Origin of the sequence: Arthrobacter sp. EpRS71, from assembly GCF_001512285.1 — a bacterium.
Lineage (GTDB): Bacteria > Actinomycetota > Actinomycetes > Actinomycetales > Micrococcaceae > Arthrobacter.
Window position 1 is genome coordinate 1 of the sequence record NZ_LNUV01000004.1, and the last position, 56,944, is coordinate 56,944.

53 protein-coding genes and 1 tRNA gene (1 of these 54 cut by a window edge) are annotated in these 56,944 nt (G+C 61.8%); 33 read left to right on the forward strand and 21 right to left on the reverse strand.

Going from position 1 to position 56,944, the window contains the following annotated elements:
• Positions 1–860: 860 nt before the first annotated feature.
• From AR689_RS07390 to AR689_RS07400, 3 genes are read right to left on the reverse strand one after another with little or no spacing between them, the layout of a single operon-like run.
• The gene (locus tag AR689_RS07390; protein ID WP_062068684.1) at positions 861–1,805 is read right to left on the reverse strand and encodes a COX15/CtaA family protein; all 945 of its coding nucleotides are present in this window, start codon (positions 1,803–1,805) and stop codon (positions 861–863) included.
• A 48-nt stretch (positions 1,806–1,853) separates the two neighbouring features.
• Positions 1,854–2,618 carry an ABC transporter permease gene (locus tag AR689_RS07395; protein WP_062068686.1) on the reverse strand — a complete coding sequence of 255 codons (765 nt, stop codon included), beginning with the start codon at positions 2,616–2,618 and terminating at the stop codon, positions 1,854–1,856.
• The gene (locus tag AR689_RS07400) at positions 2,615–3,580 is read right to left on the reverse strand and encodes an ABC transporter ATP-binding protein (protein ID WP_062068688.1); all 966 of its coding nucleotides are present in this window, start codon (positions 3,578–3,580) and stop codon (positions 2,615–2,617) included. The genes AR689_RS07395 and AR689_RS07400 overlap by 4 nt, the downstream gene beginning before the upstream one ends.
• A gap of 109 nt (positions 3,581–3,689) precedes the next feature.
• Here AR689_RS07400 and AR689_RS07405 point away from each other — a divergent pair, with 109 nt between their 5' ends.
• From AR689_RS07405 to AR689_RS07430, 6 genes are read left to right on the forward strand one after another with little or no spacing between them, the layout of a single operon-like run.
• A complete protein-coding gene (locus AR689_RS07405; protein ID WP_062068690.1) occupies positions 3,690–4,508 on the forward strand; it encodes a helix-turn-helix transcriptional regulator in 819 nt (272 codons plus the stop codon).
• Positions 4,508–5,971, forward strand: a complete 1,464-nt coding sequence (gene sufB / locus AR689_RS07410) for a Fe-S cluster assembly protein SufB (protein ID WP_062068692.1) — start codon at positions 4,508–4,510, stop codon at positions 5,969–5,971. Before AR689_RS07405 ends, sufB begins: the two co-directional genes overlap by 1 nt.
• 2 nt (positions 5,972–5,973) lie before the next feature.
• Positions 5,974–7,287: a Fe-S cluster assembly protein SufD gene (sufD, locus tag AR689_RS07415; protein WP_062068694.1), complete on the forward strand. Its 1,314-nt coding sequence runs from the start codon at positions 5,974–5,976 to the stop codon at positions 7,285–7,287.
• Between the two features lie 21 nt (positions 7,288–7,308).
• The gene (locus AR689_RS07420) at positions 7,309–7,665 is read left to right on the forward strand and encodes a non-heme iron oxygenase ferredoxin subunit (RefSeq protein WP_062068696.1); all 357 of its coding nucleotides are present in this window, start codon (positions 7,309–7,311) and stop codon (positions 7,663–7,665) included.
• 43 nt (positions 7,666–7,708) lie between these two features.
• Positions 7,709–8,494 carry a Fe-S cluster assembly ATPase SufC gene (gene sufC, locus AR689_RS07425; protein WP_062068698.1) on the forward strand — a complete coding sequence of 262 codons (786 nt, stop codon included), beginning with the start codon at positions 7,709–7,711 and terminating at the stop codon, positions 8,492–8,494.
• A 13-nt stretch (positions 8,495–8,507) separates the two neighbouring features.
• Entirely contained in the window at positions 8,508–8,840 is a 333-nt protein-coding gene (locus AR689_RS07430; RefSeq protein ID WP_024816678.1) for a metal-sulfur cluster assembly factor, read from the forward strand.
• 109 nt (positions 8,841–8,949) lie between these two features.
• Here AR689_RS07430 and ypfJ read toward each other — a convergent pair whose 3' ends face one another.
• Positions 8,950–9,855, reverse strand: coding sequence for a KPN_02809 family neutral zinc metallopeptidase (gene ypfJ, locus AR689_RS07435; protein ID WP_062068700.1), 906 nt, complete (start codon positions 9,853–9,855; stop codon positions 8,950–8,952).
• A 61-nt stretch (positions 9,856–9,916) separates the two neighbouring features.
• On the opposite strand from ypfJ, the gene AR689_RS07440 reads away from it, so the two are divergent.
• Both AR689_RS07440 and AR689_RS07445 read left to right on the forward strand, forming a co-directional pair.
• Complete coding sequence (locus AR689_RS07440; protein WP_062068702.1) at positions 9,917–11,308, forward strand: class I adenylate-forming enzyme family protein; 1,392 nt, start codon at positions 9,917–9,919, stop codon at positions 11,306–11,308.
• Positions 11,280–12,521, forward strand: coding sequence for a thiolase family protein (locus tag AR689_RS07445; protein ID WP_082697839.1), 1,242 nt, complete (start codon positions 11,280–11,282; stop codon positions 12,519–12,521). The genes AR689_RS07440 and AR689_RS07445 overlap by 29 nt, the downstream gene beginning before the upstream one ends.
• Before the next feature lie 13 nt (positions 12,522–12,534).
• On the opposite strand, the gene AR689_RS07450 is transcribed toward AR689_RS07445, so the two are convergent.
• From AR689_RS07450 to AR689_RS07460, 3 genes are read right to left on the reverse strand one after another with little or no spacing between them, the layout of a single operon-like run.
• A complete protein-coding gene (locus tag AR689_RS07450) occupies positions 12,535–13,161 on the reverse strand; it encodes an energy-coupling factor transporter transmembrane component T family protein (protein ID WP_062068704.1) in 627 nt (208 codons plus the stop codon).
• A complete protein-coding gene (locus tag AR689_RS07455) occupies positions 13,158–13,895 on the reverse strand; it encodes an energy-coupling factor ABC transporter ATP-binding protein (RefSeq protein ID WP_062068706.1) in 738 nt (245 codons plus the stop codon). Before AR689_RS07455 ends, AR689_RS07450 begins: the two co-directional genes overlap by 4 nt.
• A 17-nt stretch (positions 13,896–13,912) precedes the next feature.
• Complete coding sequence (locus AR689_RS07460) at positions 13,913–14,542, reverse strand: biotin transporter BioY (protein WP_062068713.1); 630 nt, start codon at positions 14,540–14,542, stop codon at positions 13,913–13,915.
• A 275-nt stretch (positions 14,543–14,817) separates the two neighbouring features.
• On the opposite strand from AR689_RS07460, the gene AR689_RS07465 reads away from it, so the two are divergent.
• Positions 14,818–16,416, forward strand: a complete 1,599-nt coding sequence (locus AR689_RS07465; RefSeq protein WP_062068715.1) for an ABC-F family ATP-binding cassette domain-containing protein — start codon at positions 14,818–14,820, stop codon at positions 16,414–16,416.
• 174 nt (positions 16,417–16,590) lie between these two features.
• On the opposite strand, the gene AR689_RS07470 is transcribed toward AR689_RS07465, so the two are convergent.
• Genes AR689_RS07470 through AR689_RS07485 form a run of 4 tightly spaced genes read right to left on the reverse strand, consistent with a single transcriptional unit; the run spans position 16,591 to position 18,696 of the window.
• Positions 16,591–17,076, reverse strand: a complete 486-nt coding sequence (locus AR689_RS07470; RefSeq protein WP_062068718.1) for a YbaK/EbsC family protein — start codon at positions 17,074–17,076, stop codon at positions 16,591–16,593.
• Positions 17,060–17,926: an SURF1 family cytochrome oxidase biogenesis protein gene (locus tag AR689_RS07475; protein ID WP_062068720.1), complete on the reverse strand. Its 867-nt coding sequence runs from the start codon at positions 17,924–17,926 to the stop codon at positions 17,060–17,062. Before AR689_RS07475 ends, AR689_RS07470 begins: the two co-directional genes overlap by 17 nt.
• Positions 17,927–18,202 carry a hypothetical protein gene (locus tag AR689_RS07480; protein ID WP_062068722.1) on the reverse strand — a complete coding sequence of 92 codons (276 nt, stop codon included), beginning with the start codon at positions 18,200–18,202 and terminating at the stop codon, positions 17,927–17,929.
• Positions 18,199–18,696: a DUF3099 domain-containing protein gene (locus tag AR689_RS07485; RefSeq protein WP_062068724.1), complete on the reverse strand. Its 498-nt coding sequence runs from the start codon at positions 18,694–18,696 to the stop codon at positions 18,199–18,201. The genes AR689_RS07480 and AR689_RS07485 overlap by 4 nt, the downstream gene beginning before the upstream one ends.
• 154 nt (positions 18,697–18,850) lie before the next feature.
• Here AR689_RS07485 and AR689_RS07490 point away from each other — a divergent pair, with 154 nt between their 5' ends.
• The 3 genes from AR689_RS07490 to AR689_RS07500 all read left to right on the forward strand — a co-directional run bounded on the left by AR689_RS07490 (position 18,851) and on the right by AR689_RS07500 (position 22,268).
• Entirely contained in the window at positions 18,851–19,576 is a 726-nt protein-coding gene (locus AR689_RS07490; protein ID WP_062068726.1) for a beta-ketoacyl-ACP reductase, read from the forward strand.
• Positions 19,577–19,692: 116 nt separating this feature from the next.
• Entirely contained in the window at positions 19,693–20,445 is a 753-nt protein-coding gene (locus AR689_RS07495) for an SDR family oxidoreductase (RefSeq protein ID WP_062068728.1), read from the forward strand.
• 332 nt (positions 20,446–20,777) lie between these two features.
• Complete coding sequence (locus AR689_RS07500) at positions 20,778–22,268, forward strand: sugar ABC transporter ATP-binding protein (protein WP_231745479.1); 1,491 nt, start codon at positions 20,778–20,780, stop codon at positions 22,266–22,268.
• Positions 22,269–22,342: 74 nt separating this feature from the next.
• Here the strand turns inward: AR689_RS07500 and AR689_RS23515 are convergent, their stop codons facing one another.
• Both AR689_RS23515 and serB read right to left on the reverse strand, forming a co-directional pair.
• Entirely contained in the window at positions 22,343–22,927 is a 585-nt protein-coding gene (locus tag AR689_RS23515; protein WP_231745465.1) for a roadblock/LC7 domain-containing protein, read from the reverse strand.
• Between the two features lie 307 nt (positions 22,928–23,234).
• Positions 23,235–24,128, reverse strand: coding sequence for a phosphoserine phosphatase SerB (gene serB, locus AR689_RS07510; RefSeq protein ID WP_062068732.1), 894 nt, complete (start codon positions 24,126–24,128; stop codon positions 23,235–23,237).
• A 111-nt stretch (positions 24,129–24,239) separates the two neighbouring features.
• Between serB and AR689_RS07515 the strand changes: the two genes are divergently transcribed.
• The 5 genes from AR689_RS07515 (at position 24,240) to lplAB (ending at position 28,233) form a co-directional block, all read left to right on the forward strand.
• A complete protein-coding gene (locus AR689_RS07515) occupies positions 24,240–25,025 on the forward strand; it encodes an ABC transporter ATP-binding protein (protein ID WP_062068735.1) in 786 nt (261 codons plus the stop codon).
• Between the two features lie 20 nt (positions 25,026–25,045).
• Entirely contained in the window at positions 25,046–25,831 is a 786-nt protein-coding gene (locus AR689_RS07520) for a sulfite exporter TauE/SafE family protein (protein WP_062068737.1), read from the forward strand.
• Positions 25,832–25,837: 6 nt separating this feature from the next.
• On the forward strand, positions 25,838–26,647 hold the full coding sequence (locus AR689_RS07525; protein WP_062068739.1) for a TrmH family RNA methyltransferase: 810 nt from the start codon (positions 25,838–25,840) through the stop codon (positions 26,645–26,647).
• A 141-nt stretch (positions 26,648–26,788) separates the two neighbouring features.
• Complete coding sequence (locus tag AR689_RS07530) at positions 26,789–27,046, forward strand: type B 50S ribosomal protein L31 (RefSeq protein WP_017200906.1); 258 nt, start codon at positions 26,789–26,791, stop codon at positions 27,044–27,046.
• A gap of 86 nt (positions 27,047–27,132) precedes the next feature.
• Positions 27,133–28,233, forward strand: coding sequence for a lipoate-protein ligase LplAB (gene lplAB / locus AR689_RS07535; protein ID WP_197412833.1), 1,101 nt, complete (start codon positions 27,133–27,135; stop codon positions 28,231–28,233).
• A 27-nt stretch (positions 28,234–28,260) separates the two neighbouring features.
• Here the strand turns inward: lplAB and pepN are convergent, their stop codons facing one another.
• Complete coding sequence (gene pepN / locus AR689_RS07540) at positions 28,261–30,864, reverse strand: aminopeptidase N (protein WP_062068743.1); 2,604 nt, start codon at positions 30,862–30,864, stop codon at positions 28,261–28,263.
• A 4-nt stretch (positions 30,865–30,868) separates the two neighbouring features.
• Positions 30,869–31,918: a YeiH family protein gene (locus AR689_RS07545; protein ID WP_062068745.1), complete on the reverse strand. Its 1,050-nt coding sequence runs from the start codon at positions 31,916–31,918 to the stop codon at positions 30,869–30,871.
• Between the two features lie 110 nt (positions 31,919–32,028).
• On the opposite strand from AR689_RS07545, the gene AR689_RS07550 reads away from it, so the two are divergent.
• Genes AR689_RS07550 through AR689_RS07560 form a run of 3 tightly spaced genes read left to right on the forward strand, consistent with a single transcriptional unit; the run spans position 32,029 to position 35,415 of the window.
• Positions 32,029–33,585, forward strand: a complete 1,557-nt coding sequence (locus AR689_RS07550) for a circularly permuted type 2 ATP-grasp protein (protein ID WP_062068747.1) — start codon at positions 32,029–32,031, stop codon at positions 33,583–33,585.
• Between the two features lie 55 nt (positions 33,586–33,640).
• Positions 33,641–34,567, forward strand: a complete 927-nt coding sequence (locus AR689_RS07555) for an alpha-E domain-containing protein (RefSeq protein ID WP_062068749.1) — start codon at positions 33,641–33,643, stop codon at positions 34,565–34,567.
• On the forward strand, positions 34,564–35,415 hold the full coding sequence (locus AR689_RS07560) for a transglutaminase family protein (protein ID WP_062068751.1): 852 nt from the start codon (positions 34,564–34,566) through the stop codon (positions 35,413–35,415). The genes AR689_RS07555 and AR689_RS07560 overlap by 4 nt, the downstream gene beginning before the upstream one ends.
• 83 nt (positions 35,416–35,498) lie before the next feature.
• On the opposite strand, the gene AR689_RS07565 is transcribed toward AR689_RS07560, so the two are convergent.
• Together AR689_RS07565 and glgC are read right to left on the reverse strand one after the other, a co-directional pair.
• Positions 35,499–36,950 (reverse strand): SDR family NAD(P)-dependent oxidoreductase, encoded by a 1,452-nt coding sequence (locus AR689_RS07565; RefSeq protein ID WP_024816701.1) that lies wholly within the window; start codon positions 36,948–36,950, stop codon positions 35,499–35,501.
• A gap of 73 nt (positions 36,951–37,023) precedes the next feature.
• Entirely contained in the window at positions 37,024–38,436 is a 1,413-nt protein-coding gene (gene glgC, locus AR689_RS07570; RefSeq protein WP_197412834.1) for a glucose-1-phosphate adenylyltransferase, read from the reverse strand.
• A gap of 93 nt (positions 38,437–38,529) precedes the next feature.
• Here glgC and glgA point away from each other — a divergent pair, with 93 nt between their 5' ends.
• The gene (glgA, locus tag AR689_RS07575; protein ID WP_062068755.1) at positions 38,530–39,726 is read left to right on the forward strand and encodes a glycogen synthase; all 1,197 of its coding nucleotides are present in this window, start codon (positions 38,530–38,532) and stop codon (positions 39,724–39,726) included.
• 122 nt (positions 39,727–39,848) lie between these two features.
• Here the strand turns inward: glgA and AR689_RS07580 are convergent, their stop codons facing one another.
• Both AR689_RS07580 and AR689_RS07585 read right to left on the reverse strand, forming a co-directional pair.
• Positions 39,849–41,948: an acyl-CoA dehydrogenase family protein gene (locus AR689_RS07580; protein WP_062068757.1), complete on the reverse strand. Its 2,100-nt coding sequence runs from the start codon at positions 41,946–41,948 to the stop codon at positions 39,849–39,851.
• A 46-nt stretch (positions 41,949–41,994) separates the two neighbouring features.
• On the reverse strand, positions 41,995–42,759 hold the full coding sequence (locus tag AR689_RS07585; protein WP_156424564.1) for a TetR/AcrR family transcriptional regulator: 765 nt from the start codon (positions 42,757–42,759) through the stop codon (positions 41,995–41,997).
• Here AR689_RS07585 and AR689_RS07590 point away from each other — a divergent pair.
• From AR689_RS07590 to AR689_RS07600, 3 genes are read left to right on the forward strand one after another with little or no spacing between them, the layout of a single operon-like run.
• Positions 42,758–44,110 (forward strand): acetyl-CoA C-acetyltransferase, encoded by a 1,353-nt coding sequence (locus AR689_RS07590; RefSeq protein ID WP_062068759.1) that lies wholly within the window; start codon positions 42,758–42,760, stop codon positions 44,108–44,110. The genes AR689_RS07585 and AR689_RS07590 overlap by 2 nt on opposite strands.
• Before the next feature lie 10 nt (positions 44,111–44,120).
• Entirely contained in the window at positions 44,121–45,473 is a 1,353-nt protein-coding gene (locus AR689_RS07595) for a 3-oxoacyl-ACP reductase (protein ID WP_062068761.1), read from the forward strand.
• The gene (locus AR689_RS07600) at positions 45,470–46,396 is read left to right on the forward strand and encodes a MaoC/PaaZ C-terminal domain-containing protein (protein ID WP_062068763.1); all 927 of its coding nucleotides are present in this window, start codon (positions 45,470–45,472) and stop codon (positions 46,394–46,396) included. The genes AR689_RS07595 and AR689_RS07600 overlap by 4 nt, the downstream gene beginning before the upstream one ends.
• 185 nt (positions 46,397–46,581) lie before the next feature.
• Here the strand turns inward: AR689_RS07600 and AR689_RS07605 are convergent.
• Positions 46,582–46,667, reverse strand: a tRNA-Leu gene (locus AR689_RS07605).
• 270 nt (positions 46,668–46,937) lie between these two features.
• On the opposite strand from AR689_RS07605, the gene AR689_RS07610 reads away from it, so the two are divergent.
• Positions 46,938–48,242: a M20/M25/M40 family metallo-hydrolase gene (locus tag AR689_RS07610; RefSeq protein WP_062068765.1), complete on the forward strand. Its 1,305-nt coding sequence runs from the start codon at positions 46,938–46,940 to the stop codon at positions 48,240–48,242.
• Positions 48,243–48,279: 37 nt separating this feature from the next.
• On the forward strand, positions 48,280–49,440 hold the full coding sequence (locus AR689_RS07615) for an acyl-CoA dehydrogenase family protein (RefSeq protein ID WP_062068767.1): 1,161 nt from the start codon (positions 48,280–48,282) through the stop codon (positions 49,438–49,440).
• A gap of 33 nt (positions 49,441–49,473) precedes the next feature.
• Here the strand turns inward: AR689_RS07615 and AR689_RS07620 are convergent, their stop codons facing one another.
• A complete protein-coding gene (locus AR689_RS07620; protein ID WP_062068769.1) occupies positions 49,474–49,707 on the reverse strand; it encodes a DUF5703 family protein in 234 nt (77 codons plus the stop codon).
• A 39-nt stretch (positions 49,708–49,746) separates the two neighbouring features.
• On the opposite strand from AR689_RS07620, the gene AR689_RS07625 reads away from it, so the two are divergent.
• The 7 genes from AR689_RS07625 to AR689_RS07655 form a co-directional block, all read left to right on the forward strand.
• Positions 49,747–50,001 (forward strand): hypothetical protein, encoded by a 255-nt coding sequence (locus tag AR689_RS07625; RefSeq protein ID WP_062068771.1) that lies wholly within the window; start codon positions 49,747–49,749, stop codon positions 49,999–50,001.
• A 268-nt stretch (positions 50,002–50,269) separates the two neighbouring features.
• The gene (locus AR689_RS07630) at positions 50,270–51,949 is read left to right on the forward strand and encodes a sugar transferase (protein ID WP_062068773.1); all 1,680 of its coding nucleotides are present in this window, start codon (positions 50,270–50,272) and stop codon (positions 51,947–51,949) included.
• 57 nt (positions 51,950–52,006) lie between these two features.
• The gene (locus AR689_RS07635) at positions 52,007–53,116 is read left to right on the forward strand and encodes a Gfo/Idh/MocA family protein (protein WP_062068775.1); all 1,110 of its coding nucleotides are present in this window, start codon (positions 52,007–52,009) and stop codon (positions 53,114–53,116) included.
• On the forward strand, positions 53,113–54,120 hold the full coding sequence (locus AR689_RS07640; protein ID WP_062068777.1) for an NAD-dependent epimerase/dehydratase family protein: 1,008 nt from the start codon (positions 53,113–53,115) through the stop codon (positions 54,118–54,120). The genes AR689_RS07635 and AR689_RS07640 overlap by 4 nt, the downstream gene beginning before the upstream one ends.
• Positions 54,117–55,280: a DegT/DnrJ/EryC1/StrS family aminotransferase gene (locus AR689_RS07645; protein ID WP_062068779.1), complete on the forward strand. Its 1,164-nt coding sequence runs from the start codon at positions 54,117–54,119 to the stop codon at positions 55,278–55,280. Before AR689_RS07640 ends, AR689_RS07645 begins: the two co-directional genes overlap by 4 nt.
• Positions 55,277–55,939, forward strand: coding sequence for an acetyltransferase (locus AR689_RS07650; protein WP_062068781.1), 663 nt, complete (start codon positions 55,277–55,279; stop codon positions 55,937–55,939). The genes AR689_RS07645 and AR689_RS07650 overlap by 4 nt, the downstream gene beginning before the upstream one ends.
• A 23-nt stretch (positions 55,940–55,962) precedes the next feature.
• On the forward strand, positions 55,963–56,944 hold the 5' portion of the coding sequence (locus AR689_RS07655) for a glycosyltransferase family 2 protein (protein ID WP_197412835.1). It continues 65 nt past the right edge of the window; the window shows 982 of its 1,047 coding nt (coding positions 1–982); it begins with the start codon at positions 55,963–55,965; its stop codon lies off the right edge, out of view.

A 56,944-nucleotide genomic window follows, 5' to 3' on the forward strand; every position in this document is an offset into this window, starting at 1 on the left:
GCTGCACGTAATACTCATGCACCAAATCCCTGATCTCATCGCGGCTAATACCACGCGGCCCAACAGTCATGGCAGCTCCTGCTCTCTTCAATCACCGACTGACTCACAACCAGCCTGACTTAGAGGGGCTTGAATCAAACGCTCGCTCACATCCCTCGGGCTTGAACCCAACGCTCGCTCACATCCCTCGGGCTTGAACCCAACGCTCGCTCACATCCCAAGAGATGCAAGCCTTCGGACCAGCGGGGGGAGGAGCCGCTCCGGCAGGTAGTGCAGAGACCATCGGGGGCGCTTCCACCTTGTCCGGCACAGCCACCACGAAGCTGCAAATGTGATTGCGGACGCACTGTCTGGGTTGACGGTCCGCCCGGCCAAGCTTTCTGCTGCTGATGGCTTTCCTGCTGGGGAGCGGAGGACTCGTAGCGGCCATGGGGCTACACAAGAGTTTCCCGAACAGCCTGTCTTCACCGGAATAGTCCGGGTGGCTGATTCCGCCGATCTACGACTTCACGGGGCCACCATTATCCACGGCGATGCCAGCTGGCTTGATCAGTCTGTCGGCGGCCCGGTCGCGGTCCCTGGCCAAGGCGCTGCCAGCCAGTTCGGAATCACACGCCCGGGTCCCGGCGTCGTCATGCGGCTGTATGGTCAGCCGGTACCGGTGGTGGGCAGCAGCGGGACTGGACTTGGTCCTGCTTTACGCCTCCGCTAAGGGCTGGGCAGCCGTCATGATCCCCTGGTACGCCTCGTTGTGGGAACAGGAGCCGGTGTGGCCAGCGAGCGGAACGCTGTCAGCTCCGCGCCCGGCTCTCGCGGCGTCGCGATCCAAACCAGACCAACACATCCAGGCCTGGAGAGAGCTAGTTGGCCGGGCTGTACTTCGCCACGTCAGCGGCGTTGGTGGCCGCGCTCATCAGCACCGCAGCGCCAAGCATGTGCGCGCCTACCAAGAGAGCCGGAATTCCGTTGTAGTACTGCGTGAATCCGATGACAGCCTGCAGCAGTGTCACGCCGAGCAGAAGGTATGCGGCCGTTCGGAACGGTCCCACGAGCTTGTGCCGGATCACCAGGAACACCGCGAACAGAGTGCCAGCCGTGATCAGATATGCGGGAACAGCGTGGATGTGTGAAAAGAGATCCCAGTCGAGATCGTTGCGGGGCGCATCTGCATCTCCGGCATGCGGCCCGGCCCCCGTTACTACGACGCCCAGCATCACCGAAAGCGCGGAGAAAACAGCAACGGCCGTCATCAACGGACGGGTTACAGCGGGCAGGACAGGCAGCGTGCGGTTCATGAAGCGGCCGGTCCGCCCGTAAGCCCTGTTAACAAGGAGTGTTGCAAAGACCACCAGGGCCATGGAGACGAGGAAGTGCAGGCCGACAACCCAGGGGTTGAGCCCGGACAGAACGGTGATTCCGCCGATCACGGCCTGCGCCGGGATGCTGGCGAGCAGTCCCAAGGCGAGAATGAAGAGGTCTCGGCGTTCCTTGCGAAGGTTCCACAAGTACACCAACATCATGGCGGCGACAGCGGCGAGGGCAAAGGTCAGAAGACGGTTGCCGAATTCTATGAACCCGTGAATGCCCATTTCCGGTGTGTTGACCAACGAGTCGCTGGTGCAGCGCGGCCATGTGGGGCAACCCAGGCCGGAAGCGGTGAGTCGCACGGCACCACCTGTTACCACCAGGACTGTCTGCCCAATGAGTGAGAACAATGCCAGGCGGCGCACGGTCTTGTTGACCTCGGTGGGCAGCTTGGACGTCAATCGCTGGACGGTTTTCGGTAGGCGCGATGCCGTGCTCACAGTTTTCTCACTTCTCAGTTCTGCGTTGGTGATTAGTGCCTGGATTGGTTAGTTCCACTTGAACCATCGGATGGCCGCGGCTCCGGCCAGCACGGTCCACAGCAGGAGGACTAGAACGGCAGGGACAGGAACGCTACCCCAGAGGAATGCGTCCCTGAGTGCTTGGCCCAAGGCCCCGGAAGGAAGGAAATGGACCAGGCCCTGAAGCAAGGTGGGCAATCGATCGGCCGGAACCACAATGCCGCCCAAGGCCCCGAGGAGGATCCATAGAAGGTTGGTGATCGCCAACGTAGCTTCCGGGCGCACAGTACCGGCCACCAGCAAGCCCAATGCAGTAAAGGCGGCGGCGCCGAGAACCAACAGCCCAAGCCCCGGAAGCCAGGCCTCCAACCGTGGTTGCCACCCCAGGAGACCGGCGACTGCACCCACTACCAGTACTTGAAGAAGCAGGACTACCAGCACGGCGAGGATCTTGCCCGCGATGAGTCCGCCACGGCCCAGCGGCGTAGTGGAAAGGAATCGCAGGACTCCGTAGCGCCGGTCAAAACCGGTAGCGATTCCCTGGCCGGTAAAGGCTGTGGACATGGCGCACAGCGCCAGAATCCCGGGCGTGGCGACGTCTACGCGGGATCCGCCGAGACCGTCAAGCAGCGGAGTCACGGCTAAGCCCACGAGTGCCATCAACGGCAGGACGACAGCGAGGATGAGTTGCTCACCATTGCGCAGCATGGTGATGGTCTCGTAGCGCCCTTGCTGCATGATCCGGCGCGGCAGCGAAGCTGGTCCGGCATTGGGGGAGAGAAGCTTGCTCATCGGAGGTCCCTTCCGGAAATGTCCAGGAACACATCTTCCAAGCTCCGGGCTTCCAACCGGAGCGAGGCAGGCATGATGTTCCGTTCAGCCCACCACGCCGTCAGTGATGCAAGGTCTTTTGGTGTGATCGCGCCTGTGATGGAGTAGCTTCCGGAGCGAGTCTCGGTCAGCTGGAGGCCTGCTCCCAGGACGCCGGCGAAGTTGAGTCCGCCCGGCGCGTCGAAGTAGAGAGTCCTGTCCGTGATGGTACAGTCCTCGGCGTGATCGTGCCGGAGCAACTCGGCGACCGTCCCCTCCACCACGTTGTGGCCGCCGTCGATGATGTAGACGTAGTCCGCCAGACGCTCAGCATCGTCCATCAGGTGGGTTGTTAGGACGATGCCCATCCCGGCGTCCCTGAGCTCGGCAATGAGGTCGAACACCATCTGCCGGGACTGTGGGTCCAAGCCGGCGCTGGGCTCGTCGAGGAACAGGATTTCAGGATTGCCCACCAGTGCTGCAGCCAGTGCCAGCCGCTGCTTTTGGCCACCGGAGAGACGGCGCACGCTGGTCCGGCTGAACTGGTTGATTCCCAACCGTTCCACCAGGGCGTCAACGTTCATGGGCTTCCGGTACATGCCGGCGACGTGCCTCAGCAAGGGAAGGGGACGGGCCGACGGCGGGAGGCCGCCGTCCTGAAGCATCACACCTACGCGGGATCTCAGGTCGGCGCCGGCGGTATCCGGGTCCGCGCCAAGCAGGGAGATGTTGCCGCCGGTTCGCTTCTGGAGGCCTTGGGCGCACTCCAGGGTGGTTGTCTTTCCTGCACCGTTTGCCCCGAGCAGGGCAGTTACCTGCCCGCGTTCGGCCACGAGGGACAGTCCGCTGACCACCCTGAGCATTTTGCCGTCAAGGGAGGCCAAGGGGCCTACATCCTTCGTGAGTCCATCTATGGTGAGGACAGGGGAATCGGGGGATCGCACCAGAGTATTCTACGGGAAGTAGTACGGTCACAGTTGGCGGCTTGCGCAGGTCAGTCTTGCCTTACTGGATGCATGAAACAAATTACGACATGATTGTGTTGTGTATTCCATGAGCAGTCCACCATCCATGCCCTCACGGCATGCTGCAGCGGCAGAGGCATTCGTTGCCTCGCCTGCGCTGCCGGACGCGGATGACCGCACAAGGGACCGGGTCCTAAGCGCCGTCCTTGAGAACGGCCCGGTGAGTGCCGCCGAGCTCGGCGATCTCCTCGGCTTCACCCCTGCTGCAGTCCGCCGCCACCTTGACCATTTGGAGCGCCACGGCGTGATCGAAGTCAAGCGCGTGGCCAAGGCCGGCTCCGGTGCGGGACGTCCCGCACGACGCTACGTACTGAGTTCCCAAGGGCAGTCCACTCTTGGCGATGACTACCTGAATATTGCCAGCTCCGCGCTCCGCAGGCTCCAGGAACTCGCTGGCCAGGACGCAGTCCGTGAGTATGCGGAGGAACGCTTCTCCGACATGGAAAGGCGGTACGCGCCAGAGGTCGAGGCCGCCGGAGATGACATCACTGCCCGGGCCATGGCACTTTCCAAGGCGCTCAGCCGCGATCGTTTCGTAGCGTCAGCCCATTCCATTGAGGCCAAGTCTCCGTTGCCCGCCGCATTGTCCAGCGTCCAGCTGTGCCAGGGGCACTGCCCGATTCAGCGGCTCGCCGCGGAGTTCCCGGTGTTTTGCGATACCGAGACCAAGGTTTTCTCCCGCCTGGTAGGCGTCGATGTCCGGCGACTTTCCACGCTCGCGCAGGGCGGCCACGTTTGCACCACCCACATACCTACCGGGCGCCCGGCTGCCACGGCATCTCCGGATGCCGCAGAGCAGTCCGGGAGTCCGTACCAGGAATCAAACAACCAGCAAGAAAGGCCGTGATGACGGACCAAATAGCAGAGAAAGCGGTAGCCGAAGGCACTGTGATCTCGGAGATTCTGGAAAAGAATCCCGAACTGCACGGTATCGGAAACTACGAGTACGGCTGGGCCGACAAGAACGACGTAGGCGCAAATGCCCGTCGTGGCCTCAACGAGGAGGTTGTCCGCGACATCTCCTCGAAGAAGAACGAGCCCGAATGGATGCTCGATCTGCGGCTTAAGGGCCTGAAGTACTTCGACCGCAAGCCCATGCCCACCTGGGGTGCAGACCTCTCAGGCATCGACTTCGACAACATCAAATACTTCGTGCGTTCCACCGAGAAGCAGGCGGCAACGTGGGAAGACCTTCCGGAAGACATCCGGAACACCTACGAAAAGCTCGGCATCCCCGAAGCTGAGCGCAGCCGCTTGGTTTCCGGTGTTGCAGCCCAGTACGAGTCCGAGGTTGTCTACCACCAGATCCGTGAGGACTTGGAAGCCCAGGGCGTCATCTTCCTGGACACTGACACTGCACTGCGCGAGCACCCGGAGATCTTCCAGGAATACTTCGGCACCATCATCCCGGTGGGCGACAACAAGTTCGCCTCATTGAACACGGCTGTATGGTCCGGCGGTTCGTTCGTGTATGTGCCCAAGGGCGTCCACGTGGACATCCCGCTGCAGGCATACTTCCGTATCAACACGGAGAACATGGGCCAGTTCGAGCGCACGCTGATCATTGCCGATGAGGACTCTTACGTTCACTACATCGAAGGCTGCACGGCTCCGATCTACACCTCGGATTCCCTGCACTCGGCTGTTGTTGAGATCATCGTGAAGAAGGGCGCCCGCGTCCGCTACACCACCATCCAGAACTGGTCCACCAACGTGTACAACCTGGTGACCAAGCGCGCTATCTGCGAAGAGGGCGCCACCATGGAGTGGATCGATGGCAACATCGGCTCCAAGGTCACCATGAAGTACCCTGCCGTCTACCTTGTTGGCGAGCACGCCAAGGGTGAGACGTTGTCCATCGCTTTCGCCGGCGAGGGCCAGCACCAGGACACCGGCTCCAAGATGGTGCACATCGCACCGAACACCAAGAGCTCCATCATTTCCAAGTCCGTGGCCCGTGGCGGCGGCCGTGCTGCTTACCGCGGCCTGGTCCAGGTGCGCGAAGGCGCCAAGCACTCGGCCAACACGGTTCGTTGCGACGCCCTCCTGGTGGACACCATTTCCCGTTCGGACACGTACCCGTACATCGATATCCGCGAGGATGACGTCGTCATGGGTCACGAGGCCACCGTTTCACGCGTCAGTGAAGAGCAGCTCTTCTATCTGATGTCCCGCGGAATGCCTGAAGACGAGGCCATGGCCATGATCGTGCGCGGCTTCATCGAGCCGATCGCCCGTGAACTGCCCATGGAATACGCTCTTGAGCTGAACCGCCTGATTGAACTGCAGATGGAAGGGTCCGTCGGTTAACAATGACTGATATCACTACTGAAAAGGCGCGCATCGGCGCGCCCTCGGCCCAGCCGTTTATCAACGGCTTCACCGAGGAAGGCGAGAACCTTTCGCCCGTCAACACCGGAACGAACACCAGCACGACGTCGGAACAGCCTTCGGCGGGTCCCCTCGGCGGCGCTTCGGCCAAGAGCCACTCACATGGCGGCGGCGTAGGCATCCCGGACAGCTCCCGCGCTGGCCGTCTCACCTCCTACAAGCTGGCGGACTTCAAGCCGTTGAACGGCCTTGAGGAAGACTGGCGCTTCACCCCGCTGAAGCGCCTGCGTGGCCTTCACACTGACGTCCTCAACGGCGCAGCCCCGACTGTCAGCGTCACCGCACCGGCCGGCGTCGTGGTTGAAACCGTTGGCCGCGATGACCAGCGAATCGGCCAGGCGGCCATCCCGGAGGACCTTGTGTCTGCCAACGCCTGGGAGAACTTCGCCGAGGCCACGGTGGTTACCGTACCCGCTGAGTTGCAGGCCGAGAGTGAAGTTTCTGTCCTGATCACCGGCGCCGGCGAGGCACCGTCTGCACAGCACATCGTGATCGTGGCAGAACGCTTCTCCAAAGCCGTTGTGGTTCTGGATCACCAGGGCTCCGCAGTTGTCTCCGAGAACGTGGAGATCATTGTTGAAGACGGTGCTGAACTCACCGTTGTCTCCTTGCAGGAATGGGCAGACAACGCAGTTCACGCGTCATCGCAGCAGGCGAAGATCGGCCGCGATGCCAAGTTCAAGCACATCGTGGTCAGCCTGGGCGGCGACCTCGTTCGCGTCACGCCGTCCACGCGCTTTACCGCTCCTGGCGCCGACGTCGAAATGTTCGGCTTGTACTTTGCCGACGCCGGACAGCACCTTGAGCAGCGCCTGTTCGTTGACCACGCTGTGGCCAACTGCAAGTCGCGCGTTCTGTACAAGGGTGCCCTTCAGGGCCGCAACGCCCACAGTGTGTGGGTTGGAGACGTCCTGATCCGCAAGGAAGCAGAAGGCACGGATACCTACGAGGCCAACCGCAACCTGGTCCTCACGGACGGTGCCCGCGCGGACTCAGTTCCCAACCTTGAAATCGAAACCGGTTTGATTGAGGGCGCAGGCCACGCCAGCGCCACCGGACGTTTCGATGACGAGCACCTCTTCTACCTCATGGCCCGCGGCATTCCTGAGAAGGTTGCCCGCCGCCTGGTGGTCCGGGGCTTCCTCAACGAGATCATCCAGCAGATCAAGGTCCCGGCAATCGAAGATCGCCTGACCGAAGCTGTTGAGCGCGAACTCGCCGCGACCGACAACTAAGACAGGCCAGGCAGAGCAACAATGAGTGAAGAAACCAAGGGCGAACTGGTATGCAACGCCAATGACATCCAGGTCAAGCAAGCGCTGCGTGTCCTGATTGATGACTACCCTGTAGCCATCGTCAAGGACTCGATGGGTCAGATCCACGCCATCGCCGATACCTGCTCGCACGCGGACATCTCGTTGTCCGAGGGTGAGGTTGAAGGCTGCGCGATCGAATGCTGGGGACATGGTTCCCAGTTCGACCTCCGCAGTGGACAGCCCCTCCAGTTGCCTGCTTATGACCCCGTCCCGGTTTTCGCCGTCACCATCGACGGGGACGACGTTTACGTGGACGTGACCAACGTTGTGAACGGCGCGTCGGTAGATCACTACTGAGCGCCCAGTACCGCCAGACTTACGAACGGAAAGAAAGAAGAGCATGTCAACTCTTGAAATCAAGGACCTGCACGTCAGCATCGAGACGGAGCAGGGCACCAAGGAGATCCTGAAGGGCGTCAGCCTCACCATCAAGACCGGTGAAACGCACGCCATCATGGGCCCCAACGGCTCGGGCAAATCCACACTCGCCTCCACCATCGCCGGACACCCGCGCTACAACGTCACCAGCGGCACCATCACGCTGGACGGCGAAGACGTGCTGGAAATGAGCGTCGACGAACGCGCTCGTGCTGGCATGTTCCTGGCCATGCAGTACCCGGTGGAAGTTCCCGGCGTCACCATGACCAACTTCCTGCGCACCGCCAAGACCGCAATCGACGGCGAAGCACCGGCACTGCGTACGTGGACCAAGGACGTCAAGGCTGCCATGCAGCAGCTCCGTATCGACGCCGACTTCGCACAGCGCAACGTCAACGAAGGCTTCTCCGGTGGTGAGAAGAAGCGTGTTGAAATCCTTCAGCTCGAACTTTTCAAGCCGAAGTTCGCCATCCTCGACGAGACCGACTCCGGCCTTGACGTCGATGCTTTGAAGGTTGTCTCCGAGGGGGTCAACCGCGCCCACGAAGAGGGCAACATGGGCACCCTGCTCATCACCCACTACACGCGCATCCTGCGCTACATCAAGCCGGACTTCGTTCACGTGTTCGTTGACGGCAAGGTTGTTGAAGAGGGCGGCCCGGAGCTCGCAGACCGTCTCGAAGACGAGGGCTACGACCGCTACGCTCCAGGCGCCGGCGTTGCCGTTGCTCCTGCAGTGCAGGCCTAGTTAGGATCGTTCCATGACCGAAATCAACACGGCGCGAACCAGCCTCGAGGACGTCGAGGAAGCGCTCAAGGACGTCATTGACCCGGAACTCGGGGTCAACATTGTGGACTTGGGCCTTCTTTACGGACTTAAGTACTCCGACGACGACGGCGCGCTCCTGATCGACATGACACTGACCACTGCGGCTTGCCCGCTGACGGACGTGCTTGAAGAGCAGGTGGGCAAGTCCTTGGACGGAGTGGTTGATGAATGGCGCCTGAATTGGGTGTGGATGCCGCCATGGGGTCCTGAGCGGATCACCGACGACGGCAAGGACCAGATGAGGGCCCTCGGCTTCAACATCTGATCAACCTTCGCCCGCAAAGCGACGAAAAGGAAGGGTTCCGGGTACACCACCGGGAACCCTTCCTTTTGTCGTACTGCATAAAGTCGTCCTGCCGTGTGTTGTCTTGCCCCTAAGGCACAGCGACTCCGAAGGTGTCGCACTTGTTGATGTCCCCCGTGGTGTAGCCCTGGTAGAACCATTTCTGCCGTTGGGCGCTTGAACCATGCGTCCATGACTCAGGTGAGACCCGGCCCGTCGCAGCTTCCTGGATGCGGTCGTCTCCGACGGCGGAAGCGGCGGAGAGCGCATCCTGCAGGTCCTGCTCGGTCAGGGGATCAAGGAAAGGTTTGCCGCTGGCGTCCGTCTGAGTCGTAGCGTGCCGGACCCACAAACCCGCATAGCAGTCAGCCTGTAGTTCCACACGGACGGCTCCTGATTGAGGCCCTTGAGGGTCCTGTTGTGCTTGGTCGAGGTTGCCGAGAATGTTTTGGACATGGTGTCCGAACTCGTGGGCCACCACGTACTCTTGCGCCAGCGGTCCTCCGGATGAACCAAAGCGGGTCACCAGGTCATCGAAGAAGCCGGGGTCGAAATACGCTTTCACATCAGCAGGACAGTAGAAGGGGCCAACGGCAGTGGTGGCGGTCCCGCAACCTGTCGTGGTGGCCGAATCAAAGATGACGGTGCCGGGCCGGGTGTATTTCACGTTGTAGTCCGCCAGATAATCAGGCCAGAACGCATTGAGGCTGTTCACCGTGCCGGTGATCCGGCAGTCCAACCGCTTGTCCGCATCGGCTCCGGTCTGGCATTCCTGAACGCCTCCTGCTCCGGCGCTGCCATTTTCGACGGCGGGTGGCTGGCCTCCGCCCCCGGTCAGGTCCCCGAGGATGTTGGGATTGATACCGAAGAGTGCCAGCAGCAGCACCACTATGCCACCGCCAATGCCACCACCGATCTTGGTGCCGCGGCCCATACCGCCGCCACGTCGGTCTTCCACTTGCGAGGGGTCCAGCTGCGCGCCGTCATTGAAACTCATACAGTCAGAATAGACGTCACTTTTGGTGCCCGGTGCCGGACACTGCCGTAAAATTGTTGGGATGCCTTTCCTGGATAAACTTCAGCTCTGGGCCGAAGAGCGCCCCCACGACACCGCCGTCGTTGTGGGCAGCGGCCGGCTCACCTGGGCGGGACTCCGCGACGCCGCAGCGGGCCTTGTTGGGGTCGCTGCTGCCACCACGGTTCTGGCCGAGCCCAACTCTGTCAGCTTCGTGGAACGTTTCGCGGCCGCGGTGGCGGGGGAGCGGCGCTGCGCTGTGCTGGACCCCGAATGGCCTGCCCCCATGATCGACGAAGTTTCCTCACGCATCCTGGGCACCCACACGCCGGCCGGGGCAGAACTGGTGGACGGGGACCCGTCCAGCACTTTTCTGGTGGGTCTCACCTCCGGAACCACGTCGGTGCCCAAGGCCTTCACCAGGTCCCGCCGTTCCTGGCAAGTGTCCTTCGATGCGTCCATCGGGTTTTTTGGCCTTTCGCAGGATGACCGGACCCTTGCGCCGGGTCCCCTGTCGGCCAGCCTGAACTTGTACGCCCTCTCGGAGTGCCTGTATGCCGGTGCAGCTTTTCACACCCTTGAAGCCTTCGACGTCGGCGCCGCCCATGCTGCCATCAGTCACGACGGCATCACCCGCCTGGTCCTGGCGCCCACCGCGCTTAGGTTGCTCAGCGAGCGGGGATTAGCAGGGAATGTGGACGCATCCGGAATCCGCAGCATCATCTGTGCCGGTTCCAAGTTGGACGCCCGGACGTTGGAGGCAGCCCGGCGGTGGGCCCCCCGTGCGGCCATCTACGAGTACTACGGTGCCTCGGAGTTGAGCTTCGTTTCCGGTACCCGCCTGGCCGCCGGCGAGCCGCTGGACCCTGGCGGGACCGGCATTGGCTTGCCTTTTCCGGGGGTTGAAGTGACCATCCTTGACGACGCCGGCAGCCCACTCCCGGACGGGGAGCACGGGAATATCAGTGTTCGCAGCGGAATGGTCAGCAACGGCTACCTGTGGGGCGACGACGGGCAGGCCCTGCGATGCCTTGATGGGTGGTACACCGTGGGGGATCAGGGCTTTCTGGAGAACGGCACCCTTCACATCCTTGGACGGCGCTCTGACATGATCATCACCTCGGGAAAGAACGTCTACCCGCATGAGGTTGAGCTGGCCGTCGCTTCCGTGCCGGGTGTGGAAGGGGCGGTTGCTGCCGGAGTGCCGGATGACATCCGCGGTCACAAGGTCATCGCCGGCGTCATTCCTGCCTGTGGTGCGATCACCGCCACCCAGCTCCGCACAGGCTTGGATGGCCTGCTGGCGCGGGACAAGTGGCCGTTGCAGTATTACGTGTTGTCAGAGCTGCCCATGACGGACCGTGGCAAGGTCAGCAGAAAGGTGCTCCTGGACTGGATCAAGAACCATGACCCCCGGGCGCGAGCCCTTGGATAGCCACAAGCCCGTGGATAGCGGGGCCGGCTCAGCCGGAGGATTCGACGAATCCCGCCAAGCTGTCATTATTGCCGCGCTCCGATCTCCTATTTGTCGTGCCAACGGTCAGTTGAAGCAGTTACGGGCCGCCGACCTCCTGGCACCCGTGCTGGCTTCCCTGGCCGAGAGAGCGGGCGTGGACCTGGCGGAGGTGGACGATGTCTTGGTGGGCAATGCTGTGGGCGGCGGCGGGAATGTCGCCAGGTTCGCGGCTCTCCAGGCCGGTTTACCCATCAGTGTTCCGGGTATCACCGTTGACCGGCAATGCGGTTCCGGCTTGGACGCCATTGCGTTGGCATCCAAGTTGGTGGCCGCCGGTGGTGACCCCCTGTATTTGGCCGGCGGCGTTGAAAGCATCAGTACCGCTCCGGCCCGGGCCAACAGAACCGACGACGGCGAACTCGACTTCTACTCGAGGGCCAGCTTTGTGCCGCCGCAGTTCGGCGACCCGGACATGGGTGTTGCGGCGGAGAACGTCGCCCGGGAATTTTGCGTGACACGTCAGAGGCAGGACGAGTACGCGCTCCGGAGCCATCTCCGGGCCGTCGAAGCCGCCAGGACGGGGCTCTTTGAGGATGAAATTGTTCCGCTCAAGAGCATGGGGAAACAGGTGGCGCTGGACGATGGCCCCCGAGCTTCATTGCGGGCCCCGCTGATGGCGAGGTTCCCAGCAGCATTCGTGGCGGGCGGATCGGTCACCGCAGCAAACTCATGCTTTGACGCGGACGCAGCATCCGCCGTCGTCATGACGTCCATGAAACGGGCACGCGCCCTGGGCGCGACGCACGGGATGCTGGTGCTGGGGTGCGACACCGTCGGCGTTGATCCGGAACTTCTTGGCATAGGGGCAGCCCACGCTGCCAAGCGGCTGCTGGACCGACACGGTGTGGACGCCGATGACGTTGATCTGGTGGAGTTCAATGAGGCGTTCGCCTCCCAAACCATCGCATGCCTGGAGTATCTGGGCGTAGATCCTCAGAAAGCCAACCTTGATGGCGGAGCACTTGCCTTGGGTCATGGCTACGGAGCTTCGGGGGCGGTCCTGGTGACGAGGTTGATGGCTCAAGCACGCCGCAGTTACGCACTGCGGGGCGGGACTTCGCTGGCATTGGCGATGATCAGTAGCGCCGGGGGCATGGGAACAGCTGCGCTCTTTCAGTACACCGGGCTCTAGCCCTGCGCCGGGTTTAGTCCCTCTCCGGTTCGCCCAACCCGCGGGCCGCCAAAGCATCACCGGTTTGGCGCGCATACGCAACAGTGGTGATGAAGACAGGGAGCACCAGTGCGCGGGGATTGCGTTCAAGCCCGCGTGCCCGCGCTGAGTCCCTTACGTCAGAGAAGGCACCGGCTATGAAGGGAATGCTCCTGAGCATCACTGCGATGGTCAAGGCAAATCGTTCAGGATCGGCACCGAAACTCCGGAACGGTTTTGCCAACGCCACCACGCCGTCCAGCAAATCCTGCACGGGAGTAGTTGCGGTGAGGACCGAAGCTGCCACTACGCAGACCAGCACATTCAACACGATGCGTGCCGCGGTGGGCCCGCCGAGTTGCCACCATTGGAAAAGTCCGATGACCAGAAGGATGGGCGCCACCAACCAGATGGCCCTCAGCAGGCGGCCGAAACCGGCTCCTGTCAGCATGAATAAGCCACACATGACGGCGAAGATCACCAGCGACACGGCCCAGTCCACAATGAGGAAAGACGCCGCTCCGCAGGCTGCTACTACCAAAAATTTCAGCCACAGGGGAGTGCGGTGGATGATCGAATGTCCACGGACGTAATTCGCAATCAGGAAGCCATGCCCTTTCACCTGGACACATCGCCCACGCCGGCACCGGGCAGGGGAGCCGCGCAAAGCTCGCGGTAACGGGCGACGCCCTCAGCAGCGCCGCCGTCGAACACGATGCGGCCGGCCTCCACTACCAGCACCCTGTCCATGTCCAAGGCCAGGTCGAGATCGTGCGTGGACATGATGACTTGTTGATCCAGGCCAGCGACTGTGCGGCGCAGGAGTTCGCGGTTCCGGAGATCCAGGAGGGTGGACGGTTCGTCGAGTACCAGGACGGTGGGATCCACCGCAAGGACTGCGGCCAGGGCCAGTAGCTGCCTTTCGCCACCGGACAGTTCATAGATGCTTTGATCGGCCAGATGCAGCAGGCCGAAGCGATTCAGGACGGCTTCGGCCCGGGCCGCGCGCTCCTTGGAGTTCTTGATTGAACGGCGCAGGGAAAGCTCAACGTCCTCCCGACCCGTGGGCATGACCAGCTGGGACAGGGGATCGGTAAAAACAAATCCCACATTGCCCCGGACACGGCGGACGTCAGCGAGAGTGTCATCTCCGTGGACCACTACCGTGCCTTCGCTCGGTTCAACCAAGCCATTCACCAGCCGCAACAGCGTGGACTTCCCGGAGCCGTTGGCGCCGATGACTCCGATCCTGCGTTCTGTGAGGTCCAGGGAAAAATGGTGCAGCAGGGTTTTGGGTGTGTCGCTGCCATCGACTGCGACACGCACCGAAACCCTGCTGAAACTGATCGAATTCATGGAGTGATTGTTCCTGCTTACTTGACCCGGCGTACCAGGACATCCGGGAAGGCTTTGTGGATTGCCACGGCAATGATCACGGCCAGGACGTTCTTAATGATATCGCCGGGGACGAAGGGGAGGTCTGCGAGCAAGGCCTTGGTGAAATCCAACTTGGCATTGACCATCATGCCCAGGATGCCGAGGGCGTGAATAACGACGATGCTGCTCACCATCGTCGCTGCGAAAAGCCACAGAGCACGGAATTTGACCGTCCTGCGGATGACCACTGATGTCAGGTAGCCGGTAACGGCTGCCGCAAGCGGGAACGCGATGATGTATCCGGCCGAAGGCGTGGCAAGGATACCCAAACCGCTGCGGCCGCCGCTGAAGATCGGCAGGCCGGCGAAGCCGAGCAACACGTAAAGCCCGACGGCGGCGAAGCCGCGCCCGGCTCCGAGCACCAGTCCACTGAGCATCACCGTCAACGTCACCAAGGTAATGGGAACGCCAAGGGCTCCGACCGGGATGCCCGGAACAATCGCCGAGGCTGCTACCAAGGCAGCGAAAACTGCGATCAGGCCCAGGTCGGTAGCGGTCCAGCGTTTTCGGGACGAAGCGGTTCGCTGCGGTGTGGCAGCGGAAGTGGAAGAGTTGGTCTGGCTCATGACGGTCCTATCGGGTGCAAAGCGATGCGATGAATGTTCTTGTTTCCCCTGTTGTCGAGAGTACGGAGGGAACGGATTCGCGATTTTGGAGTCTTTCCACAACACGGGGCCGGAATTCTTTGACCGTCAGCACAGTTTCCGGCTGATAGGCCCGATGTCAGGCCGCGGCCTTGGTACCGGTAGACTTGAACAGGCTGTTCTCACGGCCGTCCCCGCCGCACTTAGTAGACCCACCGGTCCCCGCGAGCGTTCCCCATTGAAAGGCATCACCCGAATTGATTACCGTCCAGGACCTCGAACTCCGCGCCGGCGCACGCCTGCTCATGGACCAGGTCAACTTCAGGGTGGACAAAGGGGACAAGATTGGACTCGTCGGACGTAACGGTGCCGGCAAAACCACCCTCACCCGGGTCCTCGCCGGCGAAGGGCTCCCCGCAGGCGGCAAGGTCACCCGCAGCGGTGAGATCGGCTACCTTCCGCAGGATCCACGAACCCCGGACATGGAACAGCTCGCCCGGGACCGCATCCTGTCGGCCCGCGGCCTGGATGTGGTGGTGGGCAAGCTGAAGAAGGCCCACGAGGACATGGCAAGCGATGACGCGGCCGTCCAACGCAAAGCCATGAATCGCTATGACCGCTTGGAGGCCGAGTTTCTCTCAGGCGGTGGCTACGCAGCGGAAGCTGAAGCTGCCGCGATCTCCTCCAACCTTGCGTTGCCGGACCGCCTCCTCAACCAGCCGCTCAAGACCCTTTCCGGTGGGCAACGACGCCGTGTGGAGTTGGCGCGCATCCTGTACTCCGACGCCGAGACCCTGCTCTTGGACGAACCCACCAACCACCTCGACGCCGACTCCATCACTTGGTTGCGCGACTTCCTCAAGAACCACCAGGGTGGCCTGATCGTGATCAGCCACGACACGGACTTGCTTGAGGCGACGGTGAACAAGGTGTTCCTGTTGGATGCCAACCGCGCCCAGATCGACTACTACAACATGGACTGGAAGCGCTACTTGCTCCAGCGCGAAACAGATGAGCGCGCCCGGAAGCGCGAGAGGGCCAACGCCGAGAAGAAGGCCCAAGTCCTGATTGACCAAGCCAACAAGATGCGCGCCAAGGCCACCAAGGCCGTGGCTGCCCAAAACATGGCCAAGCGAGCGGAGCGGCTCCTGAGCGGCCTGGAAGCAGTGCGCGAAAACGATCGCGTGGCCGCACTGCGGTTCCCGGATCCATCACCTTGCGGCAAGACCCCCCTGACAGCGGAAGGACTGAGCAAGTCCTACGGTTCGCTGGAGATTTTCACCGACGTGGACCTGGCCATCGATCGTGGTTCAAAAGTGGTCATCCTCGGCCTCAACGGTGCCGGCAAGACCACCCTCCTGCGCATGCTCGCCGGTGTGGATAAGCCGGATACCGGAGACATCATCCCTGGCCACGGCCTCAAAGTGGGCTACTACGCCCAAGAGCATGAGACGCTCGACGTCGACCGCACGGTCCTGGAAAATATGCGGTCATCGGCCCCTGACATGAAAGACGCCGAAGTCCGCGGAATCCTCGGTTCGTTCCTGTTCTCCGGCGACGACGTGGACAAGCCCGCCGGTGTTCTCTCCGGCGGTGAGAAGACACGGTTGGCCCTGGCCACCATTGTTGCCTCCAGCGCCAACGTGCTGCTCCTCGACGAGCCCACCAACAACCTGGACCCTGCCAGCCGCGCCGAAATCCTGGGCGCGCTCAAGAACTACAGTGGCGCCGTCGTCATGGTCAGCCACGACGAAGGTGCAGTGTCAGCGCTGAACCCGGAGCGCGTTGTGTTGCTCCCGGACGGTGTTGAAGACCACTGGAACGAGGACTACCTGGATCTCATCACGCTGGCGTAAGTCTGGCTTCGCCGTCCGCTGCGTGTGTTGCGTTCCGCTGCGTGTGTGGTTGCGTCCGCTGCGCGGCGCTCTTGATCTGCCGCGTGCTCGCTCGTTCCTCGCTTAGACGCACGCTACGCAGATCAAACGCGTCGCTTCGCTCGCGATTGAGTCACCCCCGGCAGGCTGATGCAGCTAGCGGACTTGGAGTTCCTCAGCGTTGGCGATGGTCTTTAGTTCCTCGTAGCTGATGGAGAACATCGAGTTGTGGTCTCCGGCTCCTGCCCATAGCAGTGGGTGTTCCTGGAGCGAGGTGTCCAGGATGGTGCGGAGTTTCCTGGGGTGGCCCACTGGCGCGACTCCGCCTACTTCCTGGCCTGTGTGGTGCAGTACGAACCCGGGTTTTGCGCGACGGATCTTGCCGGTCCCCAGTTTCTCCGCCACGAGCCCCGTGTCCACCCTGGCTGCTCCGCTGGCGAGGATGAGCAGGGGCTCGCCGTCGAGTTCGAAAATCAGGCTGTTAGTGATCGCTGCTACATCGCATCCCAGCACAGCCGCGGCAGCCGCCGCTGTAGGGACCTTGTCCTCGAAGGTCCGGACGGTGTCCTCGGCGCCGGCGGCAGTCAATGCGGACCGGACGTTGAGCACCGGATCGTGAACCGGATCAGTAGCCTTGTGCATCCAGAATCGCGTCTTCCTCTTCCTCGGACGTTGGACGTTTGTTCTTCCGGGGTGCGGTCGCGCGCTTCTTGGGCGTGCCGCCTGCCGAAATGATCTGCTCGTCCTCTTCGTCTTCGGCATCGATGGCTGCGTTGCGGGCTTGTTGCCGTGCGGCGTATCCAAAGCCGATGAACATCAGGACGCCGAACGCGAACCACTGCAGGGAGTAGGAGAGGTGCGTGCCCTCTTCAGTAGCTGGCTTGGGGAAAGGCGTGGGCATGGGCTGCACCGCAGGGCTTTCGCTGGCCAACTGTCCGTACGCACCTGTGGCGATTGGATAGGGGAGTTCTCCTGCGAAACTTGCGAGGTCGATGGAGGCCAGTTGGCCATCCACAGCACCACGGTCCAGCTTGGGTTCGGCGGGCTTGAGGCGCGCCACCACCGTGACCTCCCCCACCGGAGGAGCAGGGATGACGTCAGGACGGCCTGGTGTGTTGTTGCCGATGGGCAGCCACCCGCGGTCGATCACCACGGCTTCTCCTGTCATCAGCCTGAAAGGAACCACGACGTCGTAGCCTGGCTGGCCGTTCAACGGCCGGTTGCGCACTACCCGCTGCCCGTCGAGGTCGTAGCGGCCGCGCAGTTCAACCTGCGTCCATTCCCGCTCAGGGTCCAGGGCGTTGAACTCGTCCTTGATCTCCGCGTAGGGCACGGGGGTGGCCGAGTAGTTACTCACCACGCGATTGATTTCCGTCAGCGTCTCAGCCCTGCGGTCCATCTGCCAGCGCCCCAGGAAAACACAGGCTGTGGCGAAAATGACAGCCAGCACGAAGTACCCCAGCCATTTGCTGGAGAACAGAAAACGGTACATTCAGCCAGCCTCATTCACTGTTGCTTCATTGGCCGCGAACGGCAGTGTTTCTTTCCAGAGGCCACGCGTTTGCAGGTAGTCCTCGAGCCAATCCCGGTGTTCGCTGCACGAAAGCCACACTTTGCGGCGGTCCGGGGTGTGGATGCGGGGATTGTTCCACAGGAGTTGCCACTGCGCGCCGGCCCGGCAACCTTTGCGGGAGCACAACGCCGGCCCGGTGGCGCGTTCTGAATCCCGGCCGGCCGCACTTGGGCCTCCGAGGTTGAAGATGTTCATGAAGCCGCCCGTTCGTCGCCGGGATGTCCGGCATCGCTTGCACGACCCGTGCCAGGGTCAAAGGGTTCCGCTGGTGCTTGGTCATCCACCAGTTCGCCTTGGAGGACTGTCGGCGCGTCCACAGGAGGTTGATCACCCTCAGGTGAACGTTCTATTTCCGGGACGGCCACGTAGTCCAGCAAGGATTCGCTATGGTCCTCGGCTTTGTCGTTGCCGTTCGCTATGACCACCGCGATCCACGGCAGGAAGACGGCACCGGCGATGGCAATGATCTTGAACCAGCCGTCAACCACGAAAATCAGGACGATACAGACCATGCGGATACCCATGGCCACCGCGTACTTGATCATCCGATCACGCATGTCTTCGGAGTGCGCGGCAGCGGCATCTGTGATGCTGTGGACTTCGGGGTCGCCGGAAAAAGCGTCCGGTTCCCCGGGCACTTGCTGCAGGGGACTGTTTTCTCGTGTCACAACTGAATCATCACGCTCCAAAGGCCTTCCTCAATTCTCTCACCCAGGCCCCACCCGCCCAAACCACGTTGATGGCCGGTTACCCGCGGGTTGCACCGGGCTGCAGATAGGATCAACACAGGAAAATCCCTCTCTCATAGCGGCATGGCATTGCCGCGGAACCTGGAGCGAAAGCATGTCTGAAGCAGTATCCACCGGCCGCAGCGTTCTTATTACCGGCGGCAACCGGGGCATCGGCCTCGCCATTGCCGAATCCTTCCTTGCCAACGGCGACAAGGTTGCGGTCACCTACCGAAGTGAATCAGAACTGCCTGAGGGCATCCTGGGGGTGAAAGCCGATGTCACGGACGAGGCATCGATTGACGCTGCCTTCAAGATCGTCGAAGAGGCCCACGGGCCGGTGGAGGTGCTGGTTGCCAACGCTGGCATCACCAAAGACACCCTGCTGTTGCGAATGAGCGAAGACGACTTCACGTCAGTTCTGGACACCAACCTCACCGGCGCCTTTCGCGTCATTAAGCGCGCCTCTAAGGGCATGATCCGCTTGAGGAAGGGCCGCGTTGTCCTCATTTCCTCCGTCTCCGGCCTTTACGGCGCTCCCGGACAGATCAACTACTCCGCTTCCAAGGCAGGCATGGTGGGCATCGCCCGCTCCCTGACGCGTGAACTCGGCAGCCGCGGCATCACGGCCAACGTCGTGGCTCCAGGTTTCATCAACACAGACATGACTGCTGAATTGCCGGAGGATACCCAGAAGTCCTACCTGGCCAATGTTCCGGCAGGACGCTTCGCCGAAGCCTCCGAGGTAGCCAACGTTGTGCGTTGGGTGGCCAGTGACGAAGCCGCGTACATTTCCGGCGCCGTCATTCCGGTGGATGGCGGCTTGGGAATGGGCCACTAGGCAACTACCCTGCAGGGCAGTTTTTGTGCGGGCCCGACAACGGATTTCTAACATGCCGCTGGCATGATGGAACCCGAGCCCGTGGAATTTGGATGAAGTGAACAAAAGGAGCACGAATGGGAACGCTGGATAACAAGACTGCAATCGTCACGGGATCCTCCCGTGGAATCGGCGCCGAAGTTGCCAAGATTCTCGCCGGCGAGGGTGCCGCCGTCGTGGTCAACTACCGCCAAAAGGCCCCTCGGGCCAATAAGGTAGTTGCCGGGATCCAGGCAGCGGGTGGGCGTGCGGCCGCAGTCGGCGCAGACCTCACTACCGACGAAGGGGTTCATGCGCTGGCAAGCACCGCCATGGAGGAATTCGGCTCCCTGGACATCCTGGTCCTCAATGCCTCCGGCGGGATGGAATCCGGCATGGAGGAAGGGTACGCACTGAAATTGAACCGCGATGCCCAGGTGAACATGCTCAATGCGGCGGTTCCCCTCATGCCCGAAGGTTCCCGGGTGGTCTTTGTTACCAGCCACCAGGCGCACTTTGTGGAGACCGTGCCCACCATGCCCGAGTACGAGCCTGTAGCGAAGAGCAAGCGTGCCGGTGAGGACGCCCTGCGTGCCCTTCTGCCCAACCTTGCAGACAAGGGCATCTCGCTGGTGGTTGTATCAGGCGACATGATTGAGGGCACCGTTACGGCCACTTTGCTTGATCGCTCCAATCCGGGAGCCATTGAAGCGCGCCGCGCAGAAGCCGGGAAGCTCTACTCCGTAGAGGAGTTTGCGGCCGAGGTTGCCAAAATGGTCACCGCCGACGTCGAATCCGGCCACACTGAATACGTGGGCGGAGCCGACTACTTCAACAAGACGGCCGAGTAACCAGCACACACCAACAGCAGCGGCCCGGGACATGCGTCCCGGGCCGCTGCTGTTTCTCCAGCCCTTGGCGATCAAAAATGACAATTTCATAAATTATTGGAGTTTTCGCGTCACGAATTGCGAATTCTTGTTTCACTTATGCCGCTTTGCATTAAGGTAATTCATCTGATTGACTCTCAAAGACGCCCTCGTCCTTTGTTACTACCGGGCAGCCCAAACCCGGGAGGGGATTTTGTGCCGCGTCGGCCACCTTAGGCAATCGGTAAAGCTTCAGGGTTGACGCAGGGGCGATCTTTATCCCTTTGCACTAGGAGCTTTCTTTGGACCTGTTATTGCACGCAGATGATATTCATGCCTCATATGATCATCGACGGATCCTTAAGGGCGTCGGGCTTTCCGTACGACGCGGCGAAATACTGGGTTTAATCGGAACCAACGGAGCTGGAAAAACCACTCTGATGGGAGTACTGGCCGGTTCGCATCAACACGACTCCGGGCTCATGACGCTCGCGGGGGAAAAGTACCGGCCGGAAACCGTTGAGGAAGCGCAAGCGTGCGGCGTTGGACTCATTCCGCAGAACTTCAGGATCGACCCCCAACTCACCGTTGCAAGGGCAATTTTTCGGGGAACCTTTCAAGCAGCAAAGCCCCATGCTGAACTCCGTGACCAAGCAAGCAAGCTGATCCGGGACATCGGCGTCAGCTTGGATCCAGACACCAAGGTTGGATCGCTCATTCGTGCCGAGCAGGCCCTTGTGGAGGTCCTGAGGATGGTTGCCGAAGAGGCCCAACTCGTCATCATGGACGAGGTTGCCGCCTCGCTTCCGGACCATGACGTCGCCGTACTGCATCAGGTGTTGCGCATGCTGGTCAGGCAGGGACGGGCCATCATCTACATCACGCATAGGCTGGATGAGGTCCGATCCATTGCGCACCGCATTGCTGTCCTCCGGGAGGGACGGGTGCACAAAATTCTGGAGGCCAGCCATACCGACGTTGACGAACTGGCCTTCCTGTTGCTTCAGCACGAGCTGGAGGGCAGCGCCAGGCCCAGCGACCCCGTCGAAGGGGGCGAGGTCCTGCGGGTAGTCAGCCTCAGCACAGGGGACAGGGTTCGGGACGTCACTTTCAACGTGGTCAAAGGCGAGATTTTTGGCTTGGTGGGAACGCATCGCTCAGGCGTCTACGAGTTAATTGAAGCCTTGGCCGGCGTACGCCCCAGTACCTCCGGGCAGATTCTCATGCACGGCCAAGAAGCGACGATTCGGACCGTCCAGGATGCCCGGAGCCTGAAAATCGGATACCTGTCCGATGCCGTGGACGATGAAGAGGCTACGGGGACCATCGTTGAAGGCCTTCAGCGAGGCGGTGAAGCGGGAGAGCCTAATCTGCGGGACGAGATCATGCAGCTTCGCGGAGTTGCCGACGTCATTCAACGCATGCGCATCAGCACCACTAACATCCATGGAAGCATCAGCACACTTTCGGGCGGCGACCGCCAGAAAGTGCAGCTTGCCAAATGGATGACCACGGGCTGTGACCTCTTGATCCTCAGCCATCCGAGCCGCGGAATCGACATCGGCGCCAAGGAAGCCGTCTATCAGATGCTCAAAGAGCTCAGCCGGACCGGCGTAGCCGTCATTCTGCTGTCCTCTGACTTGTCCGAACTGATCAGCTGGTGCCATCGGGTGGGTGTAATGCGTGACGGCGAGCTTGTCACGATAGAAGCCAACGCCAATACCAACGAGGACGTCCTGGTACACCACATGCTGGGTGTGAAGTTCGAATCGGGCCGCAGCGACGCCCGCCGCGTGAGGACTTGAGGCCTTGCGTTCCGGTTAACGGAAAGGGGCGGTGGCGCATCATGCGCCACCGCCCCTTCGCTTTACACCTGAAATCAGATGGTGATGTCCTTGGCAAGATTCTTTAGTTTGTGCCGGGCAAGCGCCAGGTTTGCATAGGTGCGGTCAAGCACCAGGTAGACGAAAAGGCCCTTGGACGCCGTTGAGTTCAGTACATTGATGAGGTGGTACTGGGTTCCCAGGGTAATAAGAATGTCCTCGATGTCGCTGTCAAGACTCAAGTCGGCCATGGTACGCAACTTGGCGCTCACCACGTTTGAGTTGCCCGCAGCAGCAACGCCAAGGTCGAAACCGGGGCTGCCGCCCTGGGCCAAGGCCATGCCGCTGGAGTAGTCCACTACCGCAGCACCCGTGGATCCTTCGATGGCCAGCAGTTGCTTTATAGCTTCGTCCAATGTGCTCATGTCGGGTTGTTCCTGTTCTGTTAAGTAATCAGCAGTGGTCGTGACGTTGGCACTTTGGGGTGAGCCATCTTCGTAGAGATCCCGGTGGAGAATCTCCTGGAGGGGCGATGGGTACCCGTCAGCGTCGTCTTGGTCATAGGCATTCGCTTCGAATCCTTCGTCGCGTTTCCACCATTTCCATGTACGCTCCGAACGGTTCACTTCCTGCCCTCGCATTTCGTCATCCCTGACTGCCGTTTACTATGTGGAGATATTGATAATGTTCTTCACATTACACAATTTTTGTCGCTTGGGATCAAAGCACTCTTGGAATACCGACCAAGAATGAGCCCGGCAATTAATAAATGAACAAATTGATTAATTTTGTCTGTTTTCGCGTCACGAAATTGGTTATACCGACACACAGGGCCTTCACACCCTTAGCGAGGAAGCGCTTCGGCCTCTGAGTACGGCAAAGCACCGACGGGAACCGCGCCGGTGCTTTGCGAGAGATATGGCGACGTCGGGCTGCGACGCCGTGGCTTCAGACGTTGGCTATGTGCCGGACCGCGTCCAGGTACGGCATGGTGATGACGGCGTCGGCCACCGCGCGGACAGCAGGTTTTGCATTGAAGGCGACTCCGATGCCGGCAGCGCTGAGCATATCCAGGTCATTGGCACCGTCACCCACGGCAATGGTGTGCTCAAGGCTGATTCCTTCAGCGGCTGCCCACTCGCGTAAGTACTTTTCCTTGGCGGCTCGATCGATGACCGCGCCCAGCACCTTACCGGTCAACGCGCCGTCGACGATTTCAAGCTCGTTGGCGATCCAGTAGTCCAAGCCGAGTTCATCAGCGATAGGACCCAGGATTTGGTTGAATCCTCCGGAGACAACCGCCACTTTATGGCCCGCCTTCTTGAAGGCCGCCACAAGTTCTGCCGCGCCCAGGCTAAGGCGCACCTCCTGGCGAACAGAATCGACGACGGCGGCGGGCAGGCCCGCAAGGACGGCAACGCGGGCGTGGAGGCTCTGGGCAAAGTCCAACTCGCCGCGCATTGCAGCTTCGGTAACGGCAGCGACTTCCTCGCGTTTGCCTGCGTGCGCTGCCAGCAGTTCGATGACCTCTTGTTGGATCAGTGTGGAATCGACATCCATGATCAAGAGCTTCCGGGTGGCTTCGCGCAGGGCTTCAGGCACTATGGCTGTATCCACCCCTGTTTCAGCGGCCTCAGCCACCAGCCGCCGCAGGGCCTTGAGGTCCGCATCCGCCTCCGTGCTCACCGTGAGTCCAGCCGTGTGCACTCCGAAGCGTTCGTCTCCACCGTGTGATTCCGATGACACTGCCGCGCCGGCTTCGGCCAGCGTTTTCCGCACGTTGTCGAGGGATTCGGGGGACAAGTTCACGCCATAGCTGACTGCAGCCAAGTTCGAAGTCATGGCCCCAATCCTACTGAGGGCGCCGCACGCGCCCGAATTCGTTTCGCGATACAAAGCCTGCACGGCGACCGGTTATCAGTCACATGGATTTTTGTCCTAGTGTCTACTGCTATGAGTGATGTTCTGGAATTGGCTTCCGTCAGCGTTGTCCGAGGCAAGAAGACCCTGCTGGACAAGGTTGACTGGCAGGTCAACGAAGGCGAACGCTGGGTCATCCTGGGACCCAATGGAGCCGGTAAAACCACCCTCCTCCAGATTGCCGCCGCCCGCCTGCACCCAAGCAGTGGCAAGGCCGGGATCCTCGATGAGACCCTGGGCCGAGTGGACGTCTTTGAGCTGCGGCCCCGGATCGGACTTTCCTCAGCAGCACTTGCCACCCAGATCCCCGAGCACGAGAACGTTTTGAACGTGGTGGTCACAGCTGCTTATGGCGTCACCGGCCGCTGGCGTGAGGGCTACGAACGCGACGACGAACGCCGCGCCTTCGCATTGCTCAACGACTGGGGGATGGGTCCCCTCTTGAACCGCACCTTTGCCACCCTGTCCGAGGGTGAGCGCAAGCGCGTCCAGATTGCCCGTGCGCTGATGACGGACCCCGAGCTTCTGCTGCTCGACGAACCCGCAGCAGGCCTCGACTTGGGTGGCCGTGAAGAATTGGTTCATAAGCTGGGCGAACTCGCCAGTGACGAAGCAGCGCCTGCCATGGTCCTTGTTACCCATCACCTTGAGGAAGTGCCGCCGGGATTCACGCATGCCATGCTGCTCCGCGAAGGCGGAGTGGTCGCTGCCGGCCCCATCAAGGAAGTCCTCACCGACGAGCACCTCAGCAACACCTTCGGCCTTGCCCTGGATGTTTCGGAAAACGCCGGCCGCTACACGGCCACTGCCCGACGCTAGGCGGGGTTCGGTAACTTACTGTGGAGATTCTTAGCAGCATCCTGATCTTTTTCGCGGGCTTGTGGGCCGGCACCATCAATGCCGTCGTCGGCTCCGGCACCCTCGTGACCTTCCCCGTGCTCATAGCACTGGGCGTAACACCGGTTGTCGCGTCCATGAGCAACGCCATGGGCCTGGTGGCTGGAACGGCCGCGGGGGCATGGGGCTATCGTCGTGAGTTGGCAGGCAGGGGAAGGCAGCTGATGAAGCTGCTTCCGGCGTCCCTGCTGGGCGGCATCACAGGCGCATGGCTCTTGCTGCATCTGCCGGAGAAGGTCTTCCATTACGTGGCCCCCGTCCTCTTGGTGCTGGCCCTCCTGATGGTGCTGTTCCAGCCCAAGCTGCAGGCCTGGGTTCGCAGCCGGGAACAGAACCCTGAACATGCCATCCGGGACCGGAGCCATGGCGTTCTCCTGGTGGTCCTGGTCTACTTCGCCGGTGTCTACGGCGGCTACTTCGTGGCTGCACAAGGGATCCTGCTGGTGGGGATTCTGGGTGTGTTCCTCTCAGGGACCATGCAAAATGCCAACGCCATGAAGAACTTCCTGGTGCTGGGCGTGAACATGGTGGCTGCCATCTCATACCTGATCTTCGCCTTTGACCGCATCAACTGGCTCGTTGTCCTGCTCATCGCAGTGAGCTCCACCATCGGCGGGCTTGTGGGTTCCAAAGTGGGCCGGAAGTTGTCGCCCAAGGTTCTCAGGGCAGTCATCTTCACTCTCGGCATCGTGGCCCTTGGCTTCATGATCGCCAACCTTCTGAAATAAGCTCCCGTGACCTTCCACTATCTTGAGTCCGCGGATGATCCACGCGTCACGGACTACACCACCCTCACAGATGTACACCTCAGGAAGTTGCGCGAGCCACGCGAAGGCATGTACATCGCAGAGTCCTCCAAGGTCCTCCGCAGGGCACTGGCGGCAGGCCATCAGCCCCGTTCCTTTTTCCTGGCGGAGAAGTGGCTGGAAGATCTTGACGACGTCTTCAAGGCCCATCCTGACGTTCCCGTATTCATTGGCAAAGCTTCGCTGTTGGAAGAGATCACCGGCTTCCACCTGCATCGCGGAGCCATGGCTGCAATGCACCGGCCTGCCCCTGTCCCGTTAAAGGATCTCTTGGTCAACGCCAGGAGAATCGCCGTGCTGGAGGACATCGTGGACCACACCAACGTGGGCGCCATCTTCCGCTCAGCTGCGGCACTGGGCGTGGACGCCGTGCTCGTCTCGCCCAGGTGCGGCGACCCGCTGTACAGGCGCAGCGTCCGCGTCAGCATGGGCACGGTGTTCCAAATACCGTGGGCACGCCTGGAAAGCTGGCCCGCCGGCTTGGCAAGCCTGCAGGAGCAAGGCTTCACGGTGGCCGCCATGGAGCTGACTGATGATGCGCTGAACCTGGACGAGCTCGCCGCCAGGAACTATCCGAAACTCGCCTTGGTGCTGGGGACCGAAGGTGCCGGCATGAGTGAAGAGACGTTGGCCGCCGTCGACCTCGCTGTGAAGATACCCATGCGTGCAGGGGTGGACTCACTTAATGTCGCCGCCGCCTCGGCAGTGGCATTCTGGGAGCTTCGGCCGCAGGACTGACTCCGGTTCGTCGGGCATGGCCGTTTCCGCTATGATTGGTTGTTGGCCCGGCCGCTGGAATGTTCACGTTGCAGCCAAGGACCACCTCCATTCATACCTGGCAGCTGGCAAAATCCAGTTGCGTGAACAAAAGGTCCCATTATGAAGTCTGATATCCACCCGAAGTACGAAGCTGTTGTCTTCAACGACCTGGCCTCCGGTACACAGTTCCTGACCAAGTCCACCGTGTCTTCCTCGAAGACCATCGAGTGGGAAGACGGAAACACCTACCCGGTTATTGACGTCGAAATCTCTTCGGAGTCCCACCCGTTCTACACGGGCAAGCAGCGCATCATGGACTCCGCTGGCCGCGTCGAGCGCTTCAACGCTCGCTTCAAGGGCTTCGGCGGCAAGAAGTAACCACTTCACCCCCAAGGCTTTTCGAAGGCCCGCATCGCCGGATTCCGGCAATGCGGGCCTTTGTGTTTTCCGGCAAGATGGAAAGCATGACTTCCCACCCCGCACCGCGAGCACACCATCACGACGACGACACCCGCCTTCACGGAGAATATAAGGTTCCCGGGGGCAAACTTGTGGTGGTGGACCTGGAGGTGGCGGGCGGACGTTTCTCCAACGTCTCCCTGAGCGGGGATTTCTTCCTGGAGCCTGATGAGGCACTGCAGGACATCAACCAGGCGTTGACGGGACTTCCGGAAACCTCAACAGCGGCAGACATCGCCGCGGCTGTGGCAGGAGGCCTGCCCGAAGGGGCTGTGCTCTTTGGGTTCTCTGCAGAAGCCGTGGCTGTGACCGTCCGTCGGGCACTGTCCAAGGCCACAAGCTGGGCGGACCATCAGTGGGATGTCATCCCGCCATCAGTCCTGCCCACGCAGGTTAATGTCGCCTTGGATGAAGTTCTCACCGAGGAAGTGGGCGCAGGGCTGCGGAACCCCACGTTGAGGTTCTGGGACTGGGAGGAGCCTTCCGTGGTGATCGGGAGCTTCCAATCCGTGCGGAACGAGGTGGATCCGGACGGCGTCGCGGGGCACGGCATTTCCGTGGTGCGCCGCATCAGCGGTGGCGGTGCCATGTTCATGGAGGCCGGCAACTGCATCACCTATTCGCTGTACCTGCCGCAGACGCTGGTGGACGGCATCAGCTTTGCCGACTCCTACGCTTTCCTGGATGCCTGGGTCATGGCCGCACTGAAGAAGCTGGGTATTACGGCCTTCTACGTGCCCCTGAATGACATTGCCACGGATCAAGGCAAGATCGGGGGCGCAGCACAGAAACGACTCGCCAACGGCGGCATGCTCCATCACGTCACCATGAGCTATGACATCGACGCCGACAAGATGGTGGATGTCCTGCGCATCGGCAAGGAGAAGCTCTCAGACAAGGGAACCAGGAGCGCCAAGAAGCGCGTGGATCCCTTGCGTCGCCAGACAGGTCTTGCAAGGTCGGCAATCATCGCCGCCATGCAGGAAGTCTTCGCCGAGCGATATGGTGCGGTTGAATCCCGGCTCACCGACAGTGAACTCGACGAAGCCAGGAAGCGCGTGGGGGACAAATTCGGCACAGAAGAGTGGTTGAACCGGGTCCCCTAGGACATGTCCACATCACCGTTTGTGCGGTCACCCAGCCGCTTGTGCGGTCAACGCCCTCAGCAAGTGGCTCCGTTGCTCGATGATGATGCGCCGCAGGGCACGGGGAGCACCTGGGTGCTCATGAAGCCAACGATCCGTCCTCAGCAGGACCGGGTGCTCGGCAGGCCGTATGCCTTCGGTGAGATTCTGTGCTCCGGGAAAGAGGCCCCGGACAATCCGGCCCGCGATTTCAATGCTGCGTTCGGACCAGACACGTTCAAGGCAATCAAAGTACGGCTCCACATAGGGCTCCAGGAGCTTTCCGGGAGCAGCAACGACCCCCGCGATCGTGGCGCTGAGGATCTCGTTGGAAAGACCAGTGCTGTTGACGGTGGAGTCCCAGGCGGCTGCCTTGATTGATGCCTCCGGACGGGCGGCCGAGGCCAGAGCATGGCCTTCCCTGCCCGATGCCGTGGTATCAGCGTCAAGCTCCCGGTCCAACTCAGCGAGGGTCGCCTGCCCATGGGCTGCCAGCGCCTGCCACAGGCTCCAGCGCAGTTCAGCGTCCACGGCCAGGCCTTCCACCATGGTGGTCCCTTCCAGGATTCCCCGTACCAGGGGGAGCTGGCTGTCACCGTGTCTGGAAACCTCAGCCACGGTCCGTGCCCAGGCAAGTTGCTGGTCAGAGCCGGGTACAGCAGCCGTCAACTGCTCCGCTGCCACGTTCAGAAAATCCTTCCGTACCCCCTCGCGCGTGGTTGCGGGCACGTAGCGCTCGATGGCACTGGCAGCGTTGCCCAGCACGTTGAGCAGGACACCTATACCCGTTTCTGACGGCGCGAACTGCTCGACGGCGGTTACGTAACGGGCCGCCGGTGTGACGCCATCCCTGGCCGAATCCCAGAGCGCAGTCCAGCACAAAGCACGTGCCATAGGATCCGAAATCCTGTTCAGCGATGTCCGGACCGTGTGTTCGGACCCGCTGTCCAGCCGGACTTTGACGTAACTAAGGTCATCATCGTTAACCAGGAGCAGCGCCGGCCGGCGTTTTCCGCGCAATTCCGTCACCAGGGTGCTGGGCCCTGCAACATCTACGTCGATGCTTTCGGTCCTCACCAAGGCACCGGTTGAATCGGCGTCATACAAGCCCAGCCGCATACGATGCGGGCGCAGTTCCTGGTGACCGGTGAGGGGATCCACGGCGTCCTGCCGGAGCGTTACCGCACCGAGTATCCCGTCGTCTTCCACCATTTCGGCCGAAATAGTGGAGATGCCGGATGTCTGCAGCCATTGCCGTGCCCATCCGGAAAGATCCCTGCCTGAGGCTGCGCTGAGGGCCGCCAGGAGATCCTGAAGGGAAGTGTTGCCGAAGGCATGATCCCGGAAGTACTGTCGGGACCCCGCGATGAAGGCATCAAAACCGACATAGGCCACCAGCTGCTTCAGGACCGAAGCGCCCTTGGCATAGGTAATGCCGTCAAAGTTTTGTTTGGCGGCCTCAAGGTCCGGGATGTCCGCCACGATCGGGTGGGTGGTGGGCAGTTGATCCTGCAGGTAGGCCCAGGCTTTGCGCTTGCTGGCGAAATTCACCCACGCGGTGTCCCAGTCCGTGGCGCGGTCCACACCCAGGGTCCCCATGTAGTCGGCGAACGACTCTTTAAGCCAGAGGTCATCCCACCAGTTCATGGTCACCAGGTCCCCGAACCACATGTGGGCCATCTCGTGCATGAGGGTATTGGCGCGGGCTTGGTACTGGGCGTCGGTGGCCCGCGAGGCGTAGACGTACTTCTCCGTGAACGTCACCAGCCCGGGGTTTTCCATGGCACCGAGGTTGTATTCGGGCACAAACGCCTGATCGTATTTGCCCCAGGGATAGGGGTAGGCGAAGAGGTTGTTGAAGAACTCCAGTCCGCTCTTGGTCAAACGGAACAGCTGATCGGCATCGAACGAGCCGGCCAAAGAAGCCCTGCAGTAAAGTGCCAGCGGCACGTCAAGGCGGGTGCCGTCGTCGAGGTTTGCTCCCCAATGATCGGTCGCCTTGAAGTAGGGGCCGGCCAGCACGGTGGTGATGTAGGTGGACATTCGCTTGGTAGGGGCGAAATCCCAGCGTGCGGCGGTGGGGTGGCCCGGTACCGGTGTGCGTGCCTCCTCAACTCCGTTGGACGCGACTTCCCAAGCGACGGGGGCGATCACGTGGAACGTAAATTCGGCTTTGAGGTCCGGCTGTTCGAAATTGGCGAAGACGCGGCGGCTGTCCGCAGGTTCGTACTGCGTGTAGAGGTAGCACAGGCCATCCGCGGGGTCCACGAAGCGATGCATGCCCTCGCCGGAGCGGCTGTAGAGCGCCGTCCCGGTCACCGTCACGGTGTTCTCGGCGGCGAGGCCGTCCAGGATGATCCTGTCGCGGTCCACCACTGACTCCACGTCCAGTCTCCGGCCGTTCAGCACCACTGACTCGACGCCGCCGCTGATGAAATCCAGGAAGGTGGCGGAGCCGGGTTCGGCTGAGAAGGTGACCGTGCTGGTGCTCGGGTATCCGGCGACGGCGGGATCTGCCGCGTCGCGGACATCGAGGGTGACGTCATAGCTGTGGGTGGTGATCAGGGCTGAACGGATTGCGGCGTCATCGCGCGAGAGATTGTGATTCGACACACAGCTATCTAATCATGATCCACGCGGCCCCCAGGCCCAATGAGGCGATGAGCAGCCAAGAGCCCAGCGCCACCAGGACGGCGCGGCCTCCCGTGTGAATCAGGGTGCGTACCCGCACCGCCGAACCCAGCCCGAACAGGGCCGTTGCCAGCAGAATGTCCTGGACAACAGCCGCAATGTCCAAGCCCGACGGCGGCAACCACCCGAGGGAACGGAGCGCCACCATGGCGAGGAATCCCACGACGAACAGGGGGACAATCGGTGGGAACCGCCCGTCGACGACACCAGCCGGATCGTCCCCGCCGTTGCTGCGCTTTCTCACATGGACGATTCGTTGGTGCACCCCCGCCGCAGCCGCTACCGGTGCCAGTAAGACCACACGCGTCAATTTAACGACGACGGCGATCGCCAGCGCCGATGTACCAGCGGTTTGCGCCGTGGCCACCACCTGGCCGACGTCATGCACCGAGGCGCCGGTCCAGGCTCCGAATTGCTCGGGATTGAGATTCAGGGGGTGCATGAGCAGCGGCAGTACACCGATGGCAAGAGTTCCGCAGAGCGTTACGAGCGCCACCGGCAGCACGGTGTCCTGATGCTTGATGCGGCGCACGGCTGCCATCGCACCGATCGCGGAGGCGCCGCAGATGGAAAAGCCAGTGGCGATGAGGATGGCCGCTTCGCCGGGGAGGCGAAGCAAACGCGCCAGTCCATAGGTTCCCGCGAAGCTGACCAGGACCACACCTGCGATCGGGAGCAAGGACAGCCATCCCAGGCCGAGGACGTCACCGATGCTGACCTTGAGGCCCAAAAGCACGATCCCGGCCCGCATGAGGTGCTTTCCGGCGAAGTCCAGGCCCGGCCGGGCGCGCCCCGCGGTCAAGACCGCCGTGCCCGGTATATTGGCTGAGAGCAAACCCAAGGCCACGGCGAGTGTCATGGCAGGTACCGCTGGAAAAACGCCGTGAATGGCGAAGGCAAGACCCGTTGCGGCGATGCTCAGGACCAACCCGGGCCCCAGCCGGGACAGCTGGGGCGCAAGACTCTTGTAGGGCATGCCTCAACCCTGCCGGATGGGGGCACGGAAGGCGAACCGGGAGGACCCGGAAACAGCGACACAACCAGCGCGTAATGCGCTCGACTCAAAAAGGTGATTACCTGAATCCCATGTCTGACCTATTCCAGGATTACTCCGAGGCCGCAGCCCGCAGTGGCGCCTATGACGAGATGTTTACCCAAGGCCATGTAGCCAGAAGATCCTACGGTCAGGTTTCCGGGGCTCTCCGCGAGCTTTCCCTGGCGGATGTCACCGCCCGTGCCGACTCCATGGCACGCACCTTTCTGGACCGTGGCGTGACCTTTGACTATGCGGGGGAGGAGCGTCCGTTTCCCCTGGATATTGTCCCGCGCGTCATTCCTGCGGATGAGTGGGATGTGCTGGAGCGCGGAGTTGCCCAGCGTGTCAAAGCCTTGGAGGCTTTCCTCAACGACGTTTATGGACGAATGGCCGTGGTCACCGATGGCGTGATTCCGCGGCAACTGGTGACCACCAGCGCGCATTTCCACCGCGCGGTGCACGGTTTTGAGCCCTCGGGTGGCGTTCGCGTCCACGTCTCGGGCATTGACGTTGTTCGGGATGCAGCCGGGACCTTCCGCGTGCTGGAGGACAACGTTCGGGTACCTTCAGGCGTCAGCTACGTCCTCGAGAACCGGCGTGCCATGGCTAAGGGCTTGCCCGAAGCGTTCGGCCAACAACACATCAGGCCGGTGGAGGAGTATCCCCGGCGGCTCCTCTCGGCTCTGCGCAAAACGGCTCCCGCGGGCGTGGACGATCCCACCGTGGTTGTCCTGACGCCTGGTGTCTTCAACAGCGCCTACTTTGAGCACACCCTCCTTGCAGGGCTCATGGGCGTGGAGCTCGTTGAAGGCCGTGACCTCATTTGCCGTGGCAACCGGGTCTACATGCGGACCACTGCCGGCGAGCAGAGGGTGGATGTCATCTATAAGCGCATCGATGACGACTTCCTGGACCCGCTGCAGTTCCGCTCGGATTCCATGCTCGGTTGCCCGGGATTGGTCAACGCGGCCCGTGCCGGGGGAGTGACCATTGCCAACGCGGTGGGCAACGGCGTAGCCGACGACAAGCTCGTGTACAGTTACGTGCCTGACCTGATCCGGTACTACCTTCACGAAGAGCCGATCATCGCCAATGTTGACACTTTCCGGCTTGAGGAAAAGGAAGCCAGGGAGCATGTTCTGGACCGCCTCGACGAACTGGTGGTCAAACCCGTGGACGGTTCCGGCGGCAAAGGATTGGTCATTGGCCCGGACGCCACCAAGGACGAGCTGGACGCCCTGCGCAAGCGCGTCATTGCCGACCCCCGGGGGTGGATCGCACAGCCGGTCCTGCAGCTCTCCACAGTTCCCACGCTCTCCGGAGACAAATTCGGACCACGCCACGTGGACCTGCGTCCCTTCGCGGTCAACGACGGCGACGACGTTTGGGTCCTGCCCGGTGGCCTCACCCGCGTGGCGCTCAAGGAGGGTTCCTTGATTGTGAACTCCAGCCAGGGCGGCGGTTCCAAGGACACCTGGGTTCTGGCCGACTCACCGCAACTGCCGGCTGAGATCATTCCCCGCCAGTCCGTCACGGTCCGTGAGCAAGTATCTGTGTGGCCGGTGGAAAGTAACTGGCGTGACCGCCAAACGGAGCAGCAGCAGTGAAAGCACACCACCAACACTTGAACTTCGATATGCACCACGCGAAGGAGGCAGTTCCATGCTGAGCCGCATTGCTGAGTCACTCTTCTGGATCGGACGCTACGTTGAGCGTGCCGACGGTACCTCCAGAATTTTGGATGTACACCTTGAGCGCTTGAACCACCTGCCCCTTGAGGAACAGCGAAGCGTCGCCCGGGAGCTCCTTGCCGTGATGGGCGCCAAGCCGCAAGGTGAGGAGTTCGGCCTCCCTGAACTCCTCCATGCGCTTGCCTATGACAAGCACAGCGCGTCCTCCATTGCAGGTTCGCTGGGCGCTGCCCGTGAGAATGCGCGGCGGGCGCGCGAGACTGTCTCCCAATCCCTCTGGGAAAGCCTCAACACCACCTATTACGGTCTCAATCAACACCGCAAAGATGTTGTGGGAACCTACCGGTTCTGCAATTGGGTCTTGGAACGCACAGCCATGGTCCGTGGGCTCGCGGACACAACGGTCAGCCACGACGAGAGCTGGTTGTTCATGGTGCTCGGCCGCTCCCTGGAACGCGCCGACATGACGGCCCGCATGTTGTCCACCCGTGATGTCCAGTCCGCTGGTATGTCCTGGGTCAACATGCTGCGGTGCGCGGGAGCGTACGAGTCGTTCATCCGGACCCGCAGGGCCGCGTTCGGTGACCAGCACGCGGCGGAGTTCCTGCTCCTGGACCGTTTGTTCCCGCGTTCGATTGTCTATGCCTTGCGTGATGCCGATGAATGCCTCGCCAAGCTGGATCCTTCGGCCCAGCGCGTCGGATTCATCAACGATGCCCGGCGGATCGTGGGCCAGGCCCGCACGTTCCTTGAGTTCCACCGCACGGACGATCTCATGTCCGAACTACCCGAGCATATGGAACGTGTGCAAAAGGCCGTGACTCAAGCCTCGGACGCAATTTCCCGTAAGTACTTCAATCAGGCTGATGAACACGCCTGGGTGGGAGAAGTTTCATGACCCGGCTGAGCATTGTTCACAAGACCGCGTACAAGTACAACCGCCGCGTGACCCTGTCCTATAACGAAGCCCGGATGACCCCGCTGACCGACGGTCAACAGGTGGTCCTGGAAGCCTCACTCAAAGTTTCGCCCCATCAGGCCTCAGTCAGTACATACCGCGACTATTGGGGAACGCGGGTCACAGCGTTTGACATGCAAATGCCGCATGAGAGCCTTGAGGTCCTCGCTACAGCCACCGTTGAAGTGCACCGCACGGAACGCGTTGCGACAGAGGACGACATTGTGGGATGGGACGTCATCGCCTCTGAGAAGGTCCAGGACGAATTCAGCGACTGGTTGCCGCAGTCCCGGCTCAGCGGGCCGGGTGAGGAAGTCCTGGAGATCGTTCCGGGCGTGGTCAAAGGCAAGAACCCCCATGAGGCTGCGCTTGCAGTATTCGCGTGGATGGCCGGTGAGATGACCTACATGAAGGGCACCACAGGGGTCACCACCAATGCCGAACAGGCGTGGTCTCAACGGCAGGGGGTGTGCCAGGACCTGGCGCATCTGGCGATCGGCGCCCTGCGGTCCAGCGGCATTCCGGCGCGGTACGTGTCCGGGTATATCCACCCCCGTTCCTCGGCGGACATCGGCGAGACTGTAGCCGGCCAATCACATGCCTGGTTGGAGTGGTGGGATGGAGAATGGCGCAGCTGGGACCCTACCAACCACAAGCCCGCGGGGGATTACCACGTCACAGTGGCCCGCGGCCGAGATTACCGCGATGTTCCCCCGTTGAAGGGGGTCCTGTCAGGTGGGGGCGGTTCGGGGCTTTCGGTTTCCGTGGAGATTACCCGCCTCGCCTAGTCTCCGGGCGTAGGAGTTCATAAAGATAAGGCCCTTAAGAGTCGCTCTTAAGGGCCTTATCTGTACTTAAACCCGGGATCTTTCTACCAGGGTGAAGGCTTGTAGTCCTTGAGGAAGACACCGTACTGGTCCTCACCCTTTTCACCCATCACAATGGGGTCGTAGACACGCGCGGCGCCGTCCACCAGGTCCAAGGGAGCATGGAATCCTTCTTCCATGAGCCGGACTTTGGTGTAATGCGGCCGTTCGTCGGTGATCCATCCTGTATCCACGGCGGTCATGAGGATGCCATCGGAATCGAGCATTTCCTGGGCGCTGGTGCGGGTCATCATGTTCAGCGCAGCTTTGGCCATGTTGGTGTGGGGATGTCCGGGGCCCTTGTAGGCACGGGAGAACTGTCCCTCCATGGCCGAGACGTTCACGATGTACTTCCTGTTGGCTGTGGACCGCTTCATGGCTTCGCGAAGGCGGCTGACCAGCAGGAAGGGCGCCGTGACGTTGCACAGCTGTACTTCGAGCATCTCCAGGGGATCCACCTCGTCCACCACCTGGGTCCAACTGTTGATCGAAGCGAGGTCAGGGACCAGGCCGCCGGCGTCGATTGCCGTTCCCGACTCAATCCGTTCCAGCGACGCCGATCCCGTGGAGAGGGCCAGCGAGGTGATCGCATCGCCGGCCAGGACGGGGTGTTCGGTGACACTGCTGGCGAGGGCAAGCGGGTGCTTGTCATGTGCGTGCCCGAAAGTCACCAGCTCGGGTCCGCCGTTGGCAGCTTCGAGGGCCTCGGGCAAGGCCTCGTCCTCTGCGTCAACCAAGGGCTTGTAAGCGTTGCCCGAGCGCCGCACGGTCTGGGCTGCGTTGTTGATGATAATGTCCAGCGGACCGGCCTCGTTGAGCGAATCCGTCAAGGCCATCACCTGTGCCGGGTCGCGGAGGTCAATGCCAACGATCCGGAGCCGGTGCAGCCACTCGCCGCTGTCTTCCATGGCAGCAAAACGACGCGCAGCGTCTTTGGGGAAGCGGGTGGTGATGGTGGTGTGGGCGCCATCCCTGAGCAGCCGCAAGGCGATGTACATGCCGATCTTCGCGCGTCCGCCGGTCAGCAGCGCCCTGCGACCGGTGAGATCCGTGCGGGCATCGCGCTTGCTGTGGCTGAAGGCCGCGCATTCCGGGCAGAGCTGATGGTAGAAAGCATCTACCTGTGTGTAGTGCTTTTTGCAGATGTAGCAGGGGCGCGAGCGGATGAGGTGTCCTGCTACCTCACCAGTGGCGGAAGGGGCCAGCTTGTTGCCGCGCGTTTCGTCGTCAATACGGTCCGGTGCGGCCGTGGCAGTGAGGGCAATGACAGCGCGGTCGGCCTCGGCAATGGAGTCGCGTTTGGTGACACGGCGGTGGCGTTTGACGGCTTTGAACATCTTGCCGGTGGCACGGCGGACAGCAACATAGTCCGGGTGCTCTTCGTCATAGACGTGGATCGTGGTCAGAACCTTGAGGCAGGCCTGGATCTCTTCAGGCGTCAGATCGGTGGAGCTCATTGACCTGATTTTACAGCCTTGGAAGCCAGTGGCCTGCCTCGGGTTCTGTTGACACCGGGGTGCGACTTACCGGCTAATGAGAGGCACCCTGCGCCGCGGCGTCCGCCACGCGTGATTGGATACCCGCTGCCACCTTTTCCGCGGAGTCGCGGATATCGGGATCGTCATGGGTAGCTGCCTTGACCGCTTCCGGCAACGCACGGCGATGCTGTGCGGACAACGCCAGCTCTGCCTCACCGGGCTCGGGGACAACCTGACCCTTTGCCAGAACGGTGATGCCGGACTCCGTGACTTTGTAACCCCGGGCCTTGTCCAGGGCGGGGTCCAGGCCGATGGCCGCACCGGCGGGGACCTTGACGTTCTTATCAAGAATGGCCCGCTTGATCACTGCGCCTTCACCCACACGGACCTTGTCCATCAATACAGAGTCCTGGACCCGGCTGCCAGCGGCCACATAGGCGTCGTTGGAGAGAACGGATCCTTCAACAATTCCGCCGGAAATCACCACACCGCTGGCCACAATGGAGTCCAACGCCGTGCCCACGGTGTTGTTATCTCCGCGGACGAACTTGGCAGGCGGAGAGATGCTCTGGCGGGTGTAGATGGGCCACTCGGAGTTGTACAGGTTGAACACCGGCACGGGTGAGATGAGATCCATGTGGGCGTCGTAGAACGAGTCGATGGTGCCGACGTCGCGCCAGTACGTCCGGTCGCGATCGGTGGCGCCTGGGATGTCGTTGAGCGTGAAGTCGTAAACACCGGCTTCGCCTTGGTCCACGAAATACGGAATGATGTCGCCGCCCATATCGTGCTTGGTATCGAGTCTTTCCGCGTCCACGTGCAACGCCTCAACCAGGGCGTCTGCGTTGAAGACGTAGTTGCCCATGGAAGCCAGGAACTGCGTGGGGTCAGCTGCCAGCCCGGGGGTGCTGGCGGGCTTCTCCACGAAGGCGGCGATCTTCTGGGGATCGTTCTGGTCCACCTCGATCACGCCGAACTGGTTGGCCATGTTCAGCGGCTGCCGGACTGCGGCCACTGTCGCTTTGGCACCGCTGGCAATGTGCTGCTCCACCATTTGGGAGAAGTCCATGCGGTACACGTGGTCAGCGCCGACCACTACCACGATGTCCGGGGCGTCATCATGGATAAGGTTCAGCGATTGGTAAATTGCATTGGCACTGCCAAGGAACCAGCTCTTGCCCACGCGCTGCTGCGCGGGAACAGAGGCCACGTAACGGCCCAGCTGGGTTGACATGCGCCAGGTTTCCGAGATGTGCCGGTCAAGGCTGTGCGATTTGTACTGCGTCAGCACCACGATTTTCAAATATCCCGAATTAACGAGATTGGATAATGCAAAGTCAATCAACCTGTAGCCGCCTGCAAACGGAACCGCGGGCTTGGCCCGGTCCGCCGTCAGCGGCATGAGTCGGTTGCCTTCTCCGCCTGCCAATACGATTGCCAGAACTTTCTTCAACGCCATGGTCACAGCTCCCCGTACGTCTTCGTATCCCCCAAAAGTCCGATTTTCCGGACTCTTTCACACTAGAACACATACGCCGGAACGACTACGTTGGTTAGCGTGCGAATAGACATTGTGACTAAAGAATTCCCTCCGGAAATTTATGGCGGTGCCGGTGTCCACGTTGCCGAGCTCAGCCGGGTGCTGGCAAAGCACGTCGACCTTCACGTCCGGGCGTTTGGAGCGCCCCGTGATGCCGACTACCACGGGGCTACGGTGGCGTCCTACGCCACGCCCGAAGACCTCGGCGATGCCAACGCCGCCATCCAGACCCTCGGCGTGGACTTGAGGATTGTTCCGGACATTGCGGGAGCGGACGTTGTCCACTCGCACACCTGGTACGCCAACATGGCCGGCCACCTCGCCTCGTTGCTGCACGGCATTCCGCACGTGCTCAGCGCGCACAGCCTTGAGCCCCTGCGCCCATGGAAGGCTGAACAGCTTGGGGGCGGTTACGCGTTGTCCTCCTGGGTTGAGAAGACAGCCTACGAGGCAGCCGCGGCGATCATTGCCGTCTCCGATGGCATGCGCCAGGACATCCTCCGCAGCTACCCCAGCGTGGATCCGGACAAGGTCCGTGTGGTCCACAACGGCATCGATGTCTCACTCTGGGAACGTGACGAGGAGGACGATGCCATCCGCGCGCTGGGCATCGATCCCGCCAAGCCCAGCGTGGTGTTCGTTGGCCGTAACACCCGTCAGAAAGGTGTGCCGTACCTGCTCCGTGCCGCGTCAAGCCTGCCCGGGAACGTCCAGTTGGTCCTCTGCCTCGGGGCTGCGGACACTCCGGAACTCGCCGCTGAAACCGCACGCCTCATTGAGGAACTGCAGGCCAAGCGGGAGGGCGTCATCCTTATCGAACGGATGCTTCCCCGGAAGGAGCTCATCCAGGTTCTCAGCCATGCCACGGCCTTCGCCTGCCCGTCGATTTACGAGCCTTTGGGCATCGTGAACCTCGAGGCCATGGCGTGCGGTGCCGCCGTGGTGGCCAGTGCCACCGGAGGCATCCCGGAAGTTGTCCAGCACGGCGAGACCGGGTTGCTGGTGCAGCTGGAACAGGTCACCGACGGAACTGGTACTCCCTTGGATCCGGAGAAGTTCGTCAGCGATTTCGCTGCTGCCCTCAACGAGGTTGTTGCCGATCCGGCACGCGCCCGCGACATGGGCAAGGCAGGTCGGCGCCGGGCAGAAGAGCATTTCTCCTGGGAGTCCATCACGGAAACAACGCTTGAGGTCTACCGCTCAGTTCTTCGCTGACCTCACGCTTGATGTTCTGACAGCAGCCCAAACGACGACGGCGCCGCCCCCTTTGGTGGGGACGGCGCCGTCGTGCTTGACCAGAGTTCCGCGACTGTTCACCGTCTGGCAGCGGTGGAGTGCTAACGCGACGTGTTGGCCTTCTGCGCAAGGAGCGTCTTTTCGTCTGCAGGCGCGCTTCCGCTGGCACGCTGCTCGCGGAAGTGTTCGCGTGCAGCATCCTGCCGGGTAGCTTCCGCACCGGTGGCAATGGAGGCACGGAGGTGCTCAGGGCCGTAGCCAAAGGCGTCCACGAGGTCCACCGCGTGCGGGCGGATCTTTACCAGCAGGCGGTTGATGTACGTGCCTACAGTGCGGCCACGCTGCATCGACAGGCGGCCGTTCATGAGGTACCAGGACAGGTGCTTCTCAATCAGGGACAAACCGAACAAGTCTCGAAGCCAGGTCAGGACCCGCTTCGTTCCCTCATCCGTAACCTGCGCGAGGGCCTCGGTGAAGGCCTCCCACTGAAGAAGCTCAGCGTGCGCCTGGGCAGCTTCGATGAGTTCATGTTGGTGCTGGTTGAAGAGCGCGGCGGCCTGGTGCTGGGGAAGCTTGTTGGCCCCCTTCAGCGCGGCGCCGACCTCGGCCACCATTGACTGCACGCGGTCGGCCAGGAGGGTGCGCTGGCCTTCCTCGTCCCGCAAGGCCAGCGCCGCTTTCTGAACTGAACCGGTATCGGCGACAAACTGGGCCACTTGCCGCAGGCCTGTTCGATGCAGAGCCACACCGGCTGCCTGATCAACCACGTAGCGGGCCAGGACGCCAAAGTCCGCGCTGCGGAATTCCTTGGCATAGTCTGCCAGCAGCCGCTTGGCCACCAACTGCAACAGGACGGTGTTGTCGCCTTCAAAGGTCACATAGACGTCAAGGTCCGCACGCAGCGAAGCAAAACGGTTCTCCATCAGGAAACCTGCACCGCCACAGGCTTCCCGGCACTCCTGCAGTGTGTCCAGGGCATGCCATGTACTGAGCGGCTTGAGCGCGGCAGCCAACGTTTCCAGGTCTTGACGGTCGGCATCGGTGTCGTGCGCGCCGGAGAAGACGTCGTCGAATTTCTGCAGTAGCTGCTCGTGCGCAAAGCTGGCTGCGTACGTGGTTGCCAGCCGGGTAAACAAGCGGCGCTGGTGCCGCTGGTAGTCCAAAAGTACTTCTTCATCCGTGCTGGAAGAAGCGTTGAACTGGCGGCGTTCCGTGGCGTACTGGATGGCCGTCTTCAGTGCCACCTTGCTCGCAGCCACTGCGGCACCGTCGAGCGAAACTCGCCCCTGGACCAGTGTTCCAAGCATCGTGAAGAAACGGCGCCCCGGGCTCTCAATGGTGGAGGAGTAGGTGCCGTCCACGGCCACGTCACCGTAGCGGTTCAGCAGGTTCGTGCGGGGGATCCGGACCTCGGTGAAGTGCAACCGTCCGTTGTCGATGCCGTTCAATCCACCCTTGATGCCATCATCTTCGCCGCCGATCCCCGGGAGGAATTCCTTGGTGGCAGGATCGCGGAGTTCCACATAGAAAGCGTGAACACCGTGATTGACGTTTTTGGTGATCAGTTGCGCAAACACCACAGCGGCAAGGCCGTCGTTGGCTGCGTTGCCGATGTAGTCCTTCCATGCCGCACGGAAGGGGGTGTTGATGACGAATTCCTGGCTGGCTTCGTCGTACGTGGCTGTGGTTGCAATGCTGGCCACATCGGAGCCATGGCCGGTTTCGGTCATGGCAAAGCAACCGGGAATTTCCAGGCTCATGATCCCCGGGAGCCACTTGTCCTGATGCTCCTCCGTGCCGAGGTGCATCACTGCCGAGCCGAACAGGCCCCACTGCACGCCTGCCTTGATCTGAAGGGACGGATCGGCGGTGACAATCTCTTCAAAGCCGGCGATGTTGCCGCCGTGGTCGTCAGAACCTCCCAGACGGGTGGGGAAGGCACGGTGGACAGTGTTGTTGTCCACCAGGAACTTCAACTGCTCAAAAACCCGGGCCCGGTGCTCGGTGTGGTGCAGACCTTCTATCTTTTGGACCGCCGGGTTGCCTGCCACCTTGCGGGCTTCATGGCGGATATGGGCCCATTTTCCAAGGAGTTGCCCGCCGAGGGCGGCAACGTCCACTACCGGCTCACCGCCGGTGGTGGCGTCATCGCGGCTGGAGGGTTGCTGGGCGGATGAAGCCCGGTCCACTACTTCAGTCATGTTGCTTCCTTCTTTGGTTCCTATAACTGATGAGTCATTGCTGATGTCAGGTGGTGGTCTTGAGTGCCGGGGCTATACCCAGGCACAGCCAATCGGTGATCTGTCCGGCCATGGTTGCCTGATCGGGCTTCCCGCTCCCGGCGGGGGTGCCCAACCACATCTCGCCGGCATTCCGTACGAGTCCGATGGCCGCGGTGGGCCAATAGACGATCACCGCTTCCTTCTCGTCGCCAAGGTGTTCCCGCATGGGCGTCGCGATCATGTCCGTGATTTGTTCGAAGAAATTGCCCAGCGCGCCCGATGCCGCAATGGCGTCCTGTGCTGATGCTTCCCCGGGACTGAGCCGGGTGATGAACGCATAGACGTTGGGGCTGGATTCGGCCATCTGGAGGTAGGCGGAAACCATGGCCAACAAACCCTCGCGCGGAGTCTGCGCCTGCTGGGTGGCCTCGAGCATGCGCCGCTGCATTTGGCCCAGGACAACCTCGCCCATTGCCTGCTGAAGACCGGCCTTGTCACCGAAATAGCGGTAGAAGACCGACTTGGAGGTTCCAGCTACCCCGGCGATGTCCTCCATGGAGGCGTCACTTCCGAGCCGGTGGACGGCCTTGCGCGCCGCTTTGATGAGTTCGCGACGCCGTTCCTCCCGGTGGGATTGCCAACGGGCAGCCCGTCCGTCAACAACCGCAGTGGCGGTCCCTTCCGGGGCATCGGCGGTGCTGGTGAATACTTCGTGGCGACTGTTCACGATACCCAGCGTATCAGGTACGCTGGGTATCAGTAACTGGCATTGATCGAAGGAGACAAGCATGGCTGCAGCAGACGTGACCACGGACGGGCCCTTGGAATCGGCTACCCACCCTCAAACAACGCGCTCCGCGGTCATCGTGGGCGGCAATCGCATTCCGTTCGCACGGACAGGCGGCGCCTACGTGAAATCCTCCAACCAGGACATGCTCACGGCGGCACTGGATGGCTTGATCGCCAGGTTCGGGCTTCAGGACGAACGCATTGGGGAAGTCGCAGCAGGGGCGGTGCTCAAGCACTCTAGGGACTTCAACCTCACCCGCGAGGCCGTGCTCGGCTCAGCATTGTCTCCGGAAACGCCGGCTTATGACCTCCAACAAGCTTGTGCAACCGGCCTGGAAACGGTCATCGGGTTGTCCAATAAGATCAAGTTGGGCCAGATTGATTCAGGAATCGCCGGCGGGGTGGACTCGGCATCCGATGCCCCGATCGCTGTCAGCGAGGGGCTCCGCGACATCCTGCTGGACCTGAACCGGGCAAAGACCACGGTGCAGAAACTGAAGATCATCGGCCGGATCCGGCCCAAGGACCTGGCCCCCGACGCACCAAACACAGGGGAGCCCCGCACGGGGCTGTCCATGGGTGAGCACCAGGCCCTGACAACCGCGCAGTGGAAAATCTCCAGGGAAGCCCAGGACGAGCTTGCCTACAACAGCCACCGCAACTTGGCGTCCGCGTACCAGCGGGGCTTCTTTGATGACCTCATCACTCCGTACCGCGGCCTGAACCAGGATTCAAACCTGCGCGCCGACACCACTCTGGAGAAGCTCTCCACCCTCAAACCGGTCTTTGGCAAGAACCTCGGCTCCGAGGCAACCATGACCGCGGGCAACTCCACACCCCTGACCGATGGTGCATCAACGGTCCTCCTGGCAACAGAAGAATGGGCGGACGCCCACGGGCTTCCCAAACTCGCCACAGTCCTGGATGGCGAAGCGGCTGCCGTTGACTTCGTCCACGGCAAGGACGGCCTCCTCATGGCACCGGTCTTCGCCGTTCCCCGCCTCCTGGCCCGCCACGGGCTCACGTTCGAGGACATCGACTTCTTCGAAATCCACGAGGCCTTCGCCGGAACAGTGCTCAGCACCTTGGCGGCGTGGGAAGACGAAGAGTTCGGCAGGACGCGCTTGGGCCTTGGTGGCGCGCTGGGAAAGGTGGACCGCGCCAAACTCAACATCAATGGATCCTCGCTGGCTGCGGGCCATCCGTTTGCCGCAACAGGTGGCAGGATCGTTGCCTCTCTTGCAAAAATGCTGCATGAGAAGGGGATGGTTGACGGCCGTCCGGCCCGGGGCCTGATTTCAGTGTGCGCCGCCGGCGGCCAGGGCGTCGTAGCGATTCTGGAAGCAGCTTAGGGGGAACGCGATGACTGATAAGTACACACAGCTCGTCAGCCAAGGACTGGGGAAGGACGTCGCCAAGAAGCTCGGCTTGCCTCAGCCCGTGGTGCTTCGACGTCACCATCCGGGTGCACCGCTCGTTACCGGTCCGGTTCTGGTCAGTGGCGACAGTGCAGGGGCAGACGACCTCGCCACCACCATGCTCGGATGGGGCTTGGACGTCCGACGCAACGCGCTGCCCAAGGAAAAGCTGGGGGCCATTATTCTGGTCCTTGATGCCGTCCAGCACCCGGCGGACCTGGGCAAACCCGTGCTTACCGCCGGTGCTTCCTTGCGGGACCTATCGCCCAACGCCCGTGTCATCACCATTTCCCGGACATCACAGTCAGCCCGGACCCCCGCCACTGCTGCCGCACGGCAAGGCATTGACGGGTTGTTGCGCTCCCTTGCCAAGGAATTGCGGGCGGGCGCCACTGCCAACGGCATTCTCCTGGACGAGCACGAGGATGAGCACCTGGCAACAACCAGTCCATCAGCGCTGGGCGCCCTGAGGTTCTTCCTCTCGGGCCGATCCGCATACGTGGACGGACAGTTCCTCACCATCGGCTCAGCGTCAGGCAGCTTGCCGCACGACGCCGACAAGCCCCTCGCCGGCAAAGTGGCCGTTGTTACCGGCGCGGCCCGCGGGATCGGTGCTGCGATCGCCCGGACCCTGCACCGCGACGGAGCCAGGATCGTGGCCGTGGACATCCCGGCAGCCGGGGATCACTTGGCAGCTGTAGCCAACGAAGTACGCGGGACAGCCTTGCAGCTGGATATCAGCCGCGACGACGCAGGACACCGCATCATCGAACACGCAGTGGAACGCCATGGCCGGCTCGACATCGTGGTCCACAATGCAGGAATCACCCGGGACAGGCTCCTGGCCAACATGGACGAGGGCCGCTGGCAGTCAGTCATCGCCGTCAACATCGCAGCTCAACTGCGAATCAACGAAGCTCTTTTGGCGTCGGAGCATTTCAAGGATTCGCCCCGCATTGTTTCAGTTGCTTCAACCAGCGGCATTGCCGGCAACAGGGGGCAAACCAACTACGGCGCATCCAAGGGCGGCGTCATCGGCATGGTGAGATCAACGGCCGCGCTGATGGAACCTTTCGGCGGGACCATCAACGCGGTAGCCCCGGGTTTCATTGAAACGGAGATGACTGCCAAGATGCCCTTTGCCATCCGCGAGGCTGCCCGCAGGCTCAACTCCCTCAAGCAGGGCGGCCGGCCAGAGGACGTGGCCGAGGCCATCGCATTCCTATCAAGTGACTCTGCCGGCGGGATCTCCGGAGAGGTATTGCGCGTATGCGGGCAACAACTGGTGGGGGCATGAACCATTCCCAAGCTGTTGTCCTGGGCGAGATGCCCTCTCTCTCCAAACTGTATGTCAATGCAGCGGCCTCGGCAGCCCGCCGTCGGCTCCTGGGAGCATCCAGTGGCAAGAAGCGGCTTCCCGCTGTCAGCCACGAAGTCAGGGGAGTGCGGGCCGACGTCGAAAATCTCACCGCCTACCAACATCTGGTAGGGGAGACAGCCAGCGATACCCTCCCCGCCGGCTATGTGCATTCCCTGGCGTTTCCCGTGTCCATGAGCGTCATGAACCGCGAAGACTTTCCGCTGCCGCTTCTAGGCATGATCCATCTGAGAAACCGCATTGAACAGCTGGTGCCCATTCAGTTCGACCAGGAACTGGACGTCCGATCCTGGGCGGAGAATCTTGCCGGGCACAGAGCCGGAACACAACTGGACGTAGTATCCGAAGTCCGGGCCGGTTCCAGCGAAGACCTGCTGTGGCGCGGGGTCTCCACCTACTTGGCCAAAGGCGTCTTCCTGCCAGGCATCGACAAGCCGGGCAGCCCTCACGGCGCCACAGGGGCCAGTGAATTTGTCCCGCCGGATCCCACCGCATTGTGGCAACTGAATCTGGATGCAGGCCGGAACTATGCCGCGGTTTCCGGGGATTTTAATCCGATTCACCTGAGTGTCCTCTCGGCAAAGGCCCTCGGTTTGCGCGGCTCCATCGCCCATGGCATGTACCTGGCCTCGCGGGCGCTGGCCGACGTCGGAGCCGTCAAAGCGGAATCGTTCGCCTGGAACGTTACTTTCGAAGCGCCAGTCTTCCTTCCAGCGCGCGTTGCCCTGGACATCACCACGGTGCAGGCGGACTCGGGAAACTGGGAACGTTCGGACTACGTCGCGTGGAATCCCCGCAGCGGCAGACGTCACTTCACCGGAACTGTGGCGGCTTTGACCTGAGTCAGGGACGGAAATGGCGGCGACCACCATCGGGTGATCGCCGCCATTCCTCCTTAAGCACAGCTGAAGAAGCAGTGTTAACGACAACTGAAGAAACAGATGTGACGAAGCTCGCACCGTGATGGACGACGTCAATCCATACAAACAAAACAAGGCCCGAAATCCTTGGATTTCAGGCCTTGCGATGGTGCGCGGAGGGGGACTTGAACCCCCACCCCCTTTCGAGGACTAGCACCTCAAGCTAGCGCGTCTGCCATTCCGCCACCCGCGCAGGTGGTGTTCAGAAGATTGGTTTTTGCACCTTTCGGCGCTTCACTTTCCTCCGAAGCAGCGAGAAAAACTCTAACACGGTTTCAGGTCGCTGAAAAATCGGGACTGCTCCGGGCATCACGGCAGGTCCCCGGGCCTTCGCCGGAGTGCATCGTCCGGACGTAGGAGACCACTGATAGGTAGGCTGATGGACAAAGGGACGTCAGGCGCCGCGAAGACCGCAGCCCTCGTTCCCCCGGACCTGCAGCCCAGCCACGCTAGGAGAGTTTCCATGTCTGTCATCCGCCCCGAAGACGAAGTTGTCCGGATCTGCCAGGAGCTCATCCGGATTGACTCCTCTAACTTTGGCGACGACACCGGCCCGGGGGAGCGTGCAGCAGCAGAGTACACAGCCGGGCTGATCACCGAAGTGGGACTCGAAGCCGAGATCTTCGAGTCCGCTCCGGGCCGCGCGAACGTTGTCACCCGCATGGCCGGCGAGGATCCCTCGGCCGACGCTCTGGTGGTTCACGGGCACCTGGACGTTGTTCCTGCCCTTAAAGACCAATGGAGCGTTGATCCCTTCAGCGGCGAACTGAAAGACGGCCTGGTCTGGGGTCGCGGAGCCGTGGACATGAAGGACATGGACGCCATGATCCTCTCAGTCATGCGCAACTTCGCCAGAACAGGGCGCAAGCCCAAGCGCGACATCATTTTTGCATTCTTCGCCGACGAAGAGGCAGGCGGCACCTACGGCGCGAGGTACGCCGTCGAGCACCGACGTGAACTTTTCGACGGCGCTACCGAAGCGATCTCGGAAGTAGGTGGCTTCTCCGCCACGATCGGTGGTCAGCGGACCTACCTGCTGCAGACCGCCGAGAAGGGGTTGTCATGGTTGCGTTTGGTTGCGCACGGACGCGCCGGCCACGGCTCACAGATCAATACTGACAACGCTGTCACCCGGTTGGCAGCAGCCGTCACGCGGATCGGGGAACACAAATGGCCCGTGGAACTGACACCCACCACCCGGCAGTTCCTGGACGGCGTCACTGAACTGACCGGCGTCGAGTTCGACGCCGACAACCCGGACATCCTCCTGAAAGAGCTTGGAACTGTTGCCCGGTTCGTCGGTGCCACCCTGCAAAACACCTCCAACCCCACGTTCCTGCGCTCCGGCTACAAGCACAACGTCATTCCGGAGTCGGCAGAGGCGTTCGTCGACTGCCGCACGCTCCCGGGCCAGCAGGAACTGGTGTTCGAGACCATCAAGGAACTCGCCGGCGAGGGCATCGAGATCAGCTACGTCAACAAGGATGTCTCATTGGAGGTGCCCTTTGCGGGGAACCTGGTGGATTCGATGATCGATGCACTGCACTCCGAAGACCCCGACGCCAAAGTCCTTCCCTACACCCTGTCAGGGGGCACCGACAATAAGTCGTTGAGCAAGATCGGAATCACCGGCTACGGTTTCGCACCCCTGATGCTGCCCGAGGAGCTCGACTTCACGGGGATGTTCCACGGCGTTGACGAGCGTGTGCCCGCCGAGTCCCTCCAGTTCGGCGCCCGGGTCCTGAACACCCTTCTGAGCAATTACTAACGGTTAAGCAACTACACAGCACAAGGAGGTCCCCGCCGTGAGTCCCGAAGAGATCCTTCCCGATGAACTGCTCGAACGGCTCCGCGGACGCGCCGCCGGCTACGACCACAATAACCAGTTCTTCCACGAAGACCTCGAAGAGCTGGCCGCCGCCGGTTACCTGAAACTGTTCGTGCCGGAAGCCGACGGCGGTTTCGGGCTTGGGCTCGAATCGGTGGCTGCCTTGCAGCAACGTCTCGCCACAGCGGCGCCCGCCACAGCGTTGGCCGTCAACATGCACCTGGTATGGACCGGCGTCGCGCAGGTCATGGCCGCGCGCGGGGACTCGTCCCTGGATTTCGTGGTGAAGGAGGCGGGGCAGGGCGAGGTCTTCGCTTTCGGTATTTCCGAGGCCGGCAACGATTCCATGCTGTTCGATTCCGGCACGCTTGCCGAGCCGCTGGCTGACGGAAGCTACCGCTTCACCGGCCGGAAAATCTTCACCAGCCTCTCCCGGGGCTGGACCCGGCTGGGGACGTTCGGCAAGGATGCTGACGCCCGGGACGGCGAGGGTGAACTGGTCTTTGGTTTTCTCCGGCGTGATGAGCCAGGCCACGAAACCCTGAGCGACTGGGACACCTTGGGAATGCGGGCCAGCGCGTCCAACACCACGCTCCTTCACGGAGCAGTGATCCCGCCCGAGCGGATCTTCCGCAAGCTACCCGTGGGACCGGGCAAGGATCTGCTGTTCTTCGCCATCTTCGCGTGTTTTGAGACCTTGCTCGCCGCCGTGTACACGGGAGTTGCCGAACGCGCGTTCACCCTTGCTGTGGCCAACGTCAAGCGCAGGGTTTCGGCAAAGCACGGGGGCCGGAGCTACGCCCAGGACCCTGATATCCGCTGGAAGGTGGCCGATGCTGCCTTGGCGATGGACGGGATCTCTCCACAAATTTCTTCGCTGGCCCGGGACGTGGATAACCTGGTGGACCACGGCGCACAGTGGTTCCCCAAACTTGTAGGACTCAAGTCCCGGGCTACGGAGAACGCACGCCACGTGGTGGACTTGGCGATCCGCGTCACGGGAGGATCCAGTTACTTCCGTGGTTCTGAGATGGAGCGGCTGTACCGCGATGTCCTGGCAGGAATCTTCCACCCCTCCAACGACGAATCCGCCCATAACACTGTGGCGAGTGCCTGGCTGGGACCTCTGGAGGATTAGCTGTTCCACGCCGGCCAGGTGGCGCCGGCGGGGTCAGACGGTTCGCTGGACGGAATAAACCTTGCGGCGCAACCAGAAGCGCCGCCCGCCTCCAAGATAGAGCACACTGCGCTCGAGCTCCCACTTGCCGTATTCGGAATGTTCGGCGAGCCGGCGCCGGGCTTCCGGCAACGAATCGTCAGCGGCCACCGTCAGAACGAGGTACTCGTACTGACGTGCATAGTCTCTTTGGCGCTCAACGGAGCTGCCCGGAAATTGTTCTCTCATCCCTCTCCATTTTCGTCTTTTTCCGGCTAACGTGAAGTCATGAGCATCGATCCGCGTGTCGCGCTTCAATCACTGACCGCCGCCCTGGAAGAACATCTGGCTGCCGCATCGGCCCGACGAGGGGAAGGTGACCCCAACGTCGAGGCGGCATTCTTCGCCGTCGCTGATGCCTTCGAAGTATACGAAGATGCGCTCTACGAGGCCTTCTCCGAGGTTACTCCGCTGCAAGTTTTCGATGACGAGGAAGAGGAAGACGACGTCCTGGACGAAGATTTGGAAATCGTGGAGGACTGAACACCTGATGAACCGGCCACCCTGGGGTGGCCGGTTTTTTTGTGCCCTTTCTCCGGCAAAACATGTGCCGTTTCCAGCCCGTAACTCTGCTCTTTTTCCCCCGGGGACAGGTACAAAAACACGTAGTCCCGCAGCCGCCGGCTAGGTACTCGCACGTAGGGGTGATGGGTAATCCTGTGCAAATTTGAGTACCGACTACTGGTGCGCCACCAGAGCGTCGCCGGTTCACTGATGAGTAGGCAATGACAGGTCTGCAAAGAAGGCTGACATGGTGAAAGTTCCAGTCTTGCGTACGGGCAAGGTAGCAGCACCCCAGGGTGCGGACCATGCCTCAACGCAGTCAGTCTTTCCAGCAAAAACTGCCATCGTCGACGTCAATCCGCCGGCGTCTCCCTGGATTGACAAGTCCGTTGCTGCACAACGGGCTGAAAAGGCGGGACTGGCGGCACCAAGGTCAGAGGTAACCCTGGACTTCGTGCCGCCAGTCACCCGCAAGGCTCCTCGGACCGCGCCCGCCCGCCGTGGCCGCTCCGATTGGACGCACTCACTGACCAACAGTCTCCGCATGACGGACACTGCCCTGGTAGCCGCCGCGGTCTTCGCGGGCTTTGTTCTCAACACCGACGGACTGTCCTTGTCGGCTGAAAGTCCTGGTTACACACGCCATGTGGTGATGGGCTTGATACTGGGGCTCCTCTGGTTGGGGTCACTGGAGGTCTACCGCACCCGGGATCCCAAAGTCCTCGGCGTTGGGCCGGAGGAGTACAAGCGTGTCCTGTCAGCCAGTTTCCGCGTCTTTGGATTCCTGGGCATTGTGGCCGTGGTGTTCCGGCTTGATGCGGTCAGTTCATTCGTGCTCGTCTCCTTGCCACTTGGCTTGGTGGCGCTGACCGGCAGCCGATGGAGTTTCCGCCGGTGGTTGAGCCACGAAAAGTCCCGTGGCCGCTGTCTTTCCCGCGCGATTGTGGTGGGTGAACCCCAAGACGTCCGGTATGTCATCAAGCAGATCAATCGAAAGTCAGGCACCGCTTACCACATCCTGGGAGCGTGCCTCCCGGGCGCCCGGCGTGGTGCAGTCCTGAAGGTTGACCACCTTCGTGTTCCTGTCCTGTCATCGATCTACGGCATTGCCGGGACTGTCCGGCATACAGGAGCCAATGCAGTGATTGTGGCCGGCCCTGTGCCCGGGGGAAACCAGTTCATTCAAGAGCTGGGCTGGCGGCTGGAGGAGAACGCGGCCGAACTTGTCCTTGCAGCCGCCCTGACCAACGTTGCCGGCCCCCGAATCCACTGGCGACCGGTTGAGGGACTTCCTTTGATGCACGTGGACATTCCGCACTACTCCGGGGGGAAGCACACGCTTAAGCGGTTGATGGACCTTACTGTCTCAGCGTCGGCATTGCTGATCCTGTCACCGATCCTGCTGCTCCTCGCCGCCATAGTTCACTACGACAGCCCCGGCCCCGTACTTTTCAGGCAGGAACGGGTTGGCCGGAGAGGAACCACCTTCCACATGCTGAAGTTCCGTTCCATGGTGGTGGACGCCGAATCCCGCCTGGAGGAGCTCAACACCCAGGATGAGGGCGCGGGCGTCCTTTTCAAGATCCGCGGGGACCCACGGATCACCCGATGCGGACGCTGGATGCGCAAGTACTCCCTTGATGAGCTTCCCCAGTTCTGGAACGTCCTGGTGGGCAATATGAGCCTGGTGGGCCCGCGTCCGCCGCTGGCTCGGGAAGTCAGCGGCTACGAACGTCACACGCATCGAAGACTCCTCATCAAACCCGGCATCACCGGGCTATGGCAGATCAATGGAAGATCCGACCTGCCATGGGACGAAGCCGTTCGGCTGGATCTCTACTACGTGGAGAACTGGTCCATTGCTGGAGACCTCATGATCATGTGGCGGACTTTCAGGGCAATGATCCAACCGACCGGAGCCTACTAGCGAAGAGCTGAAGCACACCCAACGAATCGGATTGTCATCACAGAAGCAGAGCGGGAAATGACCATACGAACCATTCCATCAGGACAACTGAACGGCCACGGGCTACTGCCCAGGCTCCGCATCGCCGTGGTGGGAGCGGGGTATTGGGGCCCCAATCTTGCCCGGAACCTCAAAGCCAGCCCGGACTGGGATCTCGTTGCCATCTGCGACCTCGACGTCGAGCGGGGCCTGAAGCTCGCCGAGACAGTCGGCGGGGTGGCCGTCGTCGAATCCTTGGACGAGCTTCTGGACACCTACAACCTGGACGCCATAGCGGTCGCGACACCGGCCCATACCCACCATGGGGTGGTGATGACGGCCCTGCGGGCAGGCAAACACGTGCTGGTGGAGAAACCGTTGGCTGACAGCCGAACCAAAGGCCTGGAGATGGTGGAAGAAGCAAAGGCCAGGGGATTGGTGCTCATGGCGGACCATACTTACTGCTTCACTCCTGCTGTCCTCAAGATCCAGGAACTGGTAGCGGACGGCGCACTGGGCGACATTCTTTATGTCGACTCCGTCCGCATCAACCTTGGCCTGGTCCAACCGGACGTCAACGTCTTCTGGGACCTGGCCCCGCACGACCTGTCCATCCTGGACTTCGTCCTCCCCGGCGGCCTGCACCCCACGGAAATATCCGCCCACGGGGCGGACCCCCTGGGCACCGGTAGGGACTGCGTTGGACACCTCACGTTCGGCCTGCCCAACGATGCCATGGTCCATATTCATGTGAACTGGCTCAGCCCCACCAAAATCAGGCAAATGATCATCGGCGGGTCCAAGAGGACCTTGGTATGGGACGACCTGAATCCCCAGCAGCGCCTGAGCGTGTATGACCGTGGCGTGAGCCTGGAGCATCAGCCCCGCTCTGCCGCCGACAAGCAGACCTCAGCCATCTCCTACCGGCTAGGGGACACCTGGTCACCGGCCCTGCAGGAACGTGAGCCATTGGGCCAGGTGGTCAGCGAACTTGCCTCCTCAATCCGTAACCGGACCACGCCACGGACCAGCGGTGAGTCCGGGCTCCGGGTCTTGTCGGTCCTCGAAGCCGTCACCCGAAGCCTGAGTACAGACGGACAATCCACCATTGTGGCCGGGAATGAAGTCTCCCTCCAGGTTGCACGATGAACGAGCTTCCAGGGGCACGCGTCCTGGTGACCGGCGGCGCCGGGACCATAGGATCGACGCTGGTTGACCAACTGCTCGACGCCGGCGCGGCGCACGTGGATGTCCTGGACAACCTTGTCCGTGGCCGCCGCGCAAACCTGGACCAAGCCCTCGCCACTGAAAGGGTGCACTTGGTTGAAGGCGACCTTCGTGACCGCGACCTCGTCCACGACCTCACCCGGGGCAAGGATCTGGTCTTCCACCAGGCAGCCATCCGCATCACCCAGTGCGCGGAAGAACCACGGCTGGCCCTTGAAGTACTGGTGGATGGAACTTTCAACGTCTACGAGGCGGCCGCGGCTCACAAAGTGGACAGGATCATCTCAGCATCAAGTGCCTCCGTTTATGGCATGGCCGAGGAATTCCCCACCAAGGAAGGCCACCACCACCACAACAATGACACCTTCTACGGAGCGGCAAAGTCCTTCAACGAAGGTATGGCGAGAAGCTTCCGCGCCATGTCAGGGCTGAACTACGTCCTGCTGAGGTACTTCAACGTTTACGGTCCCCGCATGGACGTGCACGGCCTCTACACCGAAGTCCTGGTCCGCTGGATGGAGCGGATAGTTGATGGCCGGCCCCCTCTGATTTTCGGAAGCGGTCAGCAGACCATGGACTTCATCCATACCGCGGATGTTGCCAGGGCCAATGTCCTCGCCGCCGTCAGCAAGGTACGCGAAGGCGCCTATAACGTGGCCAGCGGCACCGAAACCAGCCTCGCTGAACTGGCACAAACACTGCTCAAGGTCATGGACTCACCTCTCCACGTTGAACATGGTCCGGAACGGGCTGTTAACGGGGTTGCCAGACGCCTGGCCGATGTCACGGCGGCACGTGAAGACCTGGGGTTTGAGGCTGCAGTCGGTTTGGAAGACGGGTTGCGTTCACTGGTGTCCTGGTGGAGTCCGCTGAGGGAAGAAATTGCCGCAAGTCGGCCCACAGCACCGGCAGTTGGTGTGCGATGACCATCTCCGAAACGCGGCTGGACCGCATCGATGTCATGAAGCCATGGCTCGGCGAGGAAGAGGCACAAGCCCTTGCTGAGGTGATTGCCTCCGGTTGGGTTGCACAGGGCCCCAAGGTGCGGGAATTCGAGGACGCCTTCGCCACCACTCAACATGCTGGATTCGCTGTGGCAACCTCGAGCTGCACCTCGGCATTGCACTTGGCGCTCGTCGTCGCCGGCATTCACGCCGGCGACGACGTCGTGGTGCCGTCATTTTCCTTTATTGCTACTGCCAATGCAGCTGCCTACGTGGGCGCACGGCCGGTTTTCGCCGACGTCGATCTTCATACGGGATGCGTCACCGCGGCAACCATCAAAGCTGCACTGACTCCCGCTACCCGGGCGGTCATTGCCGTTGACCAAGGCGGTGTCCCGGTTGACGTGGAACCCATCAGGGCTCTCTGCGATCCCTTGGGGATCATAGTGGTGGAGGACGCAGCATGCGCGATCGGTTCCAGGTACCGCGGACAACCTGTGGGTTCCAACGCCGAGCTGGCTGCATGGTCCTTCCACCCGCGCAAAATCCTGACCACCGGTGAGGGTGGCATGCTCACCACTTCGCGTCAGGACTTCGCTGACAGGGCACGGCGGCTCCGCGAACATGCCATGAGCGTTTCAGCCGCTGACCGGCACGCCAGCTTGCTCGCCCCCTCGGAGGAGTACCTCGAAATCGGGTTCAACTACCGCATGACCGATCTTCAGGCCGCCGTCGGAATCGTTCAGCTGGGCCGCCTCGACACCGCTGTCCGCCGGCGGCGGGAAATCGCCGCTACCTACGCAAGTGCCTTTGCCGGCGTGGAGGGACTCCGTCTGGTGGGCGATCCGGAGTACGGCATGAGCAACTTCCAGTCGTGCTGGCTGGAAGTGGGGCCGGCGTTTCCTCTGGGACGTGAGGCTCTCATGGCGCATCTGGCCTCGGACGGTATCTCCGCCCGTCGCGGGATCATGGCGGCCCATCGGCAACCCGCATATGCCGGAACGGACACGGGAACCGCCGAGCTGGGAGTTACTGAATGGTTGTCGGATCACACACTTATCCTCCCGCTGTACCACGAGCTGGCACTGCACGATCAAGTCCGCGTCATCGACTCCGTGCTACGCGCCGCGGGACAGCCATGACTGAACTACTCCTCATTGCTGCAAGCGGCCTGGCCCGGGAGGTACTTGCCATGGTCCGCAGCAGCGGGCCCTTCGACGTCGTCGGGATCCTTGACGACGACGAAGACAAGCTCGGCCGTGTCGTGGACGGGGCCCATGTCCTGGGTCCGGTCCGTGAGGCCATGAATTACCCGCACGCTTTGCTGCTGGTCTGCATTGGATCAGGGAGCGGCCGGGAAAGCGTCGTGATGAGGCTCCGTGCCTTGGGACTGGCTGAGGACCGCTATGCCACAGCAGTGGACCCGTCGGTGTACGTTCCCGAGGGCTGCGTGATTGGACGGGGAAGCATCATCCTCGCCCACGTGAGCATCACAGCGTCCGTGACCATCGGCCACCATGTTGTGGCCATGCCGGGGGTCACTTTCACCCACGACGACGTCATCAGCGACTACGCCACGTTGGCTTCCGGCGTATCCCTGGGAGGCAACGTCAGCATCGGCCGGGCCGCCTATCTCGGAATGAACGCCAGTGTCCGCGAGCGCCTGAGCATTGGCGCGAAAGCGACCATCGGCATGGGGGCTGCCGTCCTGGCCGATGTTCCTGAGGATGAAACCTGGGCAGGTGTGCCTGCCAGGGTGATCCGGCGTGGAAACAGTCCGGAACTGGAGGGTGTCCAGTGAAAGTGATGCGGCCAAGGCCTCTGGTGAACAGGCCGGGCGTTACGGTGGTCATTCCCTGCTACAACTACGGCCGGTACTTGCCCGAAGCTGTGAACAGTGCTTTGTCGCAGGAGAACGTGGACGTGGACGTGATCGTGGTCGATGACGCGTCCACGGATGGCAGTGCAGCGATTGCGTGGAGGCTCGCCGCTGCGGATCCGCGGATCTCGGTGGTCCATCATGGGCGGAACCAGGGGCATATCGCCACCTACAATGACGGGCTTTCACGGGCCAGGGGCCGTTACGTGACGTTGCTTTCCGCCGATGATGTGATCGCACCCGGTGCACTGGGCCGGGCTGTGGCCTTGATGGAGGCCAACCCCAGGGTGGGGATGGTTTACGGGTTGCCGAAGGACTTCGTGGATCAGCTTCCGCCAGTTGCCTTGGGTGGGCGCACCACGTGGACGGTGTGGGAGGGCAGCCGGTGGATCGCCCTGGCTTGCGCCCGTGGCCGGAACTTCATTCTTTCCCCCGAGGTGGTGATGCGGACTGAGACGGTGTTGAGCATTGGTGCTTACAGTGCTTCGCTGCCGCATTCCGGGGATTTGGAGTACTGGTTGCGTGCGGCTGCTTCCTGGGATGTCGGGCGGATCAACGGGCCTGTGCAGGCGTTCTACCGGGTTCATGGAAGCAACATGCACCAAACTGAGTTTGCTGCCGCGGCGGTGGACCTCCAGCATCGGCTTGAGGCTTTCCGTGTTCTCGAAGACGCACGGTTTCCGATTACCCCCGAGAAGCGGGTACGCCAGTTGCGTCGGGCCAAGGGTGCGCTCAGCAAGGAAGCCTCGCATCTGGCGGCCAGGGAAGTCACCCGTGGTGGCTCGTTGGAGACGGCCGTTGAACTGCGCAAGTTCATTGAGTGTTTGCAGGATGTCCCCGGGAATATCCATCGGGCGAACGCGCTTCAGGCCAGGATCACCCGTGTCTCCCGTGGCGGCAGACCCGGGCCGGCGCAGTCTGCCGCCG

What these genes read in the sequence shown, in the direction of transcription:
- AR689_RS07395 (WP_062068686.1), bottom strand. Translation starts at nt 2,618, where the DNA reads ATGAGCAAGCTTCTCTCCCCCAATGCCGGACCAGCTTCGCTGCCGCGC.
- AR689_RS07405 (WP_062068690.1), top strand. Translation starts at nt 3,690, where the DNA reads ATGAGCAGTCCACCATCCATGCCCTCACGGCATGCTGCAGCGGCAGAG.
- sufB (WP_062068692.1), top strand. Translation starts at nt 4,508, where the DNA reads ATGACGGACCAAATAGCAGAGAAAGCGGTAGCCGAAGGCACTGTGATC.
- sufD (WP_062068694.1), top strand. Translation starts at nt 5,974, where the DNA reads ATGACTGATATCACTACTGAAAAGGCGCGCATCGGCGCGCCCTCGGCC.
- AR689_RS07420 (WP_062068696.1), top strand. Translation starts at nt 7,309, where the DNA reads ATGAGTGAAGAAACCAAGGGCGAACTGGTATGCAACGCCAATGACATC.
- sufC (WP_062068698.1), top strand. Translation starts at nt 7,709, where the DNA reads ATGTCAACTCTTGAAATCAAGGACCTGCACGTCAGCATCGAGACGGAG.
- AR689_RS07430 (WP_024816678.1), top strand. Translation starts at nt 8,508, where the DNA reads ATGACCGAAATCAACACGGCGCGAACCAGCCTCGAGGACGTCGAGGAA.
- ypfJ (WP_062068700.1), bottom strand. Translation starts at nt 9,855, where the DNA reads ATGAGTTTCAATGACGGCGCGCAGCTGGACCCCTCGCAAGTGGAAGAC.
- AR689_RS07440 (WP_062068702.1), top strand. Translation starts at nt 9,917, where the DNA reads ATGCCTTTCCTGGATAAACTTCAGCTCTGGGCCGAAGAGCGCCCCCAC.
- AR689_RS07445 (WP_082697839.1), top strand. Translation starts at nt 11,280, where the DNA reads ATGACCCCCGGGCGCGAGCCCTTGGATAGCCACAAGCCCGTGGATAGC.
- AR689_RS07455 (WP_062068706.1), bottom strand. Translation starts at nt 13,895, where the DNA reads ATGAATTCGATCAGTTTCAGCAGGGTTTCGGTGCGTGTCGCAGTCGAT.
- AR689_RS07460 (WP_062068713.1), bottom strand. Translation starts at nt 14,542, where the DNA reads ATGAGCCAGACCAACTCTTCCACTTCCGCTGCCACACCGCAGCGAACC.
- AR689_RS07470 (WP_062068718.1), bottom strand. Translation starts at nt 17,076, where the DNA reads ATGCACAAGGCTACTGATCCGGTTCACGATCCGGTGCTCAACGTCCGG.
- AR689_RS07475 (WP_062068720.1), bottom strand. Translation starts at nt 17,926, where the DNA reads ATGTACCGTTTTCTGTTCTCCAGCAAATGGCTGGGGTACTTCGTGCTG.
- AR689_RS07480 (WP_062068722.1), bottom strand. Translation starts at nt 18,202, where the DNA reads ATGAACATCTTCAACCTCGGAGGCCCAAGTGCGGCCGGCCGGGATTCA.
- AR689_RS07490 (WP_062068726.1), top strand. Translation starts at nt 18,851, where the DNA reads ATGTCTGAAGCAGTATCCACCGGCCGCAGCGTTCTTATTACCGGCGGC.
- AR689_RS07495 (WP_062068728.1), top strand. Translation starts at nt 19,693, where the DNA reads ATGGGAACGCTGGATAACAAGACTGCAATCGTCACGGGATCCTCCCGT.
- AR689_RS23515 (WP_231745465.1), bottom strand. Translation starts at nt 22,927, where the DNA reads ATGCGAGGGCAGGAAGTGAACCGTTCGGAGCGTACATGGAAATGGTGG.
- serB (WP_062068732.1), bottom strand. Translation starts at nt 24,128, where the DNA reads ATGACTTCGAACTTGGCTGCAGTCAGCTATGGCGTGAACTTGTCCCCC.
- AR689_RS07515 (WP_062068735.1), top strand. Translation starts at nt 24,240, where the DNA reads ATGAGTGATGTTCTGGAATTGGCTTCCGTCAGCGTTGTCCGAGGCAAG.
- AR689_RS07530 (WP_017200906.1), top strand. Translation starts at nt 26,789, where the DNA reads ATGAAGTCTGATATCCACCCGAAGTACGAAGCTGTTGTCTTCAACGAC.
- lplAB (WP_197412833.1), top strand. Translation starts at nt 27,133, where the DNA reads ATGACTTCCCACCCCGCACCGCGAGCACACCATCACGACGACGACACC.
- AR689_RS07545 (WP_062068745.1), bottom strand. Translation starts at nt 31,918, where the DNA reads ATGCCCTACAAGAGTCTTGCGCCCCAGCTGTCCCGGCTGGGGCCCGGG.
- AR689_RS07550 (WP_062068747.1), top strand. Translation starts at nt 32,029, where the DNA reads ATGTCTGACCTATTCCAGGATTACTCCGAGGCCGCAGCCCGCAGTGGC.
- AR689_RS07555 (WP_062068749.1), top strand. Translation starts at nt 33,641, where the DNA reads ATGCTGAGCCGCATTGCTGAGTCACTCTTCTGGATCGGACGCTACGTT.
- AR689_RS07560 (WP_062068751.1), top strand. Translation starts at nt 34,564, where the DNA reads ATGACCCGGCTGAGCATTGTTCACAAGACCGCGTACAAGTACAACCGC.
- AR689_RS07565 (WP_024816701.1), bottom strand. Translation starts at nt 36,950, where the DNA reads ATGAGCTCCACCGATCTGACGCCTGAAGAGATCCAGGCCTGCCTCAAG.
- AR689_RS07580 (WP_062068757.1), bottom strand. Translation starts at nt 41,948, where the DNA reads ATGACTGAAGTAGTGGACCGGGCTTCATCCGCCCAGCAACCCTCCAGC.
- AR689_RS07590 (WP_062068759.1), top strand. Translation starts at nt 42,758, where the DNA reads ATGGCTGCAGCAGACGTGACCACGGACGGGCCCTTGGAATCGGCTACC.
- AR689_RS07585 (WP_156424564.1), bottom strand. Translation starts at nt 42,759, where the DNA reads ATGCTTGTCTCCTTCGATCAATGCCAGTTACTGATACCCAGCGTACCT.
- AR689_RS07595 (WP_062068761.1), top strand. Translation starts at nt 44,121, where the DNA reads ATGACTGATAAGTACACACAGCTCGTCAGCCAAGGACTGGGGAAGGAC.
- AR689_RS07600 (WP_062068763.1), top strand. Translation starts at nt 45,470, where the DNA reads ATGAACCATTCCCAAGCTGTTGTCCTGGGCGAGATGCCCTCTCTCTCC.
- AR689_RS07610 (WP_062068765.1), top strand. Translation starts at nt 46,938, where the DNA reads ATGTCTGTCATCCGCCCCGAAGACGAAGTTGTCCGGATCTGCCAGGAG.
- AR689_RS07620 (WP_062068769.1), bottom strand. Translation starts at nt 49,707, where the DNA reads ATGAGAGAACAATTTCCGGGCAGCTCCGTTGAGCGCCAAAGAGACTAT.
- AR689_RS07625 (WP_062068771.1), top strand. Translation starts at nt 49,747, where the DNA reads ATGAGCATCGATCCGCGTGTCGCGCTTCAATCACTGACCGCCGCCCTG.
- AR689_RS07630 (WP_062068773.1), top strand. Translation starts at nt 50,270, where the DNA reads ATGGTGAAAGTTCCAGTCTTGCGTACGGGCAAGGTAGCAGCACCCCAG.
- AR689_RS07635 (WP_062068775.1), top strand. Translation starts at nt 52,007, where the DNA reads ATGACCATACGAACCATTCCATCAGGACAACTGAACGGCCACGGGCTA.
- AR689_RS07640 (WP_062068777.1), top strand. Translation starts at nt 53,113, where the DNA reads ATGAACGAGCTTCCAGGGGCACGCGTCCTGGTGACCGGCGGCGCCGGG.
- AR689_RS07645 (WP_062068779.1), top strand. Translation starts at nt 54,117, where the DNA reads ATGACCATCTCCGAAACGCGGCTGGACCGCATCGATGTCATGAAGCCA.
- AR689_RS07650 (WP_062068781.1), top strand. Translation starts at nt 55,277, where the DNA reads ATGACTGAACTACTCCTCATTGCTGCAAGCGGCCTGGCCCGGGAGGTA.